Raw genomic sequence first — 41,044 nt, forward strand, 5'->3', positions numbered from 1 at the left:
CCTATTAAAAATGCGTCAGCTCCCGCCTCGATTAATGGCAGTACGTCTGACACTTTGCTTGGCGTCACAAGCAATTCTGGTTTTTTCATGATTGGTCACCTCTTTTTGTACTAATGGCGATCCCATCTCCAACTGGAATGATACATGTTTGGAAGTCAGGATTTGACATCAGCCATTGATTGTATCGATCAATTTTTCCAATTAATTGTTTTTTTCGTTTATCTTCAATTTCTTCTTCATAATTTGTCGCGACTAAGCCTTTGAATAATACATTGTCTGTAATAATCATTCCGTCATGAGCCAGCATCGGTTCAAACAGCTCAAAAAAGCGTTTATACTGCCCTTTTGCGGCATCAATGAAGATCACATCATAGGGCGCCATCGTTTGGACTGTTTTAGCCGATTCCATGGCATCACCAAAGAACACGTGTATTCTTTCTTTTAATTTTAATTCCTCAATGTTCCGTGTCGCTTCTTCATAGCGTTTCGCATTCCGCTCAATCGTGTAAATCTCAGCATCTGGGAGAGCTGTCGCCATTCTAATCGCCGAATAGCCAATTGCTGTCCCAACCTCAAGAATTTTCTTCGGCTTTTTCATAGAAAGCAGCTGAAGTAAAAGTTCGATGCTCACCTTTTCCATGATTGGCACATGATGCTCTTTTGCATATATCTCTAATTGAGCGATTGCATCAGGACTTGGTTGAATTAAATGTTCAATATAATCATTTATTTGATCATCTTCGATAGTCATTATATGTCTAGCTCCTTCATGACCTGAAAAAGAAGAGTCCTGCCTATTGCAGCTCTCTTTCTCGTCAATCAATCTTTCGTTCATCTAAGTAAAAACAACCCGATATATTTTACCACAAAGAAGTGGTAATTGCGAACCTATAAAATGGATATTTCAACGAAAAAAACTGCAGGCAATCTGGCTATTGTCTACAGTCTTTTCCGTTTCACATGTGCGTTAATTGCTGCCTGTGATGTATTTCGCTTTCGCTTTATTGTGCTCATTTAACGTTTTCGTAAAGACGACTTCTCCATTTTTCTTCGCAAGGAAGTAAACAAAATCCGTTTTCTCTGGATGCAGTGCTGCTTTCCATGAAGATTCACCAGCATTTGCAATTGGACCAGGTGGCAGCCCTTTGTTGATATACGTATTATACGGAGATTTCACCTTTAAGTCTTTGTAATAGACACGGGATTTATGCTCACCAAGTGCATAAAGAACTGTTGGGTCTGTTTGGAGCGGCATGTCCTTTTTCAACCGGTTATAAAACACACTTGAAATTTTTGACCGATCCGTCTTTTCCGTTGCTTCCATTTCAATCAGTGATGCCATTGTTAACACATCGTGTATGGACATGTTTCTCTTTTTCATGTCTTTTTCATATGTTTTCACATATTGATCCGTGTGTTTAATCATTGTATCAATGATTGTTTCGAGTGATTCATCCTCACGATAAAATGGATACGTAGCAGGGAATAAATATCCCTCTAACGGATGTTTGACCTGTTTTCCATCAACCTGTGATGTCACCGTTTTCGGATATTTTTTCATTAACTTTTGAATAAAAGCTGGATCATCCAGCTTCGCTTCAACTTCCTTCGCTGAAAAATTCGTCTGGTTGGCAATGATCGTTGCAATATCAGACAGCTGTTTTCCTTCAGGAATCACAAGCTGAAAGGCGTAATCTGTGCCGCCAGATGTCAGCTTTTGAATGAGCTGGCCCGCGTCCATTGTTTGTTTTAAATGAAAGTATCCTGCTTTAAAGCCGGAAGCTTTTTTGTATTTTGCATAGTAAGTGAAAATGGTGTCATTCGAAATAAGCCCATTTTCTTTTAGGATGCCCGCAATCGCACGGACAGAAGTCCCATTTGGAATATGAATATTAATTGTTTGTTTGCTTTTTTGATCGACCGGTCCGAGTGCTGATTTAACATATAAAAAGCCTGATAATGCTGCAATGATGATTACAGCAAGTACAGATAACAGGACGATCCCCTTTTTTCTTTTAAAAAATGGTCGTTTCTTTTGTTCTGAAAACATGCATGGCCCTCCTCACATCTAGCCTTTATAGTACATGATTCGACGGAGTTCGGCAATTACTTGCCCATGCATCTCATGACAGAACTTGACATAATACGGCTAAACCAACACCACCGCCACTGCCAATGGCAGCCATGACATAGCTTCCTTTCGGTAAGGCGTGAGCTTCGTAAAATAACCTCACCATCATAGCAGCTCCCGATGCGCTGTACGGATGCCCAAGACAAAGTGCACCGCCTCTTCTGTTGATCCGGTCATAAGGTATTCCTAGCGTCCGAGCAATCAGCGCCACTTTCAGCGCAAACGCTTCATTGATTTCAAACAGCGCCACGTCTTCTATCTTCATCTGTTCCCTATGTAAGAGTTTCTTGATCGCATCAATGGGTGAAGCAGCAGGAAAATGCGGATGCATCGCCGTCACAGCACTTCCGACATACCGTAACTTAGGCTTTAAGCCTTTGGCCTCTGCTTCCGCTCTTTCCATCACAACGACTGCGGCTGCGCCGTCGGCTTCCTTGCAGCTATTGGTTACAGTCACAGTTCCTTCTGATAAAAAGACAGGCTTTGCCCGCTTAATCAGCCTTGCGATCGGTCTTATTTTAGCGGCCGCTTCATCTGTGCTCAGCCCGTCAATCGGAACAATTTCTTCTGAATACGTTCCCTGTTTGAATGCCTCTATACTTCTCTCCCAGCTTAAAAGCGCATAGTCATCTTGTTCTCTTCTCGTGACAGAAAATCTTGATGCGGTCAGCTCTGCTGCTTCTCCCATATGCGGATCTCCTATCCAATCCGGCGAAAAGCGGGCTCTTTCTTTCATCGGTGATCTGGAAATGCTCTCAGTCCCGCCAGCAATATACATTGATCCCTCCCCCGATAGAACCATGACACAAGCCGTTCTAATCGCTTCAAGACCAGAGGCACACTGCCTGTCAATGGTCATGCCGGGAATGTGTCGAGAAAGCCCTGCTTCTAATGAGGACAGGCGAGCAATGTTTCCGCCACCCCCTACCACATTACCTAAAATCACGTCATCTGGCTTCCTCAGCTGAGACAAATGCTGAATAAGGGGCGCCGCTAAATGCTCTGGGCGATAATCCTTCAGCATCCCGTTTTTGTCACCGAAGGGTGTTCGTTTTGCTTCCACTATGACTGCTTGCATGACAATTGATCCTCCGCCCACTTTTTCATGCTGGCACGAGCGATTTTCCCGCCGGATGTTTCGATCATTTGGTCAATGACAAGCCATTTTTTTGGTATCTTATAAGCCGCCAGTTTTTCTTTGGCAGCTTGCCGAATGGTCTTTGTCTGCTGTACTTGTTCAATAATGGCAACAGGGATTTCACCCCAATATGGATCAGGAAGGCCTATTACGATCGACCGTTTCACCTCTGGCTGTTCATTTAGCACACGCTCAATTTCCTCTGGAAAAATATTCAGTCCTCCATAGACGATCATGCCATTCTCACGGCCGCTCATATATAAATACCCATCTTCGTCCAGCCACCCCATATCATAGACCGTCAGCCACTCCTCTGGCTGTTTTTCCTCGTGTAAGTAACCTGAAAAAGACATCGGGCTTTTCACATAAATTCTCCCTGTTTCATTTGGCTGACAGACGGTTTGATCTGCTCGTCTCACTTCAACTTGAATCGTAGAGAAAGGCCGTCCAACAGAAGTAGGTTTTTGCAGAAAATCATTTGAAGATAAATAGGAGACAAAACTCAACTCTGATGTTCCATAAAAATCAAAAAATGTGACATGTGGATCGTTGGTTACTAGTAGTTTTTTTGAAGAGATTCCCCAATCCGCCCCAGAGGATATGACGAGAAGCGGAGTGTCTCCGAAAGCATCAATTTGCAGTAATGATTCTGTCATGGTAGGGACCGTATAAACAGCAGTGATGTCTCCCCTTTCTAAGGCAGCCTTTCCTTTCTCTGGCGTGAATTTTTCTAATAGCGTCACCGTGCCGCCAAAGTATAGTGTACTGATGGCACCATATAAAAAATGAGAGGATAAAAGTGTGCCTAAAATGAGAACATGATCTTGATGAGTGATCCCAAATTCAGAGGCCGTCATTCGAAAGCTCTCGATCCATGAATGCTGACGCCTCATAAAGGCTTTAGGTGAACCCGTTGATCCTGAAGTAAACCCCATATAAAAGGCAGGATCTTCCTCGGTATCGTGTTTGTTAGATTGAACGTGTGTGATAAGGCTCATTCTTTCTTTCCATTCAGATAAAGAAAGAACAAGCATGTCTACCTTGATCTTTTCAAATCTTCTCATATATCGATCCTCAATAATGACGAGATCTGCTTCACTTAACAAGAGCTTTTCTACACATTCTTCATGACTCCATCTCGGATCAAGAGGAACGGCTGTCCACCCTGCGCAAGCCGCTCCAGCAAATATTTGTAGAAAAGAAGCACCATTTGATACTAAAAAAGCGACTCTTTTTTGCTGATGAGCCGTTTCATTTAGCCACTGTGCTGATGTCTGCACACGCTCATGCCAATCTTGATAAGTGATGCTCTCTTGTTCATCTATGATGGCGATATGATCTGGCTTCATTTTTGCATGCCCTGCATAGCTTTCAGTTATTCTAATCAAACCGCTCGCCTCCCTTTATGTATGTCCCTTTTTCGATATGACATTGCTTGGATGATTTTCATCGTGAAGACGGCACACATTCCAGCTTTGATGAGATCACCTGGGATATAAATCAAACTGAGCAGAGCTGCCTGTGTGACCTTTATATGCATCATCATGGCTTGAAAAGGAATGCCGCATACATACAGAATCCCGATACTGCATACCGCATAGATCATAAAAAGACGCAGAGCGGTCACTTTTTTCAGCCGGTTCAGCCACAGGCTGATCATAAAGGCAGCCACTGGATAAGCAAGTAAAAAACCACCGCTTGGTCCAAAAAAGACCCCAATCCCGCCTCTTCCTCCAGATAAAAGAGGTGCGCCTGCTGCCACAATCAGGAGAAAAAGAAGTAAACTGATCAGCGCTTGTTTTGGCTTTAACAGCCCCCCAGCAAGCAAAAGACCTGCAGTTTGCAATGTGATTGGTACTGGTGTAAACGTAAGTAATATCGGCGGGATCAACCCTAACATCCCGACGACTGCTGTCATTAACGCCATTTGCATCATATCTTGAATTTTCAACATTCATGCCCCTCACTCGATTCCTTGATAAAAATAGAGTAAAAGCTCGAGTGATTTATGTCAACCTAAAATTTATTCAAGTTAACATATCAGGCGTAAAAAAACCTGTGAAAAAAGATCACTTAAGATCATATTCACAGGCCTTTTGTTTGTTCTATTCTTCGTCTTCTTGATCTAAGAACGTATTTAACGTTTCTTCGATCATGTCCCACTCTTCATCTGTTTCAATTGGCTTTAGCTCGCCATCTTCACCGTCTTCGTTCGGTGTGAAGCTTGATGCATGAATTTCGATTTCTTCGTTGTCCTGCTCAGAAATTGGGTAGTAAAGGACATATGACTTGTTAAAATGGTCGCTTTCAAAAGTAAATAGTACTTCGCAAAGCTGTTCATTTCCATTATCATCAACGATTGTAATTTGCTTTTCTCCGTGTTCCATTTGATTCACCTCATTTTAATTTAAGCTGTCTAAGTACCCTTGAAGGATCATGACAGCCGCCATTTTATCAATGACTTTTTTACGCTTTTGTCTGCTCACATCTGCAGAGATGAGCATTTTTTCCGCTGCCATTGTCGACAGACGCTCGTCCCAAAGCACAACAGGAACATTGTACGTGTTTTCTAACACTTTCGCAAATGATTGGCTGGCTTCGCCTCTAGGACCGACCGTACCATTCATATTCTTTGGAAAGCCAAGTACGATTTTATCCGCTCCGTATTGCGCAATGATCTCAGACAGGCGGCTGAGACCAAAGTCTCCGCCTGCTTCATTAATTTTAATTGTTTCAATCCCTTGCGCTGTCCATCCCATTTCATCACTGATCGCAACACCAAGGGTTTTCGTGCCTAAATCTAAGCCTAAAATTCTCATGTTTTACGCCTCTTTATGTGTCTCTAAGTACGATTTAACCAATTCCTCAATTAATTCGTCTCGTTCTAGTTTACGAATTAGGTTGCGTGCATCCTGATGTCTTGGAATATATGCAGGGTCGCCTGACAGCAAGTATCCGACAATTTGATTGATCGGGTTATATCCTTTTTCTTGGAGTGCATCATAGACTGTAATGAGCACTTCATTCACATTGGTTTCAGCTGAATCATCAGAGAAGTTAAACTTCATTGTCTTATCAAATGAACTCACTGCTTCTTGCACCTCTCTTCCAACATTCTACTAGCAAGCTTTTTTCTAACCGCTCATCTAATACCATTATTCTACACTACATTGCCTGATTATAAAACGGATTTGACAGATTCTTCGACAATTGCCAGTGCTTCTTCAAGTTTTTCTGGTTGTTTCCCGCCTGCTTGCGCCATGTCTGGACGTCCGCCTCCGCCTCCGCCGCAGATTTCAGCTGCCTGCTTGACAAGCTTCCCTGCATGAAGACCTTTTTCGATAACGTCTTTTGTCACTCCTGCTGAAATGTTTACTTTTCCATTTTGAACGGCTCCGAGCACAATGACAGCTGACCCTAATTTGGCTTTTAAATCATCTACCATTGTTCTTAAATGGTTCATGTCTTTGGCGTTTACTTTTTCTGTTAACACTTTCACTCCGCCAATGTCTTTGACTTTTTCTAAAATAGAGCCTGCTTCAGCCTGACTTAATTTCGCAAGAAGAGATTCGTTTTCTCTTTGAACCTCTTTTAAATCTGCCTGCAATGAAGCGATGCGTTTTGGTACATCTTTCGTAGTTGACTTAAGCTCACTAGCTGCCTGCTCTAAAATGGCCAGCTGGTCATTTAATTCTTCGTAGGCACCTTTACCAGTCACAGCCTCAATACGGCGTGTTCCAGCACCAATACCCGATTCAGACGCAATTTTAAACAAACCGATTTCCGCAGTATTTTGAACGTGACAGCCGCCGCATAGCTCGATGCTGTAATCGCCTACCTGGACAATGCGGACAATATCGCCATACTTCTCGCCAAACAGCGCCATTGCGCCCATTTCTTTTGCTTCAGCGATCGGTTTTAGGTCAATGGCAACAGAAATGCCTTCCCAAATCTTTTCGTTGACGATTTTTTCAATCTGTGACAATTCTTCTTTTGTCACTTGTCCAAAATGAGAGAAATCAAAGCGAAGTCTGTTTTCGTTCACCAGCGAGCCTGCTTGGTTGACGTGGCTGCCTAATACATCTTTTAGCGCCTGATGCAAGAGATGCGTCGCTGTATGGTTTTTCACAATGCCTTTTCGCAGAGCTGATTCCACTTCAGCAGTCACTTCAAGTCCTTTTTGAGCCGTACCGCTTACGACCACTCCTTCATGGACATGCTGACCATTTGGCGCCTTTTTCACATCTTTGATTTCAATGATGGCTTCTGCGCTTTTTAATGTCCCTTTATCGGCTACTTGTCCACCGCTTTCAGCATAGAAAGGTGTTTCATCTAATAAGATTTGCACCGTTTCTCCTTCATGTGCTTCCGCGACAATTTCACCATTTTGAAGCAATTCGACAATGCGGGATGCCGCAGTTAAATTTTCGTATCCAACGAAGGTACTCTCTGCTTTAATATCACCTAGAGCCCCGCCTTGAACCTGCATACTGCCGACATCCTGTCTCGCATTTCTTGCACGCTCACGCTGCTTCTCCATCTCCGTCTGGAAGCCTTCTCGATCGACTGTCATGTTCTCGTCTTCTGCATATTCTTCTGTCAGCTCGACAGGGAATCCGTACGTGTCATACAGCTTAAATACATCTTCGCCTGAAATCTGTGAGCTGCCATTGTCTCTTTCTTTTTTGATCACTTCTGACAAAATGGCTAGCCCTTCATTCAGTGTTTCATGGAAACGTTCTTCCTCGTTTTTGATTACTTTCGCAATAAATTCTTCTTTTGCTTGTACATCTGGATAGAAATCCTTCATAATCTCAGCAACAACTGGCACTAGATCATACATAAATGGACGGTGAATATGGATCGTTTTTGCATAACGCACGGCACGGCGCAGCAAACGTCTTAACACATATCCGCGGCCTTCATTGGAAGGAAGCGCTCCGTCACTTACGGCAAAGGCAACAGTCCGGATGTGGTCAGCAATAACTTTAAATGCTGTATCCTTTTCCTTCGTCTCCCCATAGCTTTCTCCAGAGATGGTTTCTACAGCACGAATAATCGGCATGAATAGATCTGTATCAAAGTTCGTCGGTACGTTTTGAATGACAGATACCATTCGTTCAAGACCCATCCCTGTATCAATGTTTTTCTTCGGCAGTGGTGTGTATGTACCATCTGGATTATGGTTGAATTCAGAGAACACAAGATTCCATACTTCTAGATAACGCTCATTTTCCCCGCCTGGATATAATTCTGGATCGTTCAAGTCGTGACCATATGCTTCGCCGCGGTCATAGAAAATTTCTGTATTCGGCCCACTCGGCCCCTCGCCAATATCCCAGAAGTTGCCTTCAAGGCGAATAATACGTTCTTCAGGTACACCAATTTTATCTCTCCAAAGAATATACGCTTCTTCGTCCTCTGGATGTACAGTGACAGATAACAGATTCGGATCAAAGCCAATCCACTCGTCACTCGTTAAGAATTCCCAAGCCCAATCAATGGCCTCTTCTTTAAAATAGTCACCAATAGAAAAGTTGCCAAGCATTTCAAAGAACGTATGATGTCGGGCTGTTTTCCCAACATTCTCGATATCATTCGTACGAATAGATTTTTGCGCGTTACAAATACGCGGATTGTCAGGAACCACGCGGCCATCAAAGTATTTTTTTAATGTCGCAACCCCGCTGTTAATCCATAAAAGTGTTGGATCATCGTGCGGTACGAGGGACGCACTCGGTTCTACAGCATGTCCTTTTTCTTTAAAAAAGTCTAAAAACATTTGACGTACTTGAGCAGAAGTTAAAGTTTTCATTTAAAAATCCTCCCTTTTCATTTCATCAATCTCCACACAAACGAAAAACATCCCGCCCTATGCAAGCATAAAACTACTTACACAGGGACGAGATGTTCTCGCGGTACCACCCTGATTATAGACATATTCGTCTATCACCTTCACATCCGATAACGCCGGAAGAGAGCGGCAGTGTTTATCTGCACTCAGGACTAGCTTCCGTTAAAGGTCTGATAAGGCTTTTCTCAGCAAAATAAAGCCTCTCTCTGCAACAGCTTTTTAACGTACTCGGGTCCATCATTGAATTCAATATGTATGAATCGAAATTATTATAGACAACTCGGCTCGTCTTGTCAATGAACGCTTCGTCTCATCAGGATATATTGCACAATCATGACCCTGATAATAGCGGCAGTTGGTACGGCTAAAATCATCCCAATTAAACCAAACAACTCTCCTCCTGCGAGCAAAACAAGCATAATAACGACAGGATGCATATGGAGACTTCTCCCAACGATGATCGGACTGAGTATATTGCTTTCCAAAAATTGCAGCACAGCCACTGTGATCAGCACAATCATCACCGACTTCACCGAAATGGTAAAAGCAATAAAGACAGCAGGAATCGCCCCAATAATCGGACCAAAGTACGGAATCACATTCGTTGCCCCAATCAGCATGCCAAGGACAAGCGGATACGGGATATGAAACAGCCAGAGAACAATGGCTGCTGCCCCCCCAATTAAAGAACAGACAAGCAATTGTCCTCTAATATAATTACCAAGCGAGTCGTCCACCGCTTTCACAAAAGCGTGGCCTCTCTTTCGGAATCTCGATGGCGTTAAATACCATGCAGCCCGCTTCATTGTATTCATATCTTTCACCATATAAAAGACAAGAAAAGGAATAAGCGCTGCGACTAATGCGTAATCCAATAATACTTTACAGCTAAGAATCATCCGCTCTGCCCCATTTGCTGCATATGTTTCCGATTGAACAATCAAACGATCCAGCCGATCGTGAAGCCCGTCAGGCCAATGGCTTGTATGACGATGAATATGAGATAAAGCGCCATTATAGGTTTCGGCAAGCACAGGGATTTGTTCTGACAGCTCATTTAACTGCGTAATCATGACAGGCGCCCCTTTGTAGACCGCAAAACCAATCCCGCCAAAAAACAGCACATAAATCAATAAGAGACTGACTGTTCTAGGCCAGCCTTGCCCGTGCAGTCTTTCGATAATAGGATAAAGCAGATAAGAAATAAAAATGGCGATGAGCAGCGGAATAAGAACCGCTTTTAGTAATAAAAAAATGGGCATCCACAATTCGTCGAGCTGAACCAAAATGAGTAAGGATGCAAGGACAAGCAGTACACCTGCAGCATATATTAGAAATTGGATCGGACGTTTCTTCACCTTTTTCACCTCTTTTCTTATTGTTTAACCATCTTCTGCAATTATCCATGTAAATAAAATTTGTCCTAACTTTGTTAAAAATGAATACACATGAAACATACAGCTCCATCCAACGTCACTGTTTGCTGTAAAATCTCATCAGAAAACATTCCATTTTTTACTTCTTTTTACACAAGGTATGCTAGTATCCACTTTAGCCAAATAAACACAAGAGGAGGTTCTTCATGATCACATTCGAAGAAGTCAACAAGCATTATGGCCAGTTCCATGTACTTAAGGACATGAACCTACATATTCAAAAAGGTGAGGTTGTTGTGATCATCGGTCCTTCAGGGTCTGGTAAAAGCACTATGCTCAGGTGCATCAATCGTCTCGAAAGCATTGATGAGGGAAAAGTACTCGTCAACCAAGTGTCTGTCCAGCATCCGAAGACCAACATCAATCTTGTCAGCAAAATATCGGGATGGTGTTTCAGCACTTTCATCTTTATCCGCATAAGACAGTGCTTGAAAACATTATGCTTGCGCCAATGAAGGTCAAAAAAGTGAGCAAGGAAGAAGCAAAGGAAACAGCTGAATTTTATTTAAATAAAGTCGGCATTCCTGAAAAAGCAGACACCTATCCTTCAAGACTCTCCGGGGGACAGCAGCAGCGTGTTGCCATTGCAAGGGGACTCGCTATGAAACCTGAGGTCATGCTTTTCGATGAACCAACATCCGCTCTTGATCCAGAGATGATCGGTGAGGTACTAGATGTGATGAAACAGCTGGCCCAAGAAGGAATGACCATGGTTGTCGTTACGCACGAGATGGGGTTTGCCCGGGAAGTGGCTGACCGCATTGTCTTTATTGATGAAGGCAGAATCCTTGAAGAATCAACACCCGCTGCATTTTATGAAAAACCGCGTGAGAAACGTGCTCAGTTATTTTTAAGCCGTATTTTAAATCACTAGGGGGAATGGTTTGATGAAAAAATTGAAACGTTTTGGTCTATTACTCTTTATGACTTGCTGTATGGCCGCTCTGGCTGCTTGTGGTTCTACTGAAAAAGGCTCGACTGATGCGAAGCAAGGAAGTTCATTAGAAGCCATTAAGAAAGACAAAAAAATCATTTTTGGCGTAAAAAATGACACACGTCTTTTTGGTCTAAAAAATCCTAGCAGCGGAGACATCGAAGGATTTGATATTGATATTGCAAAAGCCATCGCAAAGGAAATGCTGGGCGATGAAGGAAAAGCAGAATTCAAAGAAGTAACATCTAAAACAAGAATCCCTTTGCTGCAAAAAGGTGATATTCATGCAATTGTTGCTACCATGACCATTACAGAAGAGCGCAAAAAAGAAGTCAATTTCTCAGATGTGTACTTTGAAGCAGGACAATCACTGCTTGTGAAAAAAGGAAGCGGCATTCAATCAATTGATGATTTGAAAAAAGGGACGAAGGTGCTTGCAGTGAAAGGCTCTACTTCGTCTCAAAACATCCGCGAGAAAGCACCTGAAGCATCTGTTTTAGAATTTGAAAACTATCAGGAAGCCTTTACAGCACTAAAATCAAACCAAGGGCAAGTGCTTACAACAGATAATGCCATCTTATTTGGTATGGCAGACGAGGATTCAAATTACGAAGTCGTCGGCGGCACCTTTACAGATGAGCCTTATGGCATTGCTGTGAAAAAAGGGGATCAAGAATTGACAGATGCCATTAACAAAGCGTTAAAGACTTTAAAAGACAATGGAGAGTATGACAAGATTCATAAAAAATGGATCAAAGAATAATCGTTTGACTAAGTCAAGATCAATGCCCACAGGTGAGCCGCTCATTGGCTCCCCTGTTGACCAGGAAGGAAGTGAACTGATTGCTGCGGTTTTCAATTTTAACTGAAAACTTCAATCTTTATTTAGAAGGGTTTAAATATACTATTAGCGCAAGTGTCATTGCTTTGATTGGAAGCTTTTTGATCGGTACACTCATTGCCATTATGAGAATTGCTCCACTGAAGCCGCTCAACTGGTTAGGAACGGCTTACGTGGAATTTATTCGGAATATTCCGTTATTATTAATCACATTTGTTTTCTTCTTTGGTTTACCTGTGCTTGGTATTGTGGCAGATGGCTTCACAGCTGGAACCATAGCTCTTTCCATTTATACTTCTGCATTTATTGCTGAAGCCATTCGAGCAGGTATACAAGCTGTACCGCTTGGGCAAATGGAAGCAGCACGGGCTTCTGGTCTTTCATACGGCGGGACGATGCGATATATTATTCTTCCGCAAGCGATTAAAATTGTCGTCCCCCCTCTTGGGAATCAATTTATTAACCTTGTCAAAAACTCCTCTATTCTAGGTGTCATTGCAGGGTTTGATCTCATGTATCAAGGAGACCTGATCGCTTCTAGAACATTTGTGACATTTGATGTCTACATCTTTGTTGCCATGTTCTATCTGCTATTAACGATTCCGCTCAGTTTAGGCGTTGGTTATTTAGAAAAAAGATTAGCAAGAAGCCACTAGAAAGGAGGAAACATAATGGATTTTATAGGTGCCTACCAGCCTGATCATCTCGCCTTTTTACTTGAAGGATTTGCTGTCACCTTAAAAGTGGCTTTTATCTCCATCATTTTGAGCTTTCTCATTGGATTAGTCATTGGCACATTGCGGTTCGCTCAAATTCCGGTTTTATCAAAGGTGCTTGCGGTCATCGTAGAAACCATTCGGAACCTGCCGCTTTTGCTGATCATCTTTTTTACGTATTTTGCACTGCCTGAAATCGGCATCAAACTAAGCATTACAGCCTCTGCCAGCAGCTCTAACCGTGTTTGAATCAGCCATGCTGTCAGAAATTATTCGGAGCGGTCTAAAATCAATTGATAAAGGTCAGGTCGAAGCTGCCAGGTCTTCTGGTTTAACCTATATCCAAACGTTAAAAATAATTATTATGCCGCAGGCTTTACGCCGAATGGTACCGCCGATTGTGAGTCAATTTATTTCACTTTTAAAGGATACATCGCTTGCCGTTGTCATTGCTCTTCCAGAATTATTGCATCACGCACAAATTTTAAACGGTCAGAGTCAATCGTACTTACTGCCAATTTTCCTATTAGCGGCGATGATGTATTTTGTCGTCAATTTCAGCTTATCCTTACTTGCACGCCGTTTAGAATACAGACAGGCATAAAAAAGGACATCCGCTCATGGTGGATGTCCCTTTTGTTTAAAGCATACGCATAACACGTTTTCTTAGCTTTTTCATATCCCGCTTCGATGGCATATCATATCGACTCGCAAAGTGATATGCTAGTGCACCTGCACCAAGCGTTAATAGTGAAGAAGTCATTTTGCCCATTCGAAATTCCCCCTTAACACTTATAGTTGAATTGAACGTTCATCATCACTAAACAGATCATCTAAACTGCTTAGTGTACCGTCTTCCTCCACTTGGTGTGTAGATATTTTACCTTTTGACAGCGTCAATTCAATAAAACAGCCCCAGCAATAATATTGATTGACCCCAATTTTTCCGATGTCTTTACATTTGCAATTTGGGCAAATGAGCATAATCAGCACCTCTTTACGTTCGGTTTAGAACAAGTGCTTCCTTTTGAACGTTCATCAAGGTTCCGGCAGCATGCAGCTGTTTTCGAATCCCTGATAGCTCTGTAAAGAAGCCGTCCGAGAGTTCATATGCTACGATTGTGCCCGAATTTGCGCAAAAATATACATCTTCCAATATGCCTAAATTTTCACCCTCAGGTGATTGCATCATTTTCTTTTTCAATTTCGAAAATAATAAGGATGGGACAGAGGAATCTATTCCTACTCCCTCCTGGCAGCTCACATATAGACCTTTGTCTGTCAGCTTATCGCCAGCTGAGAATGGAATGAGTGCACAGTCTTTCTTTTTCCCATCTAACACATATCCCCCGCAGCTGCCGCCGGCTAATAAGCAAATATCTTTGATGGCACCAAGTGAATGAGACTGCTCACCTGTATAGATCGACATTCCTTCAAGCTCTCGACATGTTCTCAAAATGTGCTCAACCACCTTTTGCGGAACAGTCTTATCGTGTGCGTTTGCTTCATGACTCATACGAAGAAATGGCTTCCATGAAGGAAGCCATTTACTCTTGCATAAAATCAAACGGAGTGATTCCCTCCATGCCAATATTTGCGTCATGTACGCTAAACGGAAGCTCTTTTTGGAGCGCTGCAAGCTCCGCATCCATGACCTCTTCGGTTTGAACAAGGCGCCTCGTTAAGGACGTTTGTCTGAGGGAATCCTCATTATTTTTCACGCCCCACTCCAGTGCTGATTCTTCGCCGCACAGAATTAAAAACTTTTTGCTTCGTGTAATGGCTGTGTACAGCAAATTTCGGCGAAGCATTCGGAAATAGCTTCTTACGACTGGCAGCACAACGATGGGAAATTCACTGCCTTGTGATTTGTGAATGGAGCAGCAATAGGCATGGGTAAATTGATGAAAATCTTTTTTCGTAAAGGTGATTTCGTTCCCATCAAAGGAAATCACAGCCATGTCTTCTTTTTCTGTGTTTTCTTTCGCATAAAAAATCGAGACAATTTCACCAATGTCACCGTTAAAAATGTTGTTTTCCGGCTGATTCACAAGCTGCAGCACCTTATCTCCCGTCCGGTACACCACATCACCAAACGGGATTTCTCTGCCTTTTGGCTTTTTAGGATTCAAAATGTGCTGAAGCATTTTATTGAGCTCATTGATACCTGCTTTTCCTTTATACATGGGCGCCAGCACCTGAATATCTTTTGCTGAATAGCCTTTTTGAGCAGCATTGCTGACAACTTTTTCAATGACTTCTTTCATTTGATCAGCTGAACATTGAATGAAGGACCGATCCTTCGAGCGTGCAGTGATATCTTTTGGCAGGACGCCATTTTTCATATCGTGTGCAAGTTCAACAATGGTAGAACCATCTGCCTGCCGGTAAATATCAGTTAACGTAACAGCTGGTACAGCATGTGACGCAAGTAAGTCTCTTAAGACTTGGCCCGGTCCGACAGACGGAAGCTGATGTTCATCTCCTACCATAATGACTTGAATGTGATCAGGGATCGCTTTAAACAAATGATTCGCAAGCCAAATATCTAGCATACTCGATTCATCAATGATGACAAGCTTTCCTTCAATCGGCTGTTCCTCATCATGTGAGAAGCCCTCTGATCCATTCCAGCCTAGCAGGCGGTGAATGGTCACAGCTGGAAGCCCTGTTGATTCTGTCATCCGTTTAGCCGCCCGTCCAGTTGGCGCCGCAAGCACAAATGGAAAGGATTCATCTTTTTTATAATCACTCGGATCAAGAGATACACCGTGAAGATCGCTATAGAGCTCGACAATTCCTTTAATGACGGTTGTTTTCCCTGTCCCAGGCCCGCCTGTTAAAAGCAGCATCGGGGACATGAGCGCCTTTTGAATCGCTTCCTTTTGTGTCGGAGCATACTGCACGCCTAGCCTTTCCTCCAGCTCACCAAGTGCAAGAAGGAATTCTGATTCAGGAAATTGATCTGCATATTCCGTTTGGGAGACGATTTTTTGAATGCGTTTGGCGACACTTCGCTCCGCATAAAATAAGGACGGATGATAACAGCGGTCATCTTCAATGATCATCTCTTTCCCTTCGCCAAGTGCCAAAATCTGATTGGCAACGTCCATTTCAGTCACTTTGTACTCATTGCTTGTTTGATTGAGCAGCTTACGGGTTTCAACGATCAGATCTTTTGTTTGTATGTACGTATGACCGTCCTGAAGGCTCGCTGTCTCGACTGTATATAGCAAGGCTGCACGGATTCGCTCTGGGTCATTTCCTGATATCCCTGTTCTAGCACCGAGCTCATCTGCTTTAATAAATCCGATCCCCTCTACATCTTTGACGAGCTGATAGGGATTTTCCTCGATCTTTTGCAAGGTTTCACTCTCGTACACTTGATAAATCTTCATACTGAGCTGCGGGCCAAAGCCATATTGATTCAGGCTGATCATAATTTGTTCCAGCCCTTGATGCTCCTGAAGCGCTGCAGCCAGCTTATCTGCTTTCTTTTTTGATAGGCGCGGAACGTCATACAAAACTGACGGGTCACGCATAATTTTATGAAGCGTCTGATTGCCGAGCTGCCCCACAATGTCTTCCGCTGTCTTTTTCCCTATCCCTTCGAATAAGTCACTTGAGAGATAATGAATAATCCCTTGCTTTGTTGTCGGCACTTCCTTTTGAAAATGAGTCGCCTGAAACTGTTCACCAAATTTCGGATGGCTTGTGACTTTGCCGTAAAAGGTGTAGGTTTCGTCTTCATGAAGTGCTGGGAAGTAGCCTGTGACAGATGCTGTTTTTTCCTCTAAGTTTTCAGATGTTTCAATGACTTTCACCTTTAACACCGAGTATAAATTACTTTCATTATGGAAAATAACAGCTTGAACCGTCCCTTTTAAAAACGGCTCGTCCTCAAGCTTCATTTGATCTGGATGTTCCTGCACAGGTCTTCCCTCCTTCCGTCTATTCTGCCTCTTGAATCAGCTTTTGCGCATGCAGTGCCAGCATATGGTCAGGCTGCACGTCAATGGCTTTTTCTAGCATCTCAAGCGCTTCGGCCTTTTTCTCTAAATACGCATACGCAACTCCTAAATTATAAAAGGCATCTGCATGCTGCGGATCACGTGCGACGACTTCGGTAAAGGCCGTCACCGCTTCTTCCAGCATGTGTTCATTGGCTAAGCACATGCCAAATTGAAATCTTGCTTCATTATCTTCTTCGTTTAGCTCAATCGCACGCTGAAGGTACGGCATCGCAAGCTTTGGCTGCTCTAATTTGATGAGCGTCTGCCCTAACATATAAAACAAATCACTATTTTCCATTCCAGCTTTTAGTGCTTGTTCAAAATAGTCTTTCGCTTTCATAAAGTCTTCTTTTAATGTGTACACATTTCCTGCTCCATAATAGGCCGCAGCTGCCGTGCTATCGAGTTCAATCGCTTTTTGAAAGAAGTTTAAAGCGCGGTCAAATTCATTGATACTTGACAGTAAGTTCGCAAAGTTAATATATGGAACTGGATCCTTTGGGCTTTTTTCAATGGCTTTTGTAAAAGCTTCAGCTGCCTTTTCGATGTTCCCTTGATTTAAGGCTTCTATGCCGATCTCGTTATGGTTCATTTGCTCTCATCATCCTTTCATTAAAAAACCTCAACAGCGACGTTGAGGTTTTTTAAAACATGTTACACATACGACAGCTTTTGACCGTCTTTAAAGACATCGTCAATTGTACCGCCGCCAAGACATTCATCACCATCATAAAAAACAACCGCTTGTCCTGGGGTGACAGCACGAACGGGTTCTTCAAAGATGACCATCGCTTCTTGCTCACCTGTCATTTTGACTTTCACATGATGATCTTCTTGACGGTATCTGAATTTTGCTGTGCATGTTAATTCACCGTTTTCGTCAACAATATGAGGACGAGTCCAGCTTATATTAACGGCTGAAATACTTTCAGAATATAAAAGGGGATTGTGGAAGCCTTGTTCTACAAACAATACATTTTGCTCCAAGTCCTTCCCGACGACGAACCAAGGATCACCGCTTCCGCCAATGCCAAGTCCTTGGCGCTGACCGATCGTGTAATACATCAGTCCATCATGTTCACCTTTTACTTCTCCGTCCATCGTCTGCATCACGCCAGGCTGTGCAGGCAAATATTGGCTGAGGAACGTTTTGAAGTTTCTTTCCCCAATAAAGCAAATGCCAGTTGAATCTTTTTTCGTTGCTGTAGCGAGCTCTGCTTCTTTTGCTAATTCACGAACCCTTTTTTTCTCCAAATTACCGATTGGGAACATCACTTTATCAAGCTGTTCTTGAGTCAGCTGATTTAAGAAATAGGTTTGGTCTTTATTTGCATCAAGACCTCTTAGCATTTTGACTTCATCGCCAGTTCTATCGACACGGGCATAGTGGCCTGTTGCTAAATAATCTGCACCGAGTGACAATGCATGCTCAAGAAATGCTTTGAACTTAATTTCTTTGTTACACATGACATCTGGGTTTGGCGTTCTGCCCGCTTTATATTCATCAAGGAAATATTGAAACACTTTGTCCCAATATTGCTTCTCGAAATTCACTGCATAATAAGGGATTCCAATTTGGTTACAAACGCGAATGACATCCTCATAGTCCTCCGTTGCTGTACATACACCATTTTCATCTGTGTCATCCCAGTTTTTCATAAATATGCCGATTACATCATAGCCTTGCTCCTTTAACATAAGAGCAGCAACTGATGAATCGACTCCTCCGGACATACCGACCACAACTCTTGTGTCTTCTGGTCTTTTTGTCATCTTCATCAACTCCAATTTCAATGAAACAACGTGCGCGTTTCGTTCTTCAGGTGCCTGGCTGCTTCATTTTTCACACACGAACAAAAGGAGAGCATTTATTTGGCTAGGCGTTTAACAACAGCCGCTATTTTGTGCGCCGCCTGCTTCACATGATCCTCTTCATTTCCAAGACCGAAGCTTATTCTGACTGAGGACGTCAGTTCTTTTGCTTCTTCGCCATACATGGCGCTTAAAACGTGCGAAGGAAGGACAGATCCAGCCGTACATGCAGATCCGCTTGAAACAGCAATCCCTTCCATATCTAAATTTACAAGTAACGATTCAATGGAGACGCCCGGGAAATGAACATTTAAAATGTGCGGCAATGTCTCTTTTGGATGTCCATTGATAGAGAAATCTAGTGATTCCTCTTCGAATACTTGCAGCATGGTTTCTTTGAGCTTACCATAATGTATTGCTTTTTCTCTTCTATTTTGCTTTGTTAATTGAACAGCTTCTGCAAGTCCCACGATTCCTGCCACATTTTCAGTACCAGCACGGCGTTTTCTTTCTTGTTCTCCTCCAAATGACTGCGGAGAAAGTTTCACGCGTTCGTTGACATATAAAAAGCCTGTTCCCATCGGACCATTTAGCTTATGGCCAGAAGCAGATAAGAGATCGATATGAAGATCTGCTGCATCAATTGGTATTGTGCCAAACGCCTGCACCGCATCTGTATGAAAATGAGCAGCGTGATCTTTTAGAAGTTCGCCAATGTCTTTGATCGGCTGAATCACACCTGTTTCATTATTGCCGTACATGATGGTGACAAGAATCGTATCATCTCTGAGTGTTTGTTTTAATTGATCAAGTTGAATCAATCCAGTGTGATCAACGTCTAAATACGTCACTTCAAATCCAAGCTTCTCTAAGCGTTCACATGTATGCAGCACCGCATGATGCTCTGTTTTCGCTGTGATGATATGTTTGCCTTCATGCTGCCTTGCCATTGCAACACCTGTGATGGCAAGGTTGTCCGCCTCTGTTCCTCCACTTGTGAGGATGATCTCCTGCGGTTTACAGTGTAATTCTCCTGCAATGACTTCTCTTGCTTCATCGAGCCACTTTCTTGCCTCGCGCCCATATGAATGAATACTAGAGGGATTGCCAAATATCTCTGTAAAGTAAGGCATCATCTTGTCCACAATACGCTGATCCATAGGCGTTGTGGCCGCATGATCTAAATAGATTCGTTCCATTTCCGGTACACCTCTGATCTAAATATAGAACATATACGCGTCTTGATCCCCGTCATCTGTGTAGCTTGCCAAGTCTTCAAGAGTTGTATTGTCCAGTACGTCTTTTACTGCATCACGAATACGAATCCAAAGTTCACGCTTTGCTGGTTCTTCGTTTTCGATGACTTCGACAGGACTAATAGGTCCTTCTAATACACGAATAATATCACCGGCTGTGATCTCGTTTGGTTCATGGGCAAGAACATAACCCCCATATGCCCCGCGGATACTTTTCACAAGACGGGCATTTCGAAGCGGTGATACAAGCTGCTCTAAATAATGCTCAGACAAATTATTGTTTTGAGCGATTGATTTTAATGATGTAGGGCCTTCGCCATGTTTTTTGGCTAATTCGATCATGATCGTCAGACCATATCTGCCTTTAGTTGAAATTTTCAAGTTAAACACCTCTGCGTTTCCTATTCTATGTCATCAATTATTTTTCTGATTTCATATACGCGATATATAGACCAAAAGCAATTATATCATACTTTAAGCCAACTTTCATTTGCGGGTTCTGAGCTCTAGAGGAGGACGCATCCCTTTTCTATTTGAAGAAATTTCGGTACTCTATACAAACAAGACATTGCTTTAGGAGAGATAATCATGAAACCTTTAGCTTATCGGATGCGCCCAAGCCATATTGGAGATATCATTGGGCAGGAGCATCTCGTTGGAGAAGGTCAAATTATTAGACGGATGGTCGAGGCGAAACATTTATCCTCGATGATTTTATACGGACCGCCGGGCATCGGCAAAACATCAATTGCGACTGCGATCGCCGGGAGTACAAGCATTGCTTTCCGGACATTGAATGCGGTCATTCATAACAAAAAAGATATGGAAGCTGTCGCCGCTGAAGCGAAAATGAGCGGGCAGGTGATTCTCATTTTAGACGAAGTCCACAGGCTGGATAAAGGAAAACAGGATTTCCTTCTTCCTTATTTAGAAAATGGCATGATTATTTTAATTGGCGCCACCACAGCCAACCCCTATCATGCGATCAATCCTGCCATCCGAAGCCGGACACAAATATTTGAGCTGAAGCCGCTTGAAACAGAGCAAATCAAAACCGCGTTAACAAGGGCATTACAGGATGAACATCGCGGGCTTGGCGGCTATTCGGTGACGGTCCATGATGAGGCAATGAATCACTTTGCTAGTGGATGCGGAGGAGATGTACGCTCTGCTTTAAACGCGTTAGAACTAGCGGTCTTATCGACAAAAGCAGATGACACTGGACACATCTTCATCACACTTGCCGCAGCAGAAGAATGTTTACAAAAAAAGAGCTTCTCGCATGATAAAAACGGTGATGCTCATTATGATGTCCTGTCAGCTTTTCAAAAATCCATCAGAGGATCTGACGCAGATGCGGCGCTGCATTACCTTGCCAGACTGATTGAAGCAGGAGACCTTGAAAGCATTTCAAGAAGATTACTCGTGATGGCTTACGAGGATATTGGCTTAGCCAGTCCACAGGCAGGCCCCCGCGTATTAAGTGCTGTCCAAACAGCAGAGAGGGTCGGCTTCCCCGAAGCCCGTATTCCGCTGGCCAATGCCGTCATCGAGCTCTGCCTCTCTCCAAAATCAAACTCGGCTTATAAGGCGATTGATGCGGCGCTGCATGACATTCGTACAGGGAAAATCGGTGAAGTCCCTGTTCATTTAAAAGATGCTCACTATAAAGGGGCAACAGCACTCGGAAGAGGCGTCGATTATTTATATCCACACGATTATGACAACGGCTGGGTGAAGCAGCAATATTTACCTGACCCGCTTAAAAACAAGCAATATTATGAACCGAAGCAAACAGGGAAATTTGAAGGTGCACTGAAGCAGGTCTATGAGAATTTAAAACGACAAAAATAAAACAGCCCCCTGCGTTTTAGCAGGCGGGCTGTTTATTTATCTTTCACACGTGTAATCGGAATATCTTTTAAAAGCTTCATAATGACATGACCACCCATGATCAGCCCGGCAACAGATGGGACAAATGCATTGGATGACGGCGGCATTTGCGCCTTACGAATCTTCGCTTCATCATTTCCAACTTCTTTTCTGACATCTTCACGAATGACAATTGGACTTTCATCAGAGAAAATGACTTCAATCCCCTTACGAATGCCTTCCTTGCGCAGACGTGTTCTCACGACTTTTGCAATAGGGTCCGTATGTGTTTTTGATATATCATCAATTTTGAAGCGTGTCGGATCTGTTTTGTTTGCAGCACCCATACTCGAAATGATGTTCACATTGCGGTTTAAACATTCTTTCATTAAATGAATTTTATAGTGAATGGTATCTGACGCATCAATGACATAATCAAGTGGATACTCAAAAAATTGCTCGTATGTTTCCTCTGTATAAAACATCTTTAAGGCAACAACTTCACATTCTGGGTTAATATCAGCGATTCTAGCCTGCATTAAGTCAACCTTTGGCTGACCAACCGTTGAAAGTAATGCCGGCAGCTGGCGATTCACATTTGTAATATCAATATCATCTTTATCAACAAGAACAATACGGCCAACGCCTGAACGAGCGAGTGCCTCTACTGCAAATGAACCAACGCCGCCCACTCCAAGCACTGCAACTGTACTGTTTTTTAATATATCTAAGCCTTCCTTGCCAATGGCAAGCTCGTTTCTTGAAAACTGATGTAACAAGTGCCTCACTCCACCTTTATTTAAAATGAATCGAAAGAATCATATCATATTCAGACTTCTCCGTCATCCTTCTCAAAAAGAAAAAAACACAAAAAAGTCCCGATGACGCCGCCAGCTTTTCCTTCGTTTTGAACCCCGCACCATGCAGGTGGGTGCTTTCTTCCTTTCTTTATAAGTCCTCTAATGAGGCATTTATGCAGAAAGGAAAGGCAAGCTCCCGTATAAAAAAATGTTCGGTCAAAACTAGGTAACCACCGTACGTATCAGGACTTTATTTATTGATTGATGAAAGCATATCATAGGCATGCCCTTTTTTCAAGCGTTTACATCCCTGTAAACATGCGCCTATTTTACTGTTTTACTTTTGTTTTAATGGCTAAACTCAGCTCATCAAGCTGCGCTTCGCTTACATGGCCAGGAGCATCTGTGAGAACGCAGCTGGCACTCGCGGTTTTCGGGAACGCGATCGTATCCCTTAGATTAGATCGGCCTGCAAGCAGCATCACTAAGCGGTCAAGACCAAGCGCGATTCCGCCGTGCGGAGGAACACCATGCTCAAACGCATCCAGAAGGAAGCCGAACTGATCGTAAGCTTCTTCTTTCGAAAAGCCAAGTAAACCAAACATTTTTTCTTGAATGTCCTTTTCGAAAATACGAATAGAACCTCCGCCAAGCTCATAGCCATTGAGCACAAGATCGTAAGCCTGCGCCTTCATGTCTTCTGGGCTTGTTTCCATTAATTCAAGATCATCGCGAACTGGCATAGTGAAAGGATGATGGGCAGCATAGAAGCGGCCTTCTTCTTCATCTTTTTCAAGCAGCGGCCAATCGACAACCCATAAGAAATTGAAGGCAGACTCATCAATGAGTTCAAGCTCTTTGCCAAGTTTTAGACGAAGTGCTCCAAGCGCATCATGGACAACAGATGTCTTATCTGCAACAAAGAGTAAAAGGTCGCCTTCTTCCACTTGCAGCTGATCCTTTAATTCTGCTTGCTTTGCTTCATCAAAGAATTTAGCTATTGGTCCTTTTAATTCTGTCCCTTCAGCCTTTAGCCAAGCAAGACCTTTTGCACCGTAGTTGGCTGCAAATGCACCAAGTGCATCGATGTCTTTTCTAGAGTAGTTGGCTGCAGCCCCTTTTACATTCATGGCTTTGACAGCTCCGCCATTTTTCACAGCTCCGCTAAAGACTTTGAAATCAGAGTCTTTTACGGTGTCTGAAATGTTGACAAGCTTCATCTCAAAACGTGTATCTGGTTTATCAGATCCATAAGAATTCATTGCTTCATCGTATGTCATACGTGGTAATGGCAATGTAAGCTCAACACCTTTGACATCTTTCATCACCTTTGACATCATCTCTTCAGCAAGCGTCATGATGTCCTCTTGACTCATAAAGGACATTTCAATATCGACTTGTGTGAATTCCGGCTGGCGGTCAGCACGCAAGTCTTCATCTCTAAAGCAGCGAGCAATTTGATAATAACGATCCATCCCTGAGACCATCAGCAATTGTTTAAATAATTGCGGAGACTGAGGCAAGGCATAGAATTCTCCCTCGTGTACACGGCTTGGAACAAGATAGTCACGCGCACCCTCTGGCGTACTTTTTGTTAAAATCGGTGTTTCAATATCTAGAAAGCCGTTGTCATCTAAGAAATGGCGGAATGCTTTTGTTACTTCATGTCGCATTTTCATCGTTTCAAACATCGCAGGACGGCGAAGATCTAGGTAACGGTATTTTAAGCGCACATCTTCTGATACCTCGTCCGCTTGATCTGAAATCACAAAAGGAGGGGTCTTTGCTTCGTTTAAAACTGTGACCGTTTCGACTTGAATTTCAATTTTACCAGTTTTTAAATTTGGGTTGATTGTTGCTTCCTCTCTTGCGACAACCGTTCCTTTAATATCAAGAACATATTCATTACGAATCGATTCTGCTGTCTCAAGCGCCTCTTTTGATAGGTCTGGATTGAAGACAGCTTGTACAATGCCTGTACGGTCACGCAGATCAATAAAGATTAATCCGCCAAGGTCACGTCGTTTTTGTACCCATCCTTTTAATACAACGGTTTGACCGATTTGGTCTTCTGTTACTTCTCCACAATAAAAAGTTCTACCAAACACAAACATTCCACTCCTTCTTTACGCTTTCTGGTGGGCTTTCATCATTTGAATCAGCTCATCAAGCTTCACTTCAATTTGTTCACCCGTTGTCGTATCTTTCACATTCACAATTTGCTGCGCCAGTTCATCTTCACCAAGAACGGCAATAAACTTGGCTTTCAGGCGATCTGCCGATTTAAATTGTGCTTTAAGTTTCTTCCCTGTATAATCCATTTCACTTGAAATGCCTTCTTTTCTCAGGCGGTTCAACAATGAAACAGCATAATCTTTTGCTTGATCTCCTAGTGCAGCAATGTATAGATCAATGCCATCTTGTAACGGCAGCTCAATATTTTCTGCATCAATGGCGGATAGGAAACGCTCAATACTCATAGCAAAACCGATGCCTGGTGATTCAGGGCCGCCAATTCCTTCAACAAGTCCATCATAACGGCCGCCGCCGGCTAATGTTGTAATGGCGCCAAAGCCTTCAGCATTACTCATGATCTCAAATGCCGTGTGATTGTAGTAATCAAGACCGCGTACTAAGTTCGGATCGACGACATAGTCAATGCCTACATCTGTTAAGTATTGTTTGACTTTTTCAAAATAAGTCCGTGATTCTTCATTTAAGTAATCCTGAATGGATGGAGCCGTTTCCATCAGCTCATGGTCACGATCCTTTTTACAATCAAGAATACGTAATGGATTTTGATGTAAACGAATTTGGCAGTCATGACAGAATTCATCAATTCTTGGCTCAAAGTGCTCGACAAGTGCTTTGCGGTAATCTGCTCGGCTCTCTTTGTCACCAAGGCTGTTAATGACGAGCTTTAAGTTAGAAAGACCTGCTTTCTCATAAACACTCATCGCAAGTGAAATGACTTCTGCATCAATGGCTGGATCCTTTGAACCGATCGCTTCAATTCCAAATTGATAAAATTGACGATATCTTCCCGTTTGCGGACGCTCATAGCGGAACATTGGTCCAATGTAATACAGCTTTGTTGGCTGCGCCGGCTGTGCAAATAGTTTATTTTCAACATAAGAACGTACTGTTGAAGCCGTTCCCTCTGGGCGAAGTGTGATGCTGCGTCCTTTTTTGTCTTCAAATGTGTACATCTCTTTTTGAACGATATCGGTTGATTCGCCTACTCCTCGTGCAAACAGCTCCGTATGCTCAAAAATCGGTGTGCGAATTTCTTTGTATTGAAAGGCTGCACATGTATCTCTCGCTATTTGTTCAACATACTGCCAGCGTTCTGACTCTCCAGGTAAAATATCCTGTGTGCCTCTTGGAATATTAAAACTCATTTTTCGTCCTCCTACGACCATCATTCATTTTTTATGTGGACATATAAAAAACCCCCGCCTCTACTATGTGTATAGTAGGGACGAGAGTTATACCCGTGGTGCCACCCTAGTTGGAACATGAACTAGCCATGTTCCCGCTCAAATCCTTAACGCAGATTCACGTTCTCCGCCTAATGACTCATTTTTAGAGTGTTCAGCAGGAAACCTACAGAGTGTTCTTTCGTGATAAATGCCATGCGGATTCGCTTTCAGCCTAAGGCGATTCCTCTCTGCTCACGCAATTTACCCTACTATTCTCTATCATCAGTTCCACATTTTAAATTTTCAAGTGTGTTGATTTATATTATAATAAGGTCGGTGCTGCCACTCTGTCAACCCTTGCCTTGCCTCTTTTTCTTTTCCAGCTCTTCTTTTGACGTACATCCATATTCAGATGCCGTTTCTTCAAGGAAGCCTGGTTGATCCATTTCGTCGTGCTGCCAGCGATCAATATCACGATGTCCATTATATTGCACTCGTCCTAATTTTCTGCTTAATCTCATGTTTGTACATCCTTTTATCACATTTTTATCTAGTATAAACAGATTGATTCATTTTTATTAGGGAAACTGCAAGGAATTCATCCATTACATAACGAATTAACATTCATCGGTTTTACAAGGGAGGGGAAAACACCGTTTTGAATCTGAAAAAACACAATCAAATGATGATGCTACTCACTTGTTTTGTTCTCATTGCCAGTACTTGGCCTATGACACATGTTACTGCTCAAACAGATCAAGCTGTGGTCGCAACAGATGAAATCAATGTGCGAACGGGTCCTGGTTTAAGTTATGGGATCGCAGCTGTTGTGAAACGCGGGGAAAGCTATCCAATTCTTACTCAACAAGGGGAATGGGTGCAGATCGGGCTGTCGAACGGACAAAAAGGCTGGGTCGTCTCATGGCTGATCACCACATCATCTGACAAGCAAAAGACCGCTAAGCCAAAGACACAAGGTCAAAGCGCTGAAGGAAGCAGTACGATCACATCGACAGCCTCCGATCTTCGCATCCGGACAGGCCCTGGGACTTCCTATCAAGTCATTGGGACTTTTCCGCAAGGCGCTTCTGCTAAAAGATTAGAGACAAGCGGCGAATGGACAAAAATTTCGTATAAACAGGCGAAAGGCTGGGTCCACTCTGATTATATTTCCGGCAGGCAAAAAGCCGCTCAATCAAGCTCAGGCGAGGTCTCTCGTTCTAAACAGACAGGCACAGTCGGCGTATCCAGCTTGAACGTTCGACAATCGGCAGCACCGAATGCACAGGTGGTGGCTTCACTTGCCCGCAACACACAAATCACCATTTTAAGAGAGCAAAATGGCTGGTATGAAATCGAGGCCAAAGGGGCAAAAGGCTGGGTTGCCAGCTATTACATTGTCACAAGCCAAGGAGCAAGTTCAGCGCGAGAAAAGAGTTCGTCCTCTTCGGCTACTCAGCAGAAAGCGTATATTGTCTATGATGGCACCAACATTAGAAAAAGCGCTTCAACCTCTGCTGCAATTGCAGAAAGAGCAGCAAAAGGAGCGGCTTATCAAATTGTTCGAACGCAAGGTGACTGGTATGAAGTGACACTATCAAACGGCGGAACAGGATATGTAGCGAGCTGGGTCGTTCAAACGAAGAAAAATAGCGGCGAAGCGCCAAGACCTCAGCAGGATTCATCGTCTGGAACTGGGTCGTTAAAAGGAAAAACAATTGTTATTGATCCTGGTCATGGCGGAAAAGACAGCGGCACGATTGGCGCAGATGGTGCATTTGAAAAAAATATTACCATCAAAACCGCCAATTTACTGGCAGGCAAACTAAGGTCTTCTGGTGCAAATGTCTATTTAACAAGAAGTGATGATACCTTTATCAGCCTTCAATCGAGGGTGGCGACATCTCATTACCGCAATGCAGATGCTTTCATTAGTCTTCATTATGATAGTTTTATGGATCCAAGTGTCAGAGGAAGTACAGCGTATTATTATCAAGCATCGAAGGATCAAAATCTGGCGACAAGCGTTCATACTGAAGTCGCAAAGCGCTCACAAATCCCGGATAAGGGTGTGAAGTTCGGAGATTATTTTGTATTAAGAGAAAATAAACGCCCTTCCCTCTTATATGAACTCGGCTATTTAAGCAATCCTCAGGAGGAAGCGATCATTTATAGCGCTTCCTACCAAGAACGAGTCACAGAAGGGATGACAGAAGGGTTAAAACAATATTTCCGTTAGCAAAAGGAGGCCTCTGCGCCTCTTTTTTATGCCGAAAGAAAAAGACTCTAAACAAACTCACGCATGAGTTTATCTACAGTCTAGGGCAAGTCTATTCTTTGCTATCCATCCAGATGGTGACAGGCCCTGAATTGGTCAATGACACGTCCATCATCGCCCCAAAACGGCCAGTTTCTACACGGATGCCTTTTTCTCTAAGGGTTGCATTGAAACATTCGTAAAGTGAGTTTGCCACGTCCGGCTTGGCGGCTTTCATAAAATTCGGCCGTCTGCCCTTTCTCGTATCACCATAAAGGGTAAATTGAGACACAGACAGGACGCTTCCTTTTACATCCAATAATGAACGATTCATTTTCCCGTTTTCATCTTCAAAAACACGTAAATGTGCAAGCTTTTCAGCTAAGTACAGCACATCTTCTTCTGTATCTTCATGTGTGACACCAACGAGCACCATGTATCCTTCATTGATGGCACCTGTGATCTCATCTTCTACCTTCACAGATGCATTTGTCACACGCTGCACAACAAGCCTCATAGACGATATACTTCCTTTCTAATTCATAAATCGGCGAACAGAGTAAATGTCTTTGATTTGTTTGATACGTTCCACTACTTTATGCAAATGATTGATATTTTGGATAAAGATCGCCATATGGATCGTCGCCACTTTGTTACGATCAGACTTTCCAGAAACAGAGGAAATGTTTGTTTTCGTCTCATTGACTGCTTGAAGCACCTCATTGAGTAAGCCGCGCCTGTCATAGCCTAATATCTCGATTTCCACATTGTATTCTTTACGGTTTCGAGCAGGCTGTTCATGCTCCCACTCTACCGGAATTAACCGTTCCTGTGCTTCCCCTGTCTTCACGTTCGGACAGTCCTCCCGGTGAACAGATACACCTCGGCCTTTTGTTATAAAACCAACAATGCTATCACCCGGAACAGGATTACAGCACTTCGATAAACGAACAAGCAGGTTATCAATCCCTTTGACCCTTACGCCGGCTTCACGTTTTTTCCCGTGATACGGCTTTGATTCCACCGTCACTTCTTGGACCGTTTTCTCTTGTTCTTCCTGATCTCTTTGTTTTCTTTCTTTTTCTGTTAAACGATTCGCTACCTGGAGTGCAGTAATTCCGTTATATCCAACGGCCGCATACATGTCCTCTTCGTTTGAAAAATTAAATTTATCGGCTACTTTTTGCAGGTTTTCAGCTGTGAGAATCTCTTTGACATCAAACTCAAGGTTTTTGATTTCTTTTTCAATGAGTTCTCGGCCTTTTTCGACATTTTCTTCACGGCGCTGTTTTTTGAAAAACTGTCTGATCTTGTGCTTCGCTTGGGAGGTTTGGGCAAGTTTAACCCAATCCTGACTTGGTCCATAGCTATGCTTTGATGTCAGAATTTCAATAATGTCACCTGTTTTCAGTTTATGATCAAGCGTGACCATCTTGCCATTGACCTTGGCGCCGATCGTTTTATTCCCAATTTCCGAGTGAATCCGGTAAGAGAAGTCAATTGGAACTGAACCAGACGGCAGTTCAATCACGTCTCCTTTCGGTGTAAAGACAAACACCATATCAGAAAAGAGATCGATCTTTAACGATTCCATAAATTCTTCTGCATCTGTGGATTCATTTTGGAACTCAAGAATTTCTCTAAACCAAGACAGCTTCTTTTGGAATACGGCTTCTTCCGTTGATTCTGCTGACGCTTTTCCTTCTTTGTATGCCCAGTGTGCCGCAATCCCGTATTCTGCAATTTCATGCATTTCAAATGTACGGATCTGGACTTCAAGCGGATCACCTTTTGGACCAATCACGGTTGTATGAAGGGATTGGTACATGTTCGGCTTTGGCATCGCAATATAGTCCTTAAATCTCCCTGGCATCGGCTTCCAGCATGTATGAATAATACCGAGAACTGCATAGCAGTCTTTGATACTGTCGACCAAAATACGAACTGCCAGCAAATCATAAATTTCATTAAACTGCTTATTTTGCATGACCATTTTGCGATAGATGCTATAGATATGTTTTGGTCTGCCGGAAAATTCAGCCTTGATGTTGACCTCAGACACGCGGTCTTTTACTTCATTGACAACCTCGTCCAAGTATTCCTCACGTTCAGCTCTTTTGCGCTTCATGAGATTCACAATCCGGTAATATTGCTGCGGATTTAAATAGCGGAGTGCTGTATCTTCAAGCTCCCACTTAATCTTTGAAATCCCTAATCTGTGCGCAAGCGGTGCAAAGATTTCAAGTGTTTCATTTGAAATTCTTCGCTGCTTTTCTTGCGGAAGGTGTTTGAGCGTTCTCATATTGTGAAGACGGTCTGCCAGCTTAATTAAGATCACGCGAATATCCTGTGCCATTGCAACAAACATTTTCCGGTGGTTTTCGGCCTGCTGTTCTTCTTGTGATTTATATTTAATCTTCCCGAGCTTTGTCACACCATCAACAAGCATCGCCACTTCTTCGTTAAAGTACTCTTGTAAATCCTGTAATGTCACATCTGTATCCTCGACGACATCGTGCAGGAAGCCGCCCGCAATGGTCGATGGGTCCATTTCAAGGTCCACAAGAATTCCCGCCACTTGAATTGGATGGATAATATAGGGCTCACCAGATTTCCGGTATTGCTCCTTATGTGCATTCTCAGCATATTCATATGCTCGCTCTATAAATTGAATATGTTCAGCGGACAGGTATTCTCTTGCCTTGTCAATGACCTGCTGCGCCGTTAAAACTTGTTCGTTCGCCATGGAATCACCTTTTTAAATGAAAACTGTATTGTAGTTTATTATCAAGAAAAAATCGATAGATGTAAAGAGAAGAAGTCCGCTAAAAGGTTTTTGATAGGAAAAAAGCACCCTTCTTACTGAGTGCTTTTTCGTAAAACTCCATTAGTATTGCATTAACGTTAAGATATCGTAACCATCAAGCTTCTTTCTGCCATCAAGATACGTCAGCTCAATTAAGAATGCAATCCCTGCCACAACGCCGCCTAATTCCTCTACAAGCTTGATGGACGCTTCAATTGTTCCACCAGTCGCAAGTAAGTCATCTGTAATCAGTACACGTTGACCTGGACGAATCGCATCTTTATGAATCGTTAATACATCTTTACCGTATTCTAAGCCGTAATCGACTTTAATGACTTCACGAGGAAGCTTCCCTTCTTTACGAACGGGTGCAAATCCTATACCAAGCGCGTATGCTACAGGGCAGCCAATAATGAATCCACGCGCTTCAGGTCCAACAATAAGATCAATGTCTCTTTCCTTTGCGTATTCAACAATTTGATCCGTTGCATAACGGTACACTTCGCCTTTATCCATTAACGTTGTAATATCTTTAAATTGTACACCTTCCTTTGGGTAGTCAGGTACAACTGTCACATATTGTTTTAAATCCATCTTTTCCTTTTCCTCCTCGTACGTCAAAGCACCGGTGAGACTTCGCTCATCATGCTGTTCAGCCATTCCTTCAGCTCTTTGGCTGAGGAATATGTTAGTGTTTGATCGAGTTCCATCAATCGTTGTTTTGCTGTATAGGACGCTGATGCGGTTAAATCTTTTTTCGGGGCATCAACTACTATTGACAGCACACCATTCTCTATTTTAACAAAACCGAGTTCAAAAAACACCTTTGTCTTAAAAATGATTGTATCTTTTGTCCAACCTCTATGCTTGGCAAGCTCCATCCCTTGTTCTTTGAGAGGAAAATTTCCCCGTTTTAACAAGAACCCATAAAACCATTTGAATTGGTCACGACTAGGGAAAGAAGACATAAAGTGATCTTCTTTTCTTTGAAAGACCGTATAAATTCTGGCTGGCTTTTGATTTTCTAAAAGCAGCTTAAGCAAGTGCTCATCTGCGGGAACATCCGCAAAGACCACATACTTGTCTTGCACATCAAACGTTGAAACATTTTCTGCATGTACATGATGAACCGGGATATTGACTTCATGTTTAGTTTCTTCATCAAAACAGAAAACAAGATATTTTTCTGGATCAAGCGTCGAAACTTTCTTTTCCCAATCCTTTTTCCCGCGTAAATCAAACAGCTGCCATTCATCTACTCGGGCATCTTTTAGCATGAGCTGAGGTTTCTTCCGGTTATTCCATTCATTAATTGACATTTCGCCAATCACGGAAATTCGGCTTCCAGGGACGAGCTCTTCTTTTAATTTACCTTGGTGAAAACCGACACAGTCAAGCAGCTTGTCTTCGTCTTTCAGAGACATTTTAATGTGATGATGATTTGCCCCAATCGTTCGGATGTCTTCAAGCTTGGCATCCTCAATCATAATGAACGGCTTTGGATTGTGCATGCCAAATGGTGACAGCATCCCCACTTCTTCAATTGCTTGAACCGTAATTTCGTCTACTTTGCACACTGCATCGACCCGCTGAATCGGAATAAAATCTTCTTCTGTCAACGTTTCATTTGCATATTGATTCAATCTTTCCCTCAGTAAAGGAACATCATCCGCTCGAAGTGTCATACCTGCTGCCATAGGGTGCCCGCCGAAATGCGGCAGGATATCGCGGCATTTGCTCAAATGGAAAAAGAGATCAAAGCCTGGAATACTCCGCGCTGATCCTTTTGCCATTTGCGTGTCTTCATCTATCCCAAGCACAATCGCCGGACGAGAAAATGTATCCGTCAATTTTGAGGCAACAATGCCGACAACCCCTGGATTCCAGCCAGCTTTGGCTACGACGATGGCAGACTGGTCACCGCCTGATTCTTCGACCATTTGAATGGCTTCTTCCGTGATCGTACTCACAATTTTCTGCCGTTCTTTGTTGAGTTCTTGTACAAAACGAGCGAGCTCTTCTGCTTCCTCCATATCCTCGGTCATCAGAAGATGAACAGCCGGATCTGCCTGCTCAATTCGCCCTACAGCATTCAGCCTTGGAGCAATTTGAAAGCCGACCGTTTCCTCGTTCGCTTCTTCGAGAGTGGCTCCAGCTTCTTTCATTAACGCTTTTAGCCCCGGTCTGTTAGACTGGCGAAGTTGCACGAGTCCCTTTTTTGCGAGCCATCTATTTTCATCATGCAGCGGGACAAGATCGGCAATTGTCCCAATCGCAGCAAGATCTAATAGATGAACTGGCAGCTTATCAAGGAGTGCATGCGCCACTTTAAACGCAACACCGACACCGGCGAGTTCTTTAAATGGATACTCACAGCCCGGCTGTTTAGGGTGTACGATCGCAAGCGCATCAGGCAGTTCATCACTTGGTTCATGGTGATCTGTGATGATCAGGTCTAATCCTATTTCTTTTGCAATACGTGCTTCATTCACAGCAGCAATGCCTGTATCGACCGTGATGACAAGCGATGCTCCTTGCTCTTTGATATATCGAAAAGCCTGTTCGTTAGGCCCATAGCCTTCTTTAAATCGATCTGGAATATAAAAATCTACTTTTGCAGATCGCTCTTTTAATGTATGTAAAAGCACAGACGTACTTGTCACACCATCCGCATCATAGTCTCCGAAGATCACAATCGATTCCTGCTCTTCGATCGCTTTGTTGATGCGCTCTACTGCTTCTTTCATTCCTTTTAATAGGAATGGATCATGAAATTCGGCTTTTTGATCAAATAAAAAAGACCTCGCTTCTTCTACTTCTTCGAGTCCTCTTTTTACAAGAAGCGATGCAGTCAGCGCTGAAATATTCAGATTTTCAGAGAGTGATTTCACTTTTTCTTCGCTTGGATGTTCATATTCCCAGCACATTTTGGATAATAACATAAATTCACCCCTCAACCACACTATTATACTAGAGTGGCCTGAGGGGTTTCAATTTTTATTTTATGAAATTGTGCTGGAAGATTATTTTTCCTTCCGATCAAAGGATGCTGGCTGTTCGTTTAAAGGCGTGACATTCGATTTCTTTTGAACGTCTTTGTCTGCCTTTTTAGTAGAAACACTAGGTGCAGGCGTAACGGCTGCACGCTCAGCTTTTAATGTTTTTAGTTCACGTTTCAGTTTCACAATTTGGAAAATACCCGCAAACGCCACAATGAGTCCGCCCATTAGAACAGAACCAATAATGACAAGGATCAGTGGCCATTCAGCGGTTCCAAATAAGTAGTCTACTTGCACAGGCCGCACATTGATCACGGCAAATACTGAGACAATTAATACGAAAATAAATGCGAATATGATGGTCCATTGTTGTTTATTCATCTACATATCCCCCAAGCTTTTTCTTTTATTCTTCCCTATTCCTTGTCCTTCTTAAACACAGAAAGAAAATAGCGGGATATAATCTATCAGCATGGGCACGATTAGCTGCTGAGTTTTTCTTTAATGAGGTTTTTTAATTCTTTTCTTTCCCCAGATATAACAAGGGTATCCCCTTCTTCAATGACCGTATCTGGCCCTGGATTTAAAATCTTCTCATGTGATTTTCTCACAATGGCGATGACTGTTACTTGATCATTTTGGCGAACATTGAGGTCTCCGATTGTCTGCTGAGCAGCTGGTGCGTTCTTTTCAATCTTAAACCATTCAATCATCAATTCATCAATTGCTACCTCAACTGTTTCAAGCGCTTTTGGCTTATATACCATGCCGCCCAAAATAGCCGCGATTTGTCTTGCTTCTTCATCGTTTAGCAAGATGCCAGAAATACACTCTTCATGGTCGTTCTCTTGAAAATGATACATTTCTCTTCTGCCGTCATCATGTGTAATGATGGCAAGCTTCTCATTATTTCTTGTGATCATTTCGGCTTTGTGACCGATACCTGGCAGTTCAGTTTCCCGAACCTTCATAACAGCCCCTCCAATGAATAAAACCAAATGCCTCAAATGGACACTTGCTTTCTATACTGATCTAAACGTATGTCATTATAGCAAAAGACCATTTCAAGATCAATGAAACTCGAAATGTTTTTTCAAATCGTCTTATTGTTGTGAAATATACGGGTGATGAATGAAAAAAAGACAAAGGGCTAAAATAAAGTTCATTTTAGCCCTTTGTCCATAGTCTAAGACTGCCAAACAGGCAGTCTTTCTAGATTAAATATCTTGTTCTGTGTCTATTTTAGCCGGCTTTTTCAGCTCACGGCCTTTCCAGATAAGCCAAATTTGCGCGGCAATATAAAGAGATGAGTACACCCCTGTTAATAAGCCGACAAGTAAGGCGATGGAGAAGTTTGTAATAGACGCTGAGCCAAAGATAAGCAGTGCGACAACCACAACAAATACGGTCAGCACTGTGTTGATAGATCGCGTAAAGGTTTGCTGTAAGCTTAAGTTCACAATATACGATAGATCTTCAATGGTTTTCGGTTTGCGTTTCTTCATTTGTTCACGAACCCTGTCGAAGGTGACGATCGTGTCGTTAATCGAGTACCCGATGACCGTGAGTATCGCGGCAATGAAGGTGACATCCACCTCTAAACGCGTAATACTAAAGAAGGCTACAATAAAGAATGCGTCGTATAGCAGTGAGATGATTGTTGCAATCGCCATTTTATATTCAAAACGGACAGATACATATAAAATGATCCCGATTGAAGCAATAACGATAGCGTATAATGCATTACGGGCAAGCTCTTTTCCGACAGTCGGAGACACTGTACTTACGTTAGGCTCAGTTCCGTATTTATCTTTGAAGTAATCCTTCACTTCAGCGATCTTTTCTTTATTTGGCACACCGACAAATCGAACTGCTGCCTGATTTTCTTTTTGACCCGATAACACAACACTGTCTGTCTCAAGATCTAGCTTTTTGAAGTCTTGCTCCACTTGCTCAGTTGACAGCTTGTGATCGCTTTGGATATCAATTCTTGTTCCACTTGCAAAATCGATACCCGCATTCAGCTTGAAGATAGAAAGCACAATGATTCCAGCAATGGTGATAGCTGCTGAGAAAATCATAAAGCCTTTTCGTTTGCTGACGAAATCCCATTTATCATATGGCGTTTTCGGTTCGGTATTTTCTGTTGTTTCGTGAATATTCATGATGTCTTTTTTGCGAACACCAAACCAGCCTTTTTTGCGGTCAAGATAGCGGCTTTCAACAAGAAGGCCAAGAAGGAATCTTGATAGGAATACAGCCGTGATAAAACTTGTTAAAATCGATAGGATCAGCATCGTTGCAAATCCTTTTACAGAGCTTGTCCCGAAGAAGAACAGAACCCCGCCGGCAATAATACTTGTTAAGTTTGCATCAAAGATGGTCGCAAATGATCTGCGGTTCCCTGACCTGAAAGCAGAACGGACAGATTTACCGAGCTTGAGCTCCTCTTTGATCCGCTCATAAGTGATAATATTGGCATCGACAGCCATCCCTACACCAAGAATCAGTGCTGCAATTCCAGGCAGTGTCATAACCGCGCCCATCCAGTCGAACACTTGCAACGTAATATAGATATAAGCTGAAAGTGTAATGACAGCAATAAGACCAGGTAATCGGTAATAAAGCAGCATGAATAAGAAGATAAATGCGATTCCTACAATTCCTGCGAATACTGTTTCGTTCAGCGCTTGTTTACCAAACTGTGCACTCACAGATGTTGAATATTTTTCAGTTAATTTTACTGGCAATGCCCCGGCATTTAAAATACTTGCAAGATCTTTTGCCTCTTGGACAGTAAAGTTTCCTTCAATTTGTACGTCACTGCTGTTAATCTCTTGATTGACATTCGGTGCAGATACATACTTGTGGTTTGATTTAGAGACTTCTTTTTTGAAGGAATCTCCTTTATGGTAATCAAGCCAAATGACAAGCTGGTTATTCGGTGCCATAGCCGCTACTTTTCTTGTCACGTCACCAAATTTTTTCGCGTCCTTTAGTTTGACAGTGACAATCGGCTCATTCGTTTGATTGAATGTTTGTTTTGCACCATTTTCGACAAGATCAGATCCGTTCAGGAGCTCTTTATCATTCGTATCTCTGAAGGAAAGCTGTGCTTCAGTTGAAAGAATCTCCCTTGCTCTGTTTTGATCTTTTACCCCCGCAAGCTGCACGCGGATACGGTTGTTGCCTTCAATCGAGATGTTCGGCTCACTTACACCAAGCACGTTGGCTCTTCGGTTTAAAGCCTCCACCGTACTGACGAGAACACCATTTGTGATCTTGTCCTCTTTTTTCACTGGGTGTACATCATACAGAACTTCAAATCCACCCTGCAAATCCAGCCCTAGCGTCATATCTTTCGCAACAGGCTTTGTCAATAAGCCCACGCCAGTTCCGATTAACAGAACCACTAAGAAAAACGCAAGAATGCGCCCTTTTTTCATTATGTATTTCCTCCTTAAACACCTGAATCCATTAAGATGGCTTATTTCAACAGTTCATCTAGCATATTCTTACCATCTTCACTGTACAAAAAAGCAGACGTTTTAAACGACTGAACGGTTGCATAGTTCATAAATTCGCCAATTTTCACAGATAAAATATCTGCAACCATTTCATGAATCGGATACTCTTGTTTTTTCTTCCACTTCTTATTCTCTAAGTATGACCATAATTCCTCTAAATCTACATCTTTATAGCCCAAAACGATGAATTCTTCAAGCTTACTGAACAGAAAAGGCTTTAAATGGTCTTTGTATATAGCAGCTGGATGCTGTGTCAATGTGAGGCTCCCCCTTTTCAGTTTTTTATCGAGAGACTTGTCATGCTTGGACGATATACACGCATATCTTATTGTATATGATTCTATGTCGTTTGAGAAGGCAGGTGATCTTTGATTTGACGAAGCAAACGTTTTTAAAAGGGACAATTATTTTAATTTTAGCAGGTTTTATCACGAGAATATTGGGTTTTGTCAATCGAATTGTCATCGCACGGTTCATTGGCGAAGAAGGCGTCGGGCTTTATATGATGGCTGCACCTACTTTTTTTCTAGCCGTGACGCTGACACAATTCGGACTGCCTGTCGCCATCAGTAAGCTTGTCGCAGAAGCAGAAGCCCGGGGTGACAAACAGAAAACAAAACGCATTCTGGTCATGTCCCTTGCGATAACAGGAACACTCAGCCTTATTTTCACACCGCTTTTTTTATGGTTTGCACCAATTATGGCGGAAAATATGCTGACAGATCCTAGAACGGTGTATCCACTGCTTGCCATTACACCAGTCGTACCTGTCATCGCCATCTCCAGTGTGTTAAGAGGATATTTCCAAGGAAGACAGCAGATGAGTCCACTTGCGATGTCTCAAGTACTGGAACAGGTCGCAAGAATTTCCCTTGTGGCGGTATGTACAACAGCTTTCCTTCCTTATGGAATTGAATATGCGGCAGCCGGTGCGATGATTTCATCTGTTATTGGCGAGATGATTTCACTTGCTTACTTACTGATCGCCTTTCGATATAAAAAGACCATCCGTATTCGAAAGCAATTTTTCAAGGCGATTCATGACGGGAAGGACACATTTAAGCAGCTGATGAGTATTGCCCTGCCAACGACAGGCAGTCGTTTCATCGGCAATATTTCGTGGTTTTTAGAGCCGATTGTTGTCGCACAAAGCCTTGCCATTGCTGGATATGCGGCTGTTGAAGCGACAAGACAGTATGGGGAGTTGACCGGTCTTGCACTGACCCTTTTGACACTACCTAGTTTTATTACGTATTCACTCTCCACCGCATTAGTCCCAGCCATTAGTGAAGGAATGGAGCAGAACAAACACAAAACGGTGGAATACCGGCTGAGACAGGCGATGCGCCTTTGTTTACTCAGCGGAGGAATTTCATGTATTATTCTTTTCGTTTATGCAGAAGATTTAACGCTCTTCATGTATGGTTCATCGCATGCGGCCATCTATGTGAAATTCATGGCACCATTTTTTCTTCTATATTATTTTCAAGGGCCGCTCCAAGCTGTCCTTCAAGCATTGAATTTAGCTGGTGCGGCCATGACCAATAGCCTGATAGGTGCTGTTGTGAAAACAGGGATGATCTTCGTCCTTGCTTCCCAGCCGAGCTTTGGCATTATGGGCGCAGCCGTTGCGATACTGATCGGCATTGTCCTTGTCACATTGCTCCATGCGGCAACTGTCGGAAAGGTTCTGCCTATTCATTTACCACTGAAGGAATATGGTATATGCGTCCTTATGATCATAGGCACGGGAGCTGTCAGCTTATGGATGAAGTCTCAAGTCAGCGGACTCTTTTCTGCCCCTCTTGAGCTTGTGTTGCTGATCTTTGTCACATGCATCTTGTATGTCATTCTATTAATCTGTCTTGGGTTAGTGAAACGAGAAGAGCTGCGCCGCATCCCATTTATCGGGAAGCTGCTATAGCTCATCTCTTCTTGATCACTTCATCTTTCAAATCAATATAAAACGTTTTTTGATTAAAGCTGCAGAAAGAGATTTGGTCAAGATCATAATAGCCTCTTTTGGCAAGCTCACCTTTCAGCCACTGTTCATTTTGATTAATTTGCTTCAGATGGTCATGCTGCACGATACCGTCTGCAATAAGAGGAAGCTCAAGCGCAGCATGTATGTGCTTGTTTTCTTTTTCGACGACGGCGAGCTTTCCTGATGGCTCTAAGATGGCGTATGAGACATCCTGAATACTATCGATGTTATTTTCTCTTAATTGAATGAGCAGATCATCAAAATTGTATCTCTGTTTTCTCATCGCCCCCTCGTCTATTTTCCCATTGATGATGAGCAAGGTCGGTTTGCCGTCAAGAAAGCGCCGGACACCTTGAAACTTTAATGAGAGGTAGGCAAGTGTGATTTGAATGAAGGTTAACAGCAGGATCGGCCATACCGTATGTAACATATGACCCTCTACTTCTTCTATCGCCAGTACCGCAATTTCAGCGATCATCATAAAAATGACAAGATCTAAAATACTAAGTTCTCCAATCTCTCTCTTTCCCATTAAACGAAAGATAAACCAAATGAGAAAATATAAAATGACCGTTCTTATGGAAATGATTAAGATGTCCTGCATGTGATGTAAACCCTCCTTCTCCATCATAGCTTGTGTCAAAACACTTTATTTATGTAGAAAAGAAAGCCTCTGTTTTTATCGTGAGAAACATGTCTATTTTTTCTTCGTCGTGAATACATTTTAGTAAAAGACAAGCTTCGGTCAATTGGAGAGGAGACGAATCACATGCAGGAAACGAAACAAATAGGAAAAGGAATTTTATCCGGCTTAATTGCCATTTTTGTCGTGATGATTGTCACAAGCTTACTTGTGTCACTCATGCTTAGCTTTACAAGTATGCAGGAATCATCGTTTAAATGGATGATTATGATCTTGTCCTTCGTGGCACTTTTTTTAGGAGGGATCATTTCTGGAGGGAAAGCAAAGGAACGAGGCTGGCTCATTGGTGCCATCACTTCTTTTATCTTTTCTCTTACTGTATTCTTATTTCAGTATTTAGGGTTTGGAGAAACCTTTTCACCAGAGCAATTCATCTATCATGCAGCCTTTTTGGGGATTTGTATGCTTGGGGGAATGATTGGGGTCAATCTCCGTGGCAAATAAAAAAAGAGCGATATGATTCGCTCTCAGGCTGTCGAGAAAATCTCGACAGCTTTATTTTTTTCCTTAAAATTTACATCTCCTCATTTTATAATAGAGAAA

At 42.7% G+C, this 41,044-nt stretch carries 38 protein-coding genes, 1 other RNA gene, 2 pseudogenes and 2 other annotated features (1 of these 43 cut by a window edge); of the genes and pseudogenes, 8 read left to right on the forward strand and 33 right to left on the reverse strand.

Annotated elements, in window-relative coordinates; translation table 11 throughout:
- From R0K30_RS15360 to R0K30_RS15410, 11 genes are all read right to left on the reverse strand, one after another.
- Positions 1 to 89, reverse strand: partial view of a peptidase U32 family protein gene (locus R0K30_RS15360; protein WP_410611549.1) — the 5' portion only. Its footprint begins 841 nt before the window's first position; the window shows 89 of its 930 coding nt (coding positions 1-89); its start codon is at positions 87 to 89; its stop codon lies off the left edge, out of view.
- Positions 86 to 751, reverse strand: coding sequence for an O-methyltransferase (locus tag R0K30_RS15365; RefSeq protein ID WP_099727739.1), 666 nt, complete (start codon positions 749 to 751; stop codon positions 86 to 88). The genes R0K30_RS15360 and R0K30_RS15365 overlap by 4 nt, the downstream gene beginning before the upstream one ends.
- 216 nt (positions 752 to 967) lie before the next feature.
- Positions 968 to 2,050, reverse strand: coding sequence for an endolytic transglycosylase MltG (gene mltG, locus R0K30_RS15370; protein ID WP_099727740.1), 1,083 nt, complete (start codon positions 2,048 to 2,050; stop codon positions 968 to 970).
- Between the two features lie 73 nt (positions 2,051 to 2,123).
- Positions 2,124 to 3,209 (reverse strand): acetyl-CoA C-acyltransferase, encoded by a 1,086-nt coding sequence (locus R0K30_RS15375; RefSeq protein WP_249705019.1) that lies wholly within the window; start codon positions 3,207 to 3,209, stop codon positions 2,124 to 2,126.
- Positions 3,194 to 4,654, reverse strand: coding sequence for an acyl-CoA synthetase (locus R0K30_RS15380; protein WP_410611581.1), 1,461 nt, complete (start codon positions 4,652 to 4,654; stop codon positions 3,194 to 3,196). The genes R0K30_RS15375 and R0K30_RS15380 overlap by 16 nt, the downstream gene beginning before the upstream one ends.
- Positions 4,654 to 5,223: a biotin transporter BioY gene (locus R0K30_RS15385; protein ID WP_230030503.1), complete on the reverse strand. Its 570-nt coding sequence runs from the start codon at positions 5,221 to 5,223 to the stop codon at positions 4,654 to 4,656. Before R0K30_RS15385 ends, R0K30_RS15380 begins: the two co-directional genes overlap by 1 nt.
- A gap of 151 nt (positions 5,224 to 5,374) precedes the next feature.
- Positions 5,375 to 5,656 (reverse strand): DUF1292 domain-containing protein, encoded by a 282-nt coding sequence (locus R0K30_RS15390; protein ID WP_099727744.1) that lies wholly within the window; start codon positions 5,654 to 5,656, stop codon positions 5,375 to 5,377.
- Between the two features lie 15 nt (positions 5,657 to 5,671).
- A complete protein-coding gene (gene ruvX / locus R0K30_RS15395) occupies positions 5,672 to 6,088 on the reverse strand; it encodes a Holliday junction resolvase RuvX (protein WP_099727745.1) in 417 nt (138 codons plus the stop codon).
- Positions 6,089 to 6,091: 3 nt separating this feature from the next.
- Positions 6,092 to 6,358 (reverse strand): IreB family regulatory phosphoprotein, encoded by a 267-nt coding sequence (locus R0K30_RS15400; protein WP_024718370.1) that lies wholly within the window; start codon positions 6,356 to 6,358, stop codon positions 6,092 to 6,094.
- Positions 6,359 to 6,447: 89 nt separating this feature from the next.
- Positions 6,448 to 9,084, reverse strand: a complete 2,637-nt coding sequence (alaS, locus tag R0K30_RS15405) for an alanine--tRNA ligase (RefSeq protein WP_410611554.1) — start codon at positions 9,082 to 9,084, stop codon at positions 6,448 to 6,450.
- 80 nt (positions 9,085 to 9,164) lie between these two features.
- Positions 9,165 to 9,373: a binding site (T-box leader), on the reverse strand.
- 43 nt (positions 9,374 to 9,416) lie between these two features.
- Positions 9,417 to 10,481 carry an AI-2E family transporter gene (locus R0K30_RS15410; RefSeq protein ID WP_099727747.1) on the reverse strand — a complete coding sequence of 355 codons (1,065 nt, stop codon included), beginning with the start codon at positions 10,479 to 10,481 and terminating at the stop codon, positions 9,417 to 9,419.
- 224 nt (positions 10,482 to 10,705) lie between these two features.
- Between R0K30_RS15410 and R0K30_RS15415 the strand changes: the two are divergent.
- From R0K30_RS15415 to R0K30_RS15430, 4 genes and pseudogenes are all read left to right on the forward strand, one after another.
- Positions 10,706 to 11,433, forward strand: a pseudogene (locus tag R0K30_RS15415) (amino acid ABC transporter ATP-binding protein).
- A 13-nt stretch (positions 11,434 to 11,446) separates the two neighbouring features.
- A complete protein-coding gene (locus R0K30_RS15420) occupies positions 11,447 to 12,256 on the forward strand; it encodes a transporter substrate-binding domain-containing protein (RefSeq protein WP_283775112.1) in 810 nt (269 codons plus the stop codon).
- Between the two features lie 80 nt (positions 12,257 to 12,336).
- Positions 12,337 to 12,990, forward strand: coding sequence for an amino acid ABC transporter permease (locus R0K30_RS15425; RefSeq protein ID WP_099727750.1), 654 nt, complete (start codon positions 12,337 to 12,339; stop codon positions 12,988 to 12,990).
- A 15-nt stretch (positions 12,991 to 13,005) separates the two neighbouring features.
- Positions 13,006 to 13,654: pseudogene (locus R0K30_RS15430) on the forward strand (amino acid ABC transporter permease).
- Between the two features lie 36 nt (positions 13,655 to 13,690).
- Here the strand turns inward: R0K30_RS15430 and R0K30_RS15435 are convergent.
- From R0K30_RS15435 to cymR, 8 genes are all read right to left on the reverse strand, one after another.
- A complete protein-coding gene (locus tag R0K30_RS15435) occupies positions 13,691 to 13,822 on the reverse strand; it encodes a YrzQ family protein (RefSeq protein ID WP_078061693.1) in 132 nt (43 codons plus the stop codon).
- Between the two features lie 20 nt (positions 13,823 to 13,842).
- Positions 13,843 to 14,034, reverse strand: a complete 192-nt coding sequence (locus R0K30_RS15440; protein WP_003216308.1) for a hypothetical protein — start codon at positions 14,032 to 14,034, stop codon at positions 13,843 to 13,845.
- A gap of 13 nt (positions 14,035 to 14,047) precedes the next feature.
- Positions 14,048 to 14,506, reverse strand: a complete 459-nt coding sequence (locus R0K30_RS15445; protein ID WP_230030506.1) for a PRC-barrel domain-containing protein — start codon at positions 14,504 to 14,506, stop codon at positions 14,048 to 14,050.
- Between the two features lie 91 nt (positions 14,507 to 14,597).
- Entirely contained in the window at positions 14,598 to 16,982 is a 2,385-nt protein-coding gene (gene recD2 / locus R0K30_RS15450; RefSeq protein WP_410611558.1) for an SF1B family DNA helicase RecD2, read from the reverse strand.
- 19 nt (positions 16,983 to 17,001) lie between these two features.
- The gene (locus R0K30_RS15455) at positions 17,002 to 17,655 is read right to left on the reverse strand and encodes a tetratricopeptide repeat protein (protein WP_410611560.1); all 654 of its coding nucleotides are present in this window, start codon (positions 17,653 to 17,655) and stop codon (positions 17,002 to 17,004) included.
- 62 nt (positions 17,656 to 17,717) lie between these two features.
- On the reverse strand, positions 17,718 to 18,836 hold the full coding sequence (gene mnmA, locus R0K30_RS15460; protein WP_410611562.1) for a tRNA 2-thiouridine(34) synthase MnmA: 1,119 nt from the start codon (positions 18,834 to 18,836) through the stop codon (positions 17,718 to 17,720).
- Positions 18,837 to 18,931: 95 nt separating this feature from the next.
- Entirely contained in the window at positions 18,932 to 20,074 is a 1,143-nt protein-coding gene (locus tag R0K30_RS15465) for a cysteine desulfurase family protein (protein WP_099727755.1), read from the reverse strand.
- Between the two features lie 18 nt (positions 20,075 to 20,092).
- A complete protein-coding gene (cymR, locus tag R0K30_RS15470; RefSeq protein WP_099727806.1) occupies positions 20,093 to 20,512 on the reverse strand; it encodes a cysteine metabolism transcriptional regulator CymR in 420 nt (139 codons plus the stop codon).
- Positions 20,513 to 20,719: 207 nt separating this feature from the next.
- Between cymR and R0K30_RS15475 the strand changes: the two genes are divergently transcribed.
- Complete coding sequence (locus R0K30_RS15475; protein ID WP_099727756.1) at positions 20,720 to 21,985, forward strand: replication-associated recombination protein A; 1,266 nt, start codon at positions 20,720 to 20,722, stop codon at positions 21,983 to 21,985.
- A 32-nt stretch (positions 21,986 to 22,017) separates the two neighbouring features.
- On the opposite strand, the gene R0K30_RS15480 is transcribed toward R0K30_RS15475, so the two are convergent.
- The 5 genes from R0K30_RS15480 to R0K30_RS15500 all read right to left on the reverse strand — a co-directional run bounded on the left by R0K30_RS15480 (position 22,018) and on the right by R0K30_RS15500 (position 26,746).
- A complete protein-coding gene (locus R0K30_RS15480) occupies positions 22,018 to 22,782 on the reverse strand; it encodes a tRNA threonylcarbamoyladenosine dehydratase (RefSeq protein WP_099727757.1) in 765 nt (254 codons plus the stop codon).
- A 92-nt stretch (positions 22,783 to 22,874) separates the two neighbouring features.
- Positions 22,875 to 23,055: non-coding RNA, 6S RNA (gene ssrS / locus R0K30_RS15485), on the reverse strand.
- A gap of 77 nt (positions 23,056 to 23,132) precedes the next feature.
- Entirely contained in the window at positions 23,133 to 24,911 is a 1,779-nt protein-coding gene (gene aspS, locus R0K30_RS15490) for an aspartate--tRNA ligase (RefSeq protein WP_099727807.1), read from the reverse strand.
- An 18-nt stretch (positions 24,912 to 24,929) separates the two neighbouring features.
- On the reverse strand, positions 24,930 to 26,204 hold the full coding sequence (hisS, locus tag R0K30_RS15495) for a histidine--tRNA ligase (RefSeq protein WP_099727758.1): 1,275 nt from the start codon (positions 26,202 to 26,204) through the stop codon (positions 24,930 to 24,932).
- Between the two features lie 73 nt (positions 26,205 to 26,277).
- Positions 26,278 to 26,517, reverse strand: a binding site (T-box leader).
- Positions 26,518 to 26,575: 58 nt separating this feature from the next.
- On the reverse strand, positions 26,576 to 26,746 hold the full coding sequence (locus R0K30_RS15500) for a YrzK family protein (RefSeq protein ID WP_180275524.1): 171 nt from the start codon (positions 26,744 to 26,746) through the stop codon (positions 26,576 to 26,578).
- 161 nt (positions 26,747 to 26,907) lie between these two features.
- Between R0K30_RS15500 and R0K30_RS15505 the strand changes: the two genes are divergently transcribed.
- The gene (locus R0K30_RS15505) at positions 26,908 to 28,464 is read left to right on the forward strand and encodes an N-acetylmuramoyl-L-alanine amidase family protein (RefSeq protein WP_486304019.1); all 1,557 of its coding nucleotides are present in this window, start codon (positions 26,908 to 26,910) and stop codon (positions 28,462 to 28,464) included.
- A gap of 91 nt (positions 28,465 to 28,555) precedes the next feature.
- Here R0K30_RS15505 and dtd read toward each other — a convergent pair whose 3' ends face one another.
- The 8 genes from dtd to R0K30_RS15545 form a co-directional block, all read right to left on the reverse strand.
- A complete protein-coding gene (dtd, locus tag R0K30_RS15510; RefSeq protein ID WP_410611570.1) occupies positions 28,556 to 28,999 on the reverse strand; it encodes a D-aminoacyl-tRNA deacylase in 444 nt (147 codons plus the stop codon).
- A gap of 18 nt (positions 29,000 to 29,017) precedes the next feature.
- Entirely contained in the window at positions 29,018 to 31,228 is a 2,211-nt protein-coding gene (locus R0K30_RS15515; protein ID WP_099727761.1) for a RelA/SpoT family protein, read from the reverse strand.
- 141 nt (positions 31,229 to 31,369) lie between these two features.
- Positions 31,370 to 31,882, reverse strand: coding sequence for an adenine phosphoribosyltransferase (locus tag R0K30_RS15520; RefSeq protein WP_034321337.1), 513 nt, complete (start codon positions 31,880 to 31,882; stop codon positions 31,370 to 31,372).
- 23 nt (positions 31,883 to 31,905) lie between these two features.
- Positions 31,906 to 34,230 carry a single-stranded-DNA-specific exonuclease RecJ gene (recJ, locus tag R0K30_RS15525; RefSeq protein WP_410611573.1) on the reverse strand — a complete coding sequence of 775 codons (2,325 nt, stop codon included), beginning with the start codon at positions 34,228 to 34,230 and terminating at the stop codon, positions 31,906 to 31,908.
- Between the two features lie 81 nt (positions 34,231 to 34,311).
- Complete coding sequence (locus R0K30_RS15530; protein ID WP_099727763.1) at positions 34,312 to 34,668, reverse strand: LapA family protein; 357 nt, start codon at positions 34,666 to 34,668, stop codon at positions 34,312 to 34,314.
- Between the two features lie 101 nt (positions 34,669 to 34,769).
- A complete protein-coding gene (locus R0K30_RS15535) occupies positions 34,770 to 35,258 on the reverse strand; it encodes a cation:proton antiporter regulatory subunit (RefSeq protein ID WP_099727764.1) in 489 nt (162 codons plus the stop codon).
- 246 nt (positions 35,259 to 35,504) lie between these two features.
- Positions 35,505 to 37,733, reverse strand: a complete 2,229-nt coding sequence (gene secDF, locus R0K30_RS15540) for a protein translocase subunit SecDF (protein ID WP_099727765.1) — start codon at positions 37,731 to 37,733, stop codon at positions 35,505 to 35,507.
- A gap of 41 nt (positions 37,734 to 37,774) precedes the next feature.
- On the reverse strand, positions 37,775 to 38,071 hold the full coding sequence (locus R0K30_RS15545; RefSeq protein WP_410611576.1) for a post-transcriptional regulator: 297 nt from the start codon (positions 38,069 to 38,071) through the stop codon (positions 37,775 to 37,777).
- Positions 38,072 to 38,187: 116 nt separating this feature from the next.
- Here R0K30_RS15545 and spoVB point away from each other — a divergent pair, with 116 nt between their 5' ends.
- Positions 38,188 to 39,738, forward strand: coding sequence for a stage V sporulation protein B (gene spoVB, locus R0K30_RS15550; RefSeq protein ID WP_410611578.1), 1,551 nt, complete (start codon positions 38,188 to 38,190; stop codon positions 39,736 to 39,738).
- 1 nt (position 39,739) lies between these two features.
- On the opposite strand, the gene R0K30_RS15555 is transcribed toward spoVB, so the two are convergent.
- Positions 39,740 to 40,402: a DUF421 domain-containing protein gene (locus R0K30_RS15555; protein WP_230030509.1), complete on the reverse strand. Its 663-nt coding sequence runs from the start codon at positions 40,400 to 40,402 to the stop codon at positions 39,740 to 39,742.
- A 165-nt stretch (positions 40,403 to 40,567) separates the two neighbouring features.
- Between R0K30_RS15555 and R0K30_RS15560 the strand changes: the two genes are divergently transcribed.
- Complete coding sequence (locus tag R0K30_RS15560; RefSeq protein ID WP_099727768.1) at positions 40,568 to 40,945, forward strand: TIGR04086 family membrane protein; 378 nt, start codon at positions 40,568 to 40,570, stop codon at positions 40,943 to 40,945.
- Positions 40,946 to 41,044 lie beyond the last annotated feature (99 nt).

Origin of the sequence: Bacillus sp. SIMBA_154, from assembly GCF_046536015.1 — a bacterium.
Lineage (GTDB): Bacteria > Bacillota > Bacilli > Bacillales > Bacillaceae > Bacillus > Bacillus pumilus_P.

What these genes read in the sequence shown, in the direction of transcription:
- R0K30_RS15365 (WP_099727739.1), bottom strand. Translation starts at nt 751, where the DNA reads ATGACTATCGAAGATGATCAAATAAATGATTATATTGAACATTTAATT.
- mltG (WP_099727740.1), bottom strand. Translation starts at nt 2,050, where the DNA reads ATGTTTTCAGAACAAAAGAAACGACCATTTTTTAAAAGAAAAAAGGGG.
- R0K30_RS15375 (WP_249705019.1), bottom strand. Translation starts at nt 3,209, where the DNA reads ATGCAAGCAGTCATAGTGGAAGCAAAACGAACACCCTTCGGTGACAAA.
- R0K30_RS15385 (WP_230030503.1), bottom strand. Translation starts at nt 5,223, where the DNA reads ATGTTGAAAATTCAAGATATGATGCAAATGGCGTTAATGACAGCAGTC.
- R0K30_RS15390 (WP_099727744.1), bottom strand. Translation starts at nt 5,656, where the DNA reads ATGGAACACGGAGAAAAGCAAATTACAATCGTTGATGATAATGGAAAT.
- ruvX (WP_099727745.1), bottom strand. Translation starts at nt 6,088, where the DNA reads ATGAGAATTTTAGGCTTAGATTTAGGCACGAAAACCCTTGGTGTTGCG.
- alaS (WP_410611554.1), bottom strand. Translation starts at nt 9,084, where the DNA reads ATGAAAACTTTAACTTCTGCTCAAGTACGTCAAATGTTTTTAGACTTT.
- R0K30_RS15420 (WP_283775112.1), top strand. Translation starts at nt 11,447, where the DNA reads ATGAAAAAATTGAAACGTTTTGGTCTATTACTCTTTATGACTTGCTGT.
- R0K30_RS15435 (WP_078061693.1), bottom strand. Translation starts at nt 13,822, where the DNA reads ATGGGCAAAATGACTTCTTCACTATTAACGCTTGGTGCAGGTGCACTA.
- R0K30_RS15440 (WP_003216308.1), bottom strand. Translation starts at nt 14,034, where the DNA reads ATGCTCATTTGCCCAAATTGCAAATGTAAAGACATCGGAAAAATTGGG.
- R0K30_RS15455 (WP_410611560.1), bottom strand. Translation starts at nt 17,655, where the DNA reads ATGAACCATAACGAGATCGGCATAGAAGCCTTAAATCAAGGGAACATC.
- mnmA (WP_410611562.1), bottom strand. Translation starts at nt 18,836, where the DNA reads ATGACAAAAAGACCAGAAGACACAAGAGTTGTGGTCGGTATGTCCGGA.
- R0K30_RS15465 (WP_099727755.1), bottom strand. Translation starts at nt 20,074, where the DNA reads ATGGAACGAATCTATTTAGATCATGCGGCCACAACGCCTATGGATCAG.
- R0K30_RS15475 (WP_099727756.1), top strand. Translation starts at nt 20,720, where the DNA reads ATGAAACCTTTAGCTTATCGGATGCGCCCAAGCCATATTGGAGATATC.
- hisS (WP_099727758.1), bottom strand. Translation starts at nt 26,204, where the DNA reads ATGAGTTTTAATATTCCAAGAGGCACACAGGATATTTTACCTGGAGAG.
- R0K30_RS15500 (WP_180275524.1), bottom strand. Translation starts at nt 26,746, where the DNA reads ATGAGATTAAGCAGAAAATTAGGACGAGTGCAATATAATGGACATCGT.
- R0K30_RS15505 (WP_486304019.1), top strand. Translation starts at nt 26,908, where the DNA reads ATGATGATGCTACTCACTTGTTTTGTTCTCATTGCCAGTACTTGGCCT.
- dtd (WP_410611570.1), bottom strand. Translation starts at nt 28,999, where the DNA reads ATGAGGCTTGTTGTGCAGCGTGTGACAAATGCATCTGTGAAGGTAGAA.
- R0K30_RS15515 (WP_099727761.1), bottom strand. Translation starts at nt 31,228, where the DNA reads ATGGCGAACGAACAAGTTTTAACGGCGCAGCAGGTCATTGACAAGGCA.
- R0K30_RS15520 (WP_034321337.1), bottom strand. Translation starts at nt 31,882, where the DNA reads ATGGATTTAAAACAATATGTGACAGTTGTACCTGACTACCCAAAGGAA.
- recJ (WP_410611573.1), bottom strand. Translation starts at nt 34,230, where the DNA reads ATGTTATTATCCAAAATGTGCTGGGAATATGAACATCCAAGCGAAGAA.
- R0K30_RS15530 (WP_099727763.1), bottom strand. Translation starts at nt 34,668, where the DNA reads ATGAATAAACAACAATGGACCATCATATTCGCATTTATTTTCGTATTA.
- R0K30_RS15535 (WP_099727764.1), bottom strand. Translation starts at nt 35,258, where the DNA reads ATGAAGGTTCGGGAAACTGAACTGCCAGGTATCGGTCACAAAGCCGAA.
- secDF (WP_099727765.1), bottom strand. Translation starts at nt 37,733, where the DNA reads ATGAAAAAAGGGCGCATTCTTGCGTTTTTCTTAGTGGTTCTGTTAATC.
- R0K30_RS15555 (WP_230030509.1), bottom strand. Translation starts at nt 40,402, where the DNA reads ATGCAGGACATCTTAATCATTTCCATAAGAACGGTCATTTTATATTTT.
- R0K30_RS15560 (WP_099727768.1), top strand. Translation starts at nt 40,568, where the DNA reads ATGCAGGAAACGAAACAAATAGGAAAAGGAATTTTATCCGGCTTAATT.